Genomic DNA, 57671 nt, shown 5'->3' with positions numbered 1-57671 from the left:
GTCCGTCGAAGTAGCGGTGCAGACGTCCCTCGCGAATATCACAGTCGATGAGCAGGACCCGCTTGCCCGTCGCAGCCAGAAGCGCCGCGAGATTGGCCGATACGAACGATTTCCCGACGCCCGGCGTCGGTCCGGTCACGAGCACGATCCTGTTCGTTGTTTCGAAGAGTGCGAACTTCAAGGCAGTGCGCAAACCACGCAGGCTTTCCACGGCGGGATCATGCGGCGCTTCCAAAGCAAGCATCCTGACGCGCGGATGACGATCGCCTGTTCTTCGCGCGATGGCCGCCTGAATTTTGCTGAACGGAATCGTCGCGTACACGCGCAGACCCGTACTCTGTTCAATCTGCGACGCTGAACTGAAGCCACCAAACAGGACACTGCGCGCATAAGCCACGACGGTGGCCACTATCAGTCCAAATACCAGAGACGCGGCGAGCACGAGGGCCTTCTTCGGTTTGACCGGCTCGTCCGGTAGTGTCGGCGTGTCGACGAGTCTTACATTGCCCACCTTTCCCGCCTTGACCAGCAGCAGTTGTTGGGCGTTGGTGAGAAGCGACGTATACAGGTCCGTATTGACCTTCACGTCCAGCATGACTCTGGCCAGTTGTTGCTGTAGATCCGGCAATAGCTTGAGTTTCGTGTTTAATTGATCCGCCTGCTTCCGCAACACGTCGATCTGTTGATCGACTGTCAAAACCTCTTTCGAATCGGGACCCCAGTGAGCCGATAGTTCCTGCTTCTTCTGCTGGAACTGGATCAACCGCGTTCTGGTGTCGGCCGCCTGTCCGAGGATAAGCCTCGCTTCTTCATCGAGATCGAAAGTACCGTTCTGGTCACGCAGTCGCGTCAGGCTTTGCTCGGACGTTTGAAGCTGCTGCTTGAGCACCGGCAACTGGGCATCGAGGAATTTGAGCGACAACGCTGCGTCTTCGGATTTGCGATCGACATTCTGCTTGACGTATTCCTTGCCTATCTGTGTCATCAGATCGTGCAGGTACACAGCATCCCTGCCTTGAAGCGTGGCGATGACGACACCCGACTGTTTGACTTTTTCCTGAATATTCAGCCCCGCCTGGATGTCACGAATCGTCATGGGTCGCGAGCGGCGCTTCAGCACGAATGCCGCACCCGGTTTTCCCGTGACTGATTGAACGAGAAGCGAGATGGCGCCATTCTTTCCTTGAAACACTTCCTTCGTTCCGATTCTGCCCTGTACCGGCGGTTCGAGTCCCGGACCGGACAACGCATAGCGGCCCTCGCTCAGAAGCGTCAACGTAAAGTTCTTGCTTTCGCTTCGAACCGGTACATCGAATAGCGGAACGTCGATCTCCTCGGTGCCCCACGTGTAACCGCCCCACCCGAACAGCCCCGGATCCGCAAGTCCGGATGCCTGTTGCGCGATCAGGCGGCCAATCACGGGAAACCGCTTTGGCGCAGCGACGATATACGCATGCACCGCGTCGACCGCGCGAGTGACGACGAGGCGTGAGCCGAGTATCTGGGCTTCGGCGGCGGCAGTCGACTTCACGTCGAACAGCGCCGACACGTCGGCAAGCAGGCTCTTGCCCGCCGACGCCTCGGGACTGTCCTCGACCTGGACCATGATGTCGGCCTGATAGACCGGAGGAGCGAGGAACGCATATAACGCCCCGAGCAAAACGAAAATGAGCGTGATCAGAACAATCATCCGGCGCTGCTCGACGATGATATCGACGAGGCGGACCAGTCCATATTCTTCGGACTCTTGTGCACGATCTAACGGTCGAGGACTGCGGGCGTTCATGGTTGGGTACTCGGTCCGGATTTCGTTGATATCGCTGACACGCCTTGATTGGCCGGTGCGACTACTGGTGATTGACGACTTCCTTATCAACGAAGATCGCCTCGACTTCGAGATTCGCCACATGAGACAACGTGCTCGTCGCTACCAATGGTCCCGCCGCGGTCGCGGCTGGTTCGCGAACGGCATTGATCTGCGTCGGCGCGGTCGACGGCAGCATTGGCGACACTTTCTGCTTGCGCCCGCTTTGCAGATTGCGCTCGAGTAGCGCCTCGTACTGCGCAAGCACGCTATCCCAGCGAAAAGCACTGTCGAAACGCCGGCCGCTTGCTTCGCGCATCGCACGCACGGTGGCGGCATCGGCAAGCAGCGCCGAAATATGTAGATCGCAGTCTGATTCAGTCGAGAAAAAGCGGGCTTCGGGCCCGGCTACCCAACGGTTGAACTCGTTGTCGTGCGCGATGACCGCGCAACTGGCGCCCAGCGCTTCGACGAGTGACGGATTCGTGCCGCCGACCTGATGCCCGTGCAGATAAAAAAGCGCATGGCGTCTCAGCGCATTCACGGCGTTCTGATCGTAGATGGCACCGGGAAACAACACCTCCGGACCGGCGGCATCGACTACCTCGCGATGGTACGAGTTCTTCTGGGAATCATATTTGCCCAGCACGACGAGTTTGGCACCTCGAGGACGGCGTGAGAAAGCCGTCACGATCTCGAGTACCGAATTCTCGGGTTCGGGGCGCGCAATAACGAGTGCATAGGACGTCTTATCCAGGCCCAGTTCTTTGGGCAGATCGCCACTACGCTCGTCGATGCGGTCGGCGCCGTACGGAATCATCGTGATTTTCCGATGATTCACGCGCGTTCCAAGGTGTGCGGCAATGGACGGGTGATCGGCGATCAGATGATTGCCTGTCCAGCAACCGATGCGCTCGTTCATATACAGCCACGCGCGCTCGTGCCACCGCCATTTCGTGCGACGCCATTCCAGCCCGTCCATGTTGATCAGGTTCGTGATGCCGCGCCAACGTAGATAGGTGCAAAAAATCGCGGTGTTGTACCCCAACGTCAGCACAAGCGAACCCTCGTCTTCAGCGGCACTTCGAACCGACTTCCAGTCGAACTCCACGGTTCCCATCGCGCCGTCCCGCTTGATGGGTACGAAGATGCGTTTTATTCCGCACCAGCTATCCTCGGCGAGTTGCGTGCCGCCGGCCTGACCCTGGCAATAGACAGTCACGGCCCAACCGCGTCTCGTCAGATAAAGCGCGAGTCGCTCGGCGAATGTCTCGAAGCCGCCGTGTTGAGCAGGAATGCCCCGTGTTCCCATGATCAACAGATGCTTGGTTTGCATGTAGATTGCCCTCACGTTCCGAAGTCATGCTGCCGCGTCGTTCGGGGGTTATAGGGCCTAAGCCTATGGCAGGCAGTATGGCGAATTCGGTCACTGTCGTGATTGATTCCGCCAATGTAGAACGAACCCCTGGACTGGCCTCACGGGCGCCGGATAACGAATGCAGCGCGAATACAGCGCTTGTGACCTCCATATACGGACCTTGTCGGAATGGCCTCAAGATTTGACGTAAACGGACACGCACGCTTCATTACCATCGGCCGCAATGTGAGAGGAATCGATTGTCATGAAAAGAGACAGCGCTCCCGTTGTCATCGTGCCTGACGCCCTCAAGTCAAATACGGTCAAGCCGCGATTCGATAGATCTCTGGCGTCGTCACTTCGTCCTGATCCATTGATAGGACTAACAGAAAGATCGCTATTCCATGAACCATGGTGGTTGGATGCCACCGCGGGCGAAGATTGGCACATGGCTGTCGTGAAGTCGGGCGGCGAGATCATCGGCGAAATGCCGTATACGCTGACCAAAAAAGGCCTATGGCGAGTGTCGTATCTGCCGCCGCTCACCCGAACCCTCGGGCCGGTGATCAAGCGCCAACCCGCGCACGCCGGCGGTGCCGAATGGGTCCATCGTCTGGATGTCACGCGCGAGTTGATCGCCCAGTTGCCCCGGTGCGCGCACTTTCAGCAGCTTGCGGATCCGCTCGTATCGGAAGCCGAGGCAGCCGCGTTCGCGCTGGCCGGTTTCAAGGTCTCCGTGCAATTCACGCTCAAATTGCCGGCCAGCCTGGACGAAGAAACGGTTTGGAACAGACTTCGCCGGAACACACGCAATCACGTCCGACGTTCGTCGGAGCGATTCGTCGTACAGGAGATCGCGGACGTCGACACGTTCGTCGGCTTCTACGATTCGAACCTTTCCGCGCGCGAACTCGACAACATATATGGCTCCGCGATCATGCGACGGCTGCTGACCGAAGTCTTGCGACGGAAAGCCGGCACGATACTCGGCTCCTTTGATAACGATGGTTCGCTGACTGCCGCGACCGCGCTCGTATGGGACCGGGCCAACCTCTATTACATTCTGGCGACGCGCAAAGCTACCGCGCACGCCGGTGCAGTCGCGCTGCTGATTTGGCAAGCGATGAAGATCGCCCGCGAACGCGAGCTCGAGTTCGACTTCGACGGCGTTTCGACAGCGGGAATTCTGCAATTCCTTTCTGGCTTCGGCGGACAACTAGTGCGGCGATACGAGTTCGAATATATGCGGGTCGACTTCGCGCTTATACGCGGCGCACGTGCGCGTACACGCAAGCTTGTACAAGCGGCGCGCAGGAATGACGCGCGGCAAGCGGACGACTCAAACCCGGTTTGAGCGCATGTGTTTGCTCTCACAGCCTCTCATTCGTCGCACAGCGACACGACTGACTCGCCGGTTCAAAGTCGCGGAAGCCGATATTAATCTTCTCGTGGTCTGTGTTGCTGAGCCGGTAGTCTGTCGGTGTAATCGACAGATGTCTTTTAAATAGCTTTGCGAGTTGCCCGCCACTCCCGATCCCGCAACGGCGCGCAATCTTGTCCACCGGGAGTTGCGATTCGAGCAGCATGCGGCAGCTCAACCTGAATCTCGCGTTCTGAAGATAGTCCGACGGTGTCATGCCGATTTCAGCCTTGAAGCGACGCAGGAAGTTCCGCTCGCTCATGGCGGCCACATCGGCTGCCAACCCGATGGAGATCGGACGATCGACGTTCGCGTCCAGCCAGCGGGCGGACGCCATGATCTTGTCGCTGACGCGTGAAGAAGACGGCACATGCGCGGAAACGGGATCTGATGACGCTACACGCGCGAAGGGCAGCTGCGCGCGTGTAAGCTGTTTCGTCATTTGCGTGCCGAGGTCTTCCTTGATGACCTGGAGCGCCGTCTGAATGGGACTCGTTGAATTTTTCCACTGCTCCTGCTCGTGGATATGACATGCGCCGCACGGCTCATCGGGCGGCAGATCATATCGGCCCGTCAAGCCGACGGCATCCAGAATCAGTTTGCCTTCCGAGATCGGACACACGATGGCGCTGATTGCATAGCGTCGGCGAATCCAGCCGGAAAGCCGATCGTCGGATGCCGCCTGCTTCGCGCCCGGGCCTCCCGCAATGAACAGCAGAACCGTTGAATTCGTGGCAGTGTCGAAACTTGCCTTTTCAGTCCACACATGCACGGCGGATGAACTGGTTATCTTTCCGCCCGACGAGGACAGGAGCGAAACAGCATAGCGCGGTTGCTCATTAGCCTGCGCTTGCATCGACTCGTTGGCTCTTTGAAAGATTTCGATAATGACCGCGATCTTCGGTAACGAGAAGCCGTCGAATAGAACGATTTCCACTCCCGTAATATTTCTCGCCGCGGAAATATGAACTTCGGCGCGCTCGTCGGGCTGGGTTGAGTTCATTGCTATTCTCCAGACAGCAAAGCATGGTTGGCTACACGCGGTCCGGTACCTTCTCATCGCCCCCTTGAACAAAACATCGCAGGACATTATTACCGACTTCGTTGGCGGTCGGTATTTCGTTCGTCGATACGCTAAACGAATAAATTTGAGTTGTCGAGCATACTTTGATTCGCAAAAAAGAAATTCTGGATTCGGTATTGGGCAGTGGCACTATCCTGTTCAATGTTTTCAATTTATGTTTGGGCTTCGAGATATCGGAGAGGTCCTGTTTCCGCGGATCTTCATAACGTTTAGACAAATCGATCGCCAAATCGGCTTCGCAATACGAGTGGTCGCGCATAGTACTTTGCCGGGTAAATCCCAGGCTACGATAGAGGCGGCAATGTGGCGAGCCGGGTGAGCGCGAGATAATCAGCGAATTGAATACTTCCGAAGAACGACATTGAACGTACGAATACGCCAGCACATCTCCGTACTTTTCAGTGATGCCGATGATCAGCCACCGCCGTGCGCTACGGCTTTTTCACTACGATCATGACGAAGACTCGTGCTCTGGCCTGGCGACACTTTTCCAGATGACGACGTCTTGCCTTTCCTCGGTGCCGTAGCCAATTTCGCCAGGTTCATACGGCACGCAGCCGGACCAATCGCGCGCGAGCATCGGTGAAGCGTCAAACAGATGCGCACAGACCGGGTAGATATAGACTACCGTCAATGTTTCTATCGACCCGTCTGCCAACGCGCGCTCCAGATTGTTGAGCAGCATCGACATCACGCCCGAGCCAAACGGATTGAAGAGAAAGATGACCAGCTTGCGGTGGGTGAACCTGAGTTCGAGCGCATCCGCCGAGAACGCCCGCATCGGCGTGCGTTCAGGATGTGCACGCGCCACGATCCTTGCATTCCGGTTCGCGGTGTCCACGAGAGGCGCGGCGAGATCATAGCCAAGCACCGCGTCGAAAGGGAACTCGGTCGCCACGATCATTGGCCGCCCTTTGCCGCAGCCTACGTCGATGAAAGTATGCCCGCGTACATCGCCGAGTCGCGCAAGCACACGCCGCACGATGCTCGGCTGCGAACCCATGTACGGCAGATTGCCGCTCTCCGCGCCGAAGCCATCAAGCGGCTCGGGCGGAAAGATGCCGCCGGTATCCGTGCCGAGCTCACGATCGATCGGATGCGTGCGATAGCAGCCCGTATAAACAACGCGTAATACCGGCACACGCTCGCCGAAGCGTCGAACACGAGGGATGAAAAGCACGGACTGCAGGCTATCGGGGAGTAATGCCACGAGCGCAATCAACGGCCATTTGATGCGGCGTTTCACGCGAGTCTTGAGAGTCGCGGAAGCAGGCGTGCTCATCTGGATTCGACCTTGAAAGATAGTTCTGAATGGACAGTATTTTTTATGCTTGTCCATTAAGCCAATGAAGACAAAAGATGAGCTTCAGGCGCCACATTCGCCGGCCGTGTACCTCGATCAGGCTCTGTCCTGGACGCCCAAAAAGCTGGACACCGATCCACCTTTTGGGGGTGTTTTCATGAAGAAGTACAGTAAATAGTTAAAAATAAAAATGCTTATGCGGCACCGGCGCGCATTCAACGCATGGGCTGTTGCTGGTCTGTCGCCGGCCCGCTCTTCGTATCCACTCCCCCAGTCTCGTCGAGTGCCATCCGAAACCCGACCACGCCGGGATCTTCGGTCCGCGTAATCGTGAAACCGCTCGACTTCGCGAGCGAGATCATCGCGGCATTCTCGCGCAACGCCTCTCCGACCAGCCAGTGAATCCCGCGCACTCGCGCGTATGCGATGATCCGCTGCATCAGCAGTTGGCCCAGACGCCGTCCTTTCTGGTCCGAGCGCACGGCCACCGCGAATTCGGCTGTCTCGTTGTCGGGATCGGCTACCGCGCGCACCACGCCGAGCGTCTGCGTCACACCTTCGTCGTTGACGATAGTCGCGATTAGCGCCATTTCGCGGTCGTAGTCGATCTGCGTCATGCGCGCGAGTTGCGAGTGATCGAATGCGCCGACCGCGCCGAAGAAACGCAGCCGCAAATCCTCGGGGGTCATCGCCTGCACGAAATCGCGATGCGCGATTTCGTCTTCGGGACGAATCGGCCGCACCGTCACGCGCATGCCGTGCCAGTCGAGCGTCTCCTCGAAGCGGCGCGGATACGGCACGATCGCGAGGCGGCTGCGCTGCGCGCCCAGACTCAGCACGGGGTCCACCACCATCACATGGTCCCTGTAGACCCTCAGCGTCAACGCAAGCCCGACGATCTCGCGCACATTGCAAACCGCTTGCGACAACGCCGTCAGCGCAGCAAGCGTCGGCTCCGGCGCAACGAGCCGCGCGTAATGCGAACGCATGACGATATCGCGCGCGAGCATCGGATTGAGCGGCGGCAGACCGTAGACGCGCAACGCGTCGGACACGCCGTCGACCGGTGGCACCGTGAAGCGGAACACCGGGCCGAAGTTGTCGTCGTCATGCAGTTCGACGGCGAGATCGACGATCGCATTTGCCGTATTGTCCACCGCACTGCTCTCGCTGCTCCCCGCGCCCTCATCCCCACCACCGCCCTGCACCCGCAATCCGAACCTCGCCAGAAACCGCGCCGCCGCCGCGTCGCTGAGCTGCCGTTCCCCCGCCGCAAGCGCCTCCCGGACCTGCGCCTGGGCCGCATCGATCGCGTCGGGAATCTGCGCGGGCAAACCCTCCGGCGTTTGCATCAGCAGTTCGCGACCGAGCCGGTAATCGACCAGGCGCGCGAACGCGCGCGCGAGCCGCTGCGGCGTCGTGTGAACGGGGATGCCCTGCGCGTGCAGCGCATCGCGCATCGTCGCATCGACACCGCCGAAGAAGCACGCGAGCAGCCCGCGATACGCGAATCGCTGATGCGCGATCAGCGCCTGCGCGACCTCGTCGACCGGCGCGCCATGCGTCGATGCGTGGACCACGAACGCGGTGCCCGTGCTGCGATGCTCGGCGAGCAGCTTCAGCGCCGTGCCGAAGTGTTCGGGACGCGCGTCGTCGCCGAGTTGCAGCGGATTGCCGCCGACCGCGTATGGCAGCGCGTCGCGCAGCGCATCCGATGCCTCGGCGGGCCACGGCGCGAGCATCCCGCCGGCGGCGGCGAACGCGTCGCGGGCCAGGGTCGCGAGGCCGCGGTCGCTGGTGATCAGCGTCGCCGTGCCGCCGGCCGCCACGCGCCCCACGCCGAGCGTTTCGATTTCGTCGAGCAGATCGTCGAGCGCGTCGACGCGCACGAGGCCCGCGCGCCGGAACGCGGCGGTGTAGAGCCCGTCGGCGGGATCGTCGCGGCCGGAGCGCAGCGCGAGCACCGGCTTGTTGCGCGCCGCCGCGCGCGCGGCCGACATGAACTTGCGCGCGGCGCGCACGCTATCCAGTTCGAGCAGAATCGCGCGCGTGCCGGGGTCGCTCGCGAGGTAATCGAGCACGTCGCCGGCATCGACGTCGGCCTCCTCGCCGAGCGCCACCACCTGCGAAAAACCGAGCCCGCGCGCCTGCGCCCAGCCGAGCACCGCATTGGTCAGCGCATTCGACTGCGACACCCACGCGACGCCGCCCGCCTTGACGGTGCACGACGGCGCGCCCAGATGCGCGCCGAGCGCCGGCGACACCACGCCGAGGCTGGCAGGCCCGACGATGCGCAGCAGATTCGGACGCGCCGCCGACAGCGCATGACGCAGCGCGAGCCGGTCCTCGTCGCAACGCGCCTCGCCGACGATGATCGCCGCGCGCGTGCCCATGCCGCCGAGCCGGTGGATCAGCGCGGGCCACGTCGCGGGCGGCGTGCAGATCACCGCGACCGTGGGCGCTTGCGGCAGATCGCCGGCGTCGTGGATCACCGCGTGGCCGCCGAGCGTTTCGTACTTCGGATTGACGGGCCACACCGGGCCGGCGAAACCGCCTTCGAGCACGCGCGCCCACACCATCGCGCCGGTGCTGCCCGGCCGTTCGGACGCGCCGATCACGGCGACGGATTTGGGTCGAAACAGGGCATCGAGATTGCGAACGGTCACGGGCGCTCCATGCGGCAGGTAATGGAGAGATCAGCGGACCTCGCGGCAAGGCGAGGCGAGGCGTGGTTCCGTCAGGATAGGCGAAGTCCGGGGCCGGCGCGGGACGTTGTCGTGACAGTCGTCCGATGCGCCGGGCCGCGCATGGTGCGCGGAGCGACGGGGAGCGCCCGCGCCCGCGGATCCCACATGACATCGCGCCTGCGCATTTTGCGGTGCGATCGGGCATAAAACCGCGTGGCAGTGCGACAATCGTCGGCCAGAACACCCTGAGAGACAGAAGGTGATTTATGCGGCGCTTGCCCTCGCTGATCGCGTTGCGCTTTTTCGAAGAAACGGCGCGGCACATGAGCTTCAACCGCGCGGCCACCGCGTTGTGCGTCACGCAAGGCGCGGTGAGCCGGCAGATCAAGCTGCTCGAGGAATCGCTCGGCGCCAGGCTGTTCGAGCGCGATCACAAGGGGATTCGTCTGACGGCGGCCGGCATGCAGTTTCTGCCCTGTCTGACGGAGGCTTTCGACACGATCGAGCGCGGCTTTCGCGAGATCACCGTGGCGAAAGGCCGGCGCCGTCTGGTGGTCGCCGTGCCGCCCACTTTCGCGACGCAGTGGTTCTCGCCCCGGCTCGGCTCGCTGGCGATTGAGTTGCCCGACGTCGAACTGTCGATCCGCACGGAGCCAAGCGCCGACTGCCACTGCCAGATCCGCTTCGCGCGCCACGCGCTGCCGCACGCGCATTCCGAACTGCTGATGATGGAGCGCCACGTGCTCGTCGGCGCGCCGCAACGACTCGGTCGGCCGCTCGACGCGCTGCTCGACTCGATGCCGGCGCTGCACGTGCTGCACAACGACGCGCGCCTCGAACTGTGGCCTAACTGGCTCGCGAAGGCAGGACTGCCCGCGCGCTACTCGGAAAACGGCATCGAATTCTCGACGCTCGAACAGGCGATTCGCGCGGCGAGCAAGGGCGCGGGTCTGGCGATCGTCGATCGGAACATGATTGCCGACGAACTCGTTAACGGCACGCTCGCGCAGTTTTCCGACATCGAGGTGGCGGGGCCTTTTGGCTATTGGCTCGACATCGCGCAGGGGCATGCGGGGCTCGAATATGTACAGGCGTTTGGGAGCTGGCTGCGGGATGAGGTGTTGAAGATGCGGTGAGGCGATGCTTGCCGTACGCGGCGTACCGCATCCTGGAAAAACCGCGTCGGCACCGGGTACAACGTACAACGAGCGGCCACGCCGCGATCACTCATGCGCTTCGCGTTTATGCGAGAAATAGCGGCCGGGCGATTCGCCGAACGCCTTGCGGAACATCGCGATGAAGTTGCTCGGCGTCGCGTAGCCGAGCGCATCCGCCACCTGCGCGACACCCTCGCCGGCCGCCAGACGCTCGAGCGCCAACGTCAGCCGCGCCAGTTGCCGCCACCTTGAAAAGCTCATGCCTGTCTGCGCGACGAAGTACCTGCGCGCCGTGCGTCCGGAAAGTCCGAACGACCCGGCTAGTTCATCGAACCCGCGCGACTCCTCCGGATGAGCGATCAGATGATTCGCCAGCGCGAGCAGGCGGCGCTCGGCCGGGATCGGCAAATAAAGTTTCTCCTCGCGGCTCAAACGAATTTCATCCAGCAGCACCGCGACGATACGCGTCTGCTCCGCTCGAAGCGTATCCATGACGCGCCAACCCGCCACACGGCGCACGAGTGCGCGCAGCAATTCGCTCACGCCCATCACGCAAGGCTGCGTGGGCAGTTCGCAGATCACGTCCGGTCGCAGCATCACGCCCCAGCCGCTGAGCGCCCCGCTCACGCTCGCCTTGTGTTCGACGCCAGGTGGAATCCATCCCGCCCGTTGCGGCGGCAACATCCACGAGCCCCGCACAGTCTGCAAGCGCACGAAGCCCTGGTCGATGCAGAAAAGCTGCCCGCGCGCATGACGGTGCCAGTCGTATTCGCGCGTGCCGAGCCGGAACTCGCTGCCCGGCTCGTCACTGCCCCAGAAAGCCAACAACGCGGGACCGTCGGTGCGTTCACTCGAATCCACCATGCTTTTTGTCCACTCGACAGGAATTGGCCAGAAATCGTTAGTTTCTCTCCAATTGTCATTATCTGATAAGTACACGCCGAGGTTAGCCTTGCATGCATAGGGAGGCACGGTGACGGCTTCCCGCTCGACGAGGAAATCTCGATGTCATCTCCACATGTCTCGATTGCGGGGGCGGGTTTGGGCGGTCTATGTCTGGCGCAGGCCCTGAAGCAGTCAGGCGTCGATTTCGATGTCTACGAACGCGACGTGGCGCTCGCGAGCCGCAGCCAGGGCTATCGCCTGCGCATCGACGCCGATGGGCAGCAGGCTTTGGCGCGCTGCCTGCCCGCGCCGCTCTACGCACTGTTCCGGCAATGCGCGATCGTCTCGCAAGGCGCACGCCTGGTCGGGCGCGACCTCTCGCCGGCCCGCGCACTTGCTCCTGAACGCTGGCGTTCACCCGAACAGGCCGATTCGGAACGCGCTACAGCGCCGGACCTCTGCGTGCACAGACAGACACTGCGGGAGATCCTGCTATGCGGCATCGAGAATCGCGTGCATTTCGGCATGCCGTTCGAGCGCTTTCACACGCTCGCTGACGACACCGTGCGCATCGAATTCGCAACCGGCGAGTCGCGCACGTCGACGCTGCTGGTGGGCGCGGACGGCATGCATTCGCGAGTGCGCGCGCAACTGGTGCCCGACGCGCAGCCAACCGGAACGGACGCGCTGTGCATCTACGGGAAGACAGCCGCCACGCGCGAGTTGCGCGAGCGCATGGGCGCGGCACTCTGCGAGGCAACCTCCGTCGTCTTCGCCGATGAATTCGCGACGATCATCGATCCGATGATTTTTCCCGAGCAGCCGCGCGATATCGCCGCGCGAGTTGCACCGGGATTCGCGCAGGGATGCCAGCTTGAACCGGTGGACGACTACGTCTACTGGGCATTTATCGGTTCACAGGAGAGACTCGGCGTCGGCACGTTGCCCGCGGAACGCGATCTGCCGGCCCTCGTCGACGCGCTCGTAGCATCGTGGCATCCGTGCCTGCGCGCACTGTTCTCGCCGGGAGCCGCCACGGCCATGACGATCACCCGAGTGCGCAACGCACCGACGCCGATCGCCTCATGGAAGCCAGGCTGCGTGACTCTGCTCGGCGATGCCATCCATGCCATGAGCCCGGCAGCCGGCGCGGGCGCGAACACTGCACTGCGCGACGCAGCCACGCTGGCGGATGCGATCTCGAGGTCGACGGATCTGCGTGAGGCCGTTTCGATCTGGGAGCCCAGGATGCGCGAATGGGCGACGCGCGCGGTGCGTGCATCCGTCGAAGGTACCCGGCGTCTTTGCACTTCCGTGCCATTAAACCCGAAAGGCTAAAGTATGAATCAGCACATTGATTTTCATGTTCACGACGTGCAGGCGTTCCCGCTCGTATGGTCGCGCAGAAACGCCATCGAACCCGGCTACGCGGGGCCGTGGCAACGCGAGATGGATGCCCTGCTGGCGAAGGCGCAGCCGTTCGTCATCCTCTTTGAGGAAGGGCAACCGGAAGAGGCGCACGACGACCGCAAAACGCGCGGCATCTGGCTGAAGCGGAACAAGGTGGCGCTCGGCGAACGCTGTAAAGGGGTGATCGCCATCGAACCCGACGCGGTCAGACGGGCTGCGCTGAAAGCGCAAACGGCGCTGGCTTCACGCGCCTTTGGCGTGGCGATGGAAGTCGTAGCGTCACGCGCGGTCGCGGAAAGACGCGCGCGGGAATTGCTCACACCGGAATACTGATACGAACGCCGGTTAGCAAGCGAGTGCGTGGGCAAACCGGCGTCATACGCGTTACATCGCCTTCCTGAACGGCGCCCCCGAATGCTCGCGCAACTCGTTGAACACGATCTTCGGCCACGCCTTCTGCGCGACTTCGATCTCGGACACATGCGAGGCCAGATACGTCGGCGCATCGGATGCATCGAGCGCGATCCGCGCCGAGTACGAGTCGGTGAAGCGGCGCAGCTCGGCCGCGTCGTCGCAGGTCACCCAGCGCGACAGGCGGTAGCGCGCCGGCGCCATCCGCACGTCGACCTTGTACTCGGTCGACAGACGATGCGACACCACCTCGAACTGCAACTGCCCGACCGCGCCGAGAATCGTCAGGCCGCCGGCTTCCGGACGGAACACCTGGATCGCGCCTTCCTCGCCGAGCTGCTTCAGCGCTTCGCCGAGCTGCTTCGCGCGCATCGGATCGACCACTTCGACGGTCTGGAAAATTTCCGGCGCGAAGAACGGCAAGCCGACGAATTGCAGTTGCTCGCCTTCGGTCAGCGTATCGCCGAGACTCAGCGTGCCGTGATTGGGGATCCCGATGATGTCGCCCGGATAGGCCTCGCTGACCGTCTCACGGCGCTGCGACAGGAACGTCACGACGTTGTTCGCGCGGAAAGACTTGTTCGAGCGGGTGACCTTCACGGCCATGCCGCGCTCGAAACGCCCCGAGCACACGCGGATAAACGCGACGCGGTCGCGGTGCGCGAGGTCCATGTTGGCCTGCACCTTGAACACGACACCGGTGAACTTCGGCTCGTCCGGCTGCACCGGACGCTGCACCGTCATGCGCATCGACGGCGGCGGCGCGAGGTCGACCAGCGCATCGAGAATTTCCTTCACGCCGAAGTTGTTGATCGCCGAGCCGAACAGCACCGGCGACTGCTGACCGGCAAGAAACTGCTCGCGGTCGAACTCGGGCGTCGCGCCGCTGATCAGATCGATCTCTTCCTTCGCGCGCACCCACGCGTGACCGAAACGGCGTTCGCCTTCCGCGTCGCTCAGCGCCTGCAGCATTTCGACCGCGCCGCCCGCCGTATCCTGCCCCGCGCGGAATACGCGCACCTGATCGCGCTGGATGTCGTAGACGCCCTGGAAATCCTTGCCCATGCCGATCGGCCACGTGAACGGCACGGCGGACACGCCGAGATGCTGTTCGATTTCGTCGAGCAGTTCGAGCGGCTCGCGCACTTCGCGGTCGAGCTTGTTGATAAACGTGACGATCGGCGTCTTGCGGCTGCGGCAGACTTCGAGCAGCTTCAGCGTCTGCGCTTCGACGCCGTTCGCGCCATCGATCACCATCACGGCGGCGTCGACCGCGGTCAGCACGCGATAGGTGTCCTCGGAGAAGTCCTCGTGACCCGGCGTGTCGAGCAGGTTGATCACGCAGTCGCCGTACTCGAACTGCATCACCGAACTCGCGACCGAAATGCCGCGCTGCTTTTCGATCTCCATCCAGTCGGACGTCGCGTAACGGTTGCTCTTGCGGCCCTTCACGGTGCCGGCGATCTGGATCGCGCCGGAGAACAGCAGCAGCTTTTCGGTGAGCGTGGTTTTACCCGCGTCCGGGTGGGAAATGACCGCGAACGTGCGGCGGCGTTTGAGTTCGGAGACTGACATCGGGTCTGGCGGTCACGGAAAGGGGTTCAGGCGGTTCCCGGCGGCCTCGGGCGGCCGGTATGCCGCGCGTGGCGCGGCGGCGTCGAGCTGCGGGAGTCGGGCGAAGGCCCGGATCGACCGGCGCTCTCGCCCGCGTCGGAAACGGGTTGCGAACGAAGTCGCGACCCAACGCTCGACAGTACGGGAATCGCCAGCGCAGAACAGCGCAAGGTGCGAATGATACACGTGTGGGCCGATGCCCGGAGGAAAGGCCGCCGAGTGGAAGCCCCGGCGGCACGAGGACGGCCCGCATCAAGCGCGAAGCGCGCGTCGAACCACACGGTCCGTGCGCGCTTGCCCGCTCTCCCGGCTCGACGAGCCGGGATTGCCCAGTCCGACTTACCCCCCGCTCGCCTGATTCAGCGTCAGATGCCGCGTTTCAGGCGCCCATGCGATCGACACGACCGTGCCGAGCAGCAGCACCGCCGCGAGCGCCATCATCGTGAGCTGGAAACCGAGGTGGACGATGCCGAGTGGCAGCAGGAACGTCCCGACCGCCGAGCCGAGCCGGCTGCAGGCGATCGCGAGGCCGACGCCGCACGCGCGCACCTCGGTCGGGAAGCACTCCGGCGGAAACACGCCGACCAGATTCGAGAATGCGGACATCGTCAGCGTGAACACCGCGAACGCGACGATCATCGCGGCCGTTGCCGACGCCGGCAGCAGACTCAGCGCAACCAGCGATACGCACGTCACCGCGAACGAGCCGATCAGGAACACGCGCCGCGGCAGCCTGATCGTCAGCCAGATGCCGATCAGCGCGCCGAGCACGAGAAAGCCATTCAGCAGAAAGTCCGCGCCCGAATCGTGGCTCAGGTGAATCGCCTTCAGGATCGTCGGCAGGAACGTATAGATCGCGAAGTAAGGAATGACGAGGCACACGAAGAATGCGCAGTTGAAAATCGTGCGGCGAATCAGATCCGGTTTGAACAGGCGCATGAAGCCGCCGCGCGCCGGCGCGTGGTCGCCGCCGCTGATATCGAGCGTGACGTTCGCGCCGAAGTGCTTCGTGACGATCGCGCGCGCTTCCGCGCCGCGGCCTTTGCCATGCAGCCAGCGCGGCGACTCCGGCGTGCCCATCCGCAGCACGAGCACGCACAGCGCCGGCACGCCCGCCGATGCGAGCAGCCAGCGCCACGCATCGGGCGACGCATCCGCGTAGTGCATGCCGAGCACGTTCGCGATCACGTAGCCGACGGTCCACACGACGCTGAACGACCCGAGCAGCGTGCCGCGATGCTTGCGCGGCGAGAACTCCGCGAGAATCGCGTGCCCGACCGCGAAATCGCCGCCCATGCCGAAGCCGATCAGCACCCGCACAGACACAACTCCGCGGGCGAGCGCACATAGAACTGCGCAAACGCAGCCGCCGTGATGATCAGGAAACTCAGCAGGAAAATCTTCTGGCGTCCGAGCCGGTCCGACAGCCAGCCGAACACCAGGCTGCCGATAAAAATGCCCATCAGCGCGGAGCTGCCGACCATGCCCATCCAGAACGCGTCGAGCGGCAACTGGCGATTCATCGACGCCAGCGCATAGCCGATCGTGCCGAGCGCAAAGCCCTCGGTAAAGTGAGCGCCGAACGTGAGGCCGGCGATCTTCACGTGAAAGGCGTTCAGCGGAACGTCGTCGAGAGAAATGGGGCCCTGCGCGGCGGCCGACGCCGGCAGATGAGGGGCGAGGCCCAGAGTGGCCACCTGAATGTCCTGATTGCTCACGCTGTCTCCTTGTAGGTATCGATCCCTGATGCGGCGATGAAGATCAGCGTCCGAGGCCGCCCATCATCATGTATTTGAGCTCCATGTATTCGTCGAGGCCGTACTTCGAGCCTTCGCGGCCGAGCCCCGACTGCTTGACGCCGCCGAACGGCGCGACTTCGGTCGACAGAATCCCTTCGTTGATGCCGACCATGCCGCTCTCCAGCGCCTCGCCGACGCGCCACGCACGCGCGAGATCGCGCGTATAGAAGTACGCGGACAGGCCGAACGGCGTGTGGTTGGCCGCGGCGATCGCGTCCTGTTCGGTTTTGAAGCGGAAGCATGCGGCAACCGGACCGAAGGTTTCCTCGTTGGCCATCAGCATCGAATCCGATGCCTCGGCGAGCACGGTCGGCTCGTAAAAGGTGCCGCCGAGCGCATGCGGCTTGCCGCCGGTCAACACGCGCGCACCCTTCCGCAATGCATCGGCGACGTGCGCTTCGACCTTCTTCAGCGCCGCCGCGTTGATCAGCGGTCCCTGCTCGACCTCGCCCTGCAACGCATCGCCGACGCGCAGCTTGCGCACCGCCTGCGTCAACGCGGACGTGAACGCGTCGTAAATACCGTCCTGCACGTAGAAGCGATTCACGCACACGCAGGTCTGTCCGGTGTTGCGGAACTTCGACGCCATCGCGCCCTGCACCGCCGCGTCGAGATCGGCGTCGTCGAACACGATGAACGGCGCGTTGCCGCCGAGTTCGAGCGACAGCTTCTTCAGCGTATCCGCCGACTGGCGGGCCAGCAGTTTGCCGACGCGCGTCGATCCGGTGAACGACAGCTTGCGCACGACCTCCGACTCGGTCAGCGCGCCGCCGATCGCAACCGCATCTCCGGACACGATGTTGAACACGCCGGGCGGAATGCCGGCCCTCCCGGCGAGCACCGCCAGCGCGAACGCGGACAGCGGGGTCTCCTCGGACGGCTTCAGTACCATCGTGCAGCCGGCCGCGAGCGCGGGACCGGCCTTGCGGGTAATCATCGCGAGCGGGAAATTCCACGGCGTGATGGCCGCGACCACGCCGACCGGTTCGCGCGTCACGACAATGCGCGCGTTCGGGTTCGGACTCGGAATCACGTCGCCATAGGCGCGCTTCGCCTCTTCCGCGAACCACTCGAAAAAGCTCGCCGCGTAGCCGACTTCGCCGCGCGCCTCGGCAAGCGGCTTGCCCTGTTCGAGCGTCAGCAGTTCAGCGAGCGCGTCGCGGTTCTCGAGCATCAGCTCGCCCCAACGCTTCACACGTGCGCTACGCTCCTTCGCGGTCAGCGCTCGCCACGCGGGAAACGCGCGGGACGCGGCGGCGATCGCCTGGGCGGTTTCCGCCGCGCCGCCTTTCGCGACGTTGGCGATCACGTCGCCCGTCGCGGGATTCAGCACCGCGTACGTGCTCGCGCCGTCGTACCACTCGCCGCCGATGTAATGCGCTGTGCGCAGAAATTCGTTCATGCCGCTTTCTCCAGCGTGTCGACGAACACGCCCTGCGCGGGCCGCGGCTCGCGCGCGATACGGCGGCTCGCGGTGTAGTCGTTGATCAGATCGCACGGCGTGTAGTTGCGCTCGAGTTCGAACAGCTCGTCGTCGGAAAGCGTCGTGCCGAGCGCGGCCAGCGCGCTGTCGAACTGCGCGGGCGTATCGGCGCCGACCAGCATGCTCGCGACACCGCCGTGATTGAGCACCCACTCCTGCGCGATCTGCGCAGCCGACACGCCGCGCCGCGCCGCCACGCGGGCGACCGATGCCGCAATCTCACGCGACGCGCGATCGCCGTACATCTGCGCGGTGAAGAAATCGGTCTGGTTGCGCGTCGAATTCGGCTCGCAAGTCAGCAGACCGCGCGCGAGCGGGCTGAACACCGACACGCCGATGCCCTGATCCTCGCAGTACGGCATCATTTCGCGCTCTTCCTCGCGGTACGCGAGGTTCAGTTGCAACTGCATGTTGATCGGCTTGTGCCAGCCATTGCGCTCGCAAACCTGGATGATCTTCGCGAGCTGCCACGTGTACATCGTCGATACGCCGATGTAACGCGCCTTGCCCGCGCGCACGATGTCGTTCAGCGCGCCCATCGTTTCCTCGACCGGTGTGTTCACGTCGAAGAAATGCAGCATGTAGATATCGACGTAATCCATGCCGAGCCGCGCGAGCGAACCGTCGATGCCGTCCATGATGTGCTTGCGCGAATGGCCGCCCGCGTTCTGATAAGCGCCCATCTCGTAGCCGACCTTGGTCGTCACGACGATTTCCTCGCGGCGCGCGATGCGCTTCAGGATGCGGCCCACCACTTCCTCGCCGACGCCGGTCGAATAGAAATCGGCGAGGTCGATGAAATTGACGCCCGCGTCGAGCGCGTGACGCACGATCGGCTCGCTTTGCGCCTCGTCGAAGATCCACGGCTTCCATTGCGGCGTGCCCATGTTCATCGTGCCGAGGCACAGACGCGAAACCTTCAGGCCAGACTGGCCGAGGCGAATGTATTCCATGCTGCGTGTCTCCTTGCTGCGCGCATCGGGTTCGATGCGGCCGGGGTGTGCTGACGTTGGTCCAGGTACGTGACGCGCGCTGCGCGCGCCGCGTGCTCAACGCGGCTTCGGCGTATAGAACGGATTCGACACGTTGCGCGCGGCGGCAAACACGTCGTCGCGATGCGGCAGGCCCTTCATCGCCGCGAGAATCGCGTTCCTGCACGCGCGGTAGTTGTTCTCGTAGACGGCATCGAGATCGTCGGTGGCCGGATTGACCCAGTTCGCCGACACCACGACCCAATCGTTTTCCGCTTCGGGCGGCAGCGTGCCGTTCTCGAGCGATTCGGCGACCGCCTTCGCGATGCCGGCCTGCGATGCGCCCCACGTCGCGTTGCCGTGGAAGTCGCTGCCGATCTGCGCCTTGTTCACGTAAAGCGTCAGCGGCTTGGTCGGCACGCCCGGTCGCGCGATCACGACGAACGGCGCATGACCCGCCGACGGCGTCGCGAGCGCGGTCGCGAACGCCTGCCCCGCCGGGCCGTTGCGGGGACCTACCAGCACGTTGAGATGCGCGAGATTGACGCCCGGCCCTTCGAAGCCTTCGCCGATAAAAAGTGTTTGGTCCGTCGATACGCTCATGGTCTTTCCGTCGGTTTGAGTGGATGACCGATTGTGGCGTCGGGCCTTCGCGACCATGTATCGATGAGTTCTGATCCGGGGTATGAGGCGAACTCAACTCCGGGTTTGCCCCGAGCGGAGCGAGTGGCCCGTGATGTGGCACGCGCATAGGCATAGATGCGGCCGGCGCCGCGCGCAGTCAAAGGTGAGCGTTTTCGGGACTTGCAGCGGCGAGAGGGCCGATCGCGACGAAAGGTGAGGATCGCGAAGATCGTTCGCGCACCCGCTATGGTAGAGAGGACGCAGGGACAGGCGGCTGGGAAGCAGCGGCACAACCCCGTACGACGACCGGCACGCCGCGCCTCAACCCTTGGAAACGCCCGCCAGCAAAGGCTGGCGCGGCTTTCGGGCGATACGCGCGCGGCAGCGCAATGTGTCGGCGCCACGCAAATCAGGCGGTGCGGTGTGGTGCGCTATGCGACAAAGCCCGGCTCACCAAAGCAAACGCGCAGGGTTCCAGCGCCTCGGCAAATCTTGCGATGGGCGCTCGGGGGGCGGCTCAACGGTGAGGGTTTTCGGGACCCGCGCAGCGGTGCGGAATGAAACAGGCTTCGAGGAAGGCCTTGAAGCAGGCCATTGCATTCAACCGTCGATCAGGAAGCGCTCGCGATTCTTGCCGGCCAGCCATCCGGGCGAGCGTCCGCGGCCGCTCCACGTTTCGCCGGTCTTCGGGTTGCGGTATTTGGCGACCGAGCCCGAAGCGGCTTTGCGCCTCGGCTTGTGCGCGCTGCTCGTGAAACCCAGCTCTTCGGCGGTCAGATCGTATTCGTCGATCTTCTGTTTGATCTCAACAATGGCCTGTGCGACTTCCTTCTCACGGGCCGCTGCGACTTCCTTGTGGAGTTTTTCGAGTTGCGCAGTCAACTGTTTGTAAGAGGCCATGCCGGCGTTCCTCCATCGATTGGACTCATTGCGACGAACTGTGTGTGCGGACACTATCAGACGAATAAATCACAGGATAGTGAATCGCGCGGCCATCTGCATGTCATGAATACCGTGCAGGCCGCGCGGAACGCGCAATATATACCCAATATTGACGCACAGGCGCGCTCAATCGTCGATTGCGTCGGATACGCGACGTTCGAAGTCGATGGCCATCGGGAACGGGTCGTCGGGCAGGCCCGCGGCAAGTCCCGCTATGTGCCGTTCGCCCTGTGCCGGTAAAAGGAAGCGTCGGTGCGACGAACTTCCTTATTACCGACATTCAGTTTCGGCGTTCAGGTTTTCTGCCAGGTTTTCTGCCGTTTTTCCAGCGCGCAAAGCGCGGCATCCAGCCGTTTGACTCGAGTCGCCTGCGCCGGCACGAGAGCCGCACAGGAAACGAGTTCGATCCGGTTACGCCAATAAGACAGTGGAATACGATCTTCCGCCGAGATGTGAGAAATAATCTGCTCCAGATGTTCAATATCTTTTTCGAGTTGCCGATGATTCATTGCTTTTCCCCGGATTCTATTGAATTAATGTCGAAGCAAAATCGAAAGCATGGAGATGCGCCAGCCGGCAAAGGCCGGCTGCGACGCGTACCGCGAGCGGAAAAACCTTCCTGGACGTTTTCTGCGTCAGAACAAACCGGCAAAATCTGCCTGTCGGGGTTAAATCGCCAACGGTTTAAAAAGAATACCGCCACCAAACTTCGCGTTCCGTTAGCTTCCGCACCGACTGCGTTCGACATCGAAACGGCTGGCGATTATCGAGCCGGAGTGCCGCAAAATAATTACGAATCTGCGACTCAAACCCTTCAAAACGCCGCGCCTAAACCCAATACATATGCTAGCCGGTTATCGGACGCATATTAGGCACAGGGTTTTATGACGGCTATGCGCTTATCGGAATGACACGGGTGTGCTAATTGGGCGGATTTTCGCGCACGGGCATGGCACCGGCGCGACTGCGCTTACTTCGCGGCGACGCGACAGGCGTAGATCAGGCTGAGCGTGCCGCTTTCGCTCGTCTCGCGCACGACGTCGTACGCGCCGTTGCAGCTCGCGGCTGCCTGCTGCGAGCAGGAATCGGAGCCGACCCGGCATTGCACCAGCGTGGTCGGCCGCCCGTCGGACAGGAACAACGGCGCGCTGCTGCTGCAACCGCCGAGCACGGCGATGGCCCCGGCGGCCAGCATGAGGCTCGAGCGGCGCGCGAAGAAGGAAAGACTGCGTTTCATTGGAAACCCCGATCACGTCTTGTTGTTCGATCTCACGATTGTGCCACGCGCCCATTGCGCTGCGTCACTCGAAGCGGCATGGCCCAGTGGGCCGGGCAGCCGGCTAGCCGGACGCGGCGGTTCAGACGTCGATGCCGTGCGCGGCGATCTTCTTGTAAAGCGTCGCGCGTCCCATGCCGATCTGTTTCGCGGTGTCGATCACGCGGCCGCCGTTCGCGCGCAACGCGTCGCTCAGGAAGCGCTTCTCGAAAGCGGCCATCGCGTCGCTCCATGACGTGGGCCCGGCGCCGATGTCCGTCGTAACGGTGGCGGCCGTCGGCGTGGATGCATGCGCTTGTGCCTGTGTCCGCGTCGGCGCAACCGCGCCGCCGGGCTGTCCGCGCAACCCGCCGACGCCCTGCCCCGAGCCGATGAACGGCGCGAGCGCCCGCGCGTCGATCCGCTCGCTGTCGGACAACATCACGGCCCGCTCCAGCGTGTTGCGCAGCTCGCGCACGTTGCCCGGCCAGTCGTATGCGCACAGCAACCGCATCGCGTCGTCCTGCAATTCGAAATGGCCGCCGCCGCGCGCCTGCGCCGCGAGATCTTCCAGCATCGCGTAGGCCAGCGCCTCGATGTCGGACGCACGCTCGCGCAGCGCGGGCGCGCGGATCGTCAGCACGTTGAGCCGGTAGAACAGGTCCGCGCGAAAATGCCTGGCCGCGACGAGCGCGGGCAGGTCGGCCGAGGTCGCGGCGATGATCCGCACGTCCGCGCGCACGATCCGGTTCGAACCGAGCGGCTCGAACTCCTTGTCCTGCAGCACGCGCAGCAGCTTGCCCTGTAACGGCAGCGGCATGTCGCCGATTTCGTCGAGAAACAGCGTGCCGCCGTTCGCGAGCTCGAACTTGCCGACCCGTCCCTTGCGATCCGCGCCGGTGTACGCGCCGGGCGCGGCGCCGAAGAACTCGACTTCGAGCAGCGTGTCGGGAATCGCCGCGACGTTGACGGTCACGAGCGGCTGGTTCGCGCGCGCCGAGCCGCCGTGGATCGCGTGCGCGAGCAGTTCCTTGCCGGTGCCGGTTTCGCCGAGCAGCAGCACCGGCGCTTCGAGTTGCGCCGCGCGGCGCGCCTGGCGCTTCACTTCGAGGCTGGCCGCGCTGGTGCCGACGAAGCTGCCGAACGTATAGCGCGCGCGCCGCGCCTGCGCGAGCGACCGGCGCGTCGCGATCAGCTCCTGCTGGAGTCGCGAGTAGTGGGAAAAGATCGGCGTCAGCGCCTTCAGCTCGTCGAACAGCGCGAAACCGACCGCGCCGATGGTTGCGCCCGCGTCGTCCTTCAGCGGCAGGCGCGTGACGACGAGCGGTTCGCGATCCGTCTCCATGATGTCGAGCAGGATCGGCTTGCCGGTGTTCACGACCTCGCGCATCAGGCTGTTCGGAATCACCGCCTCGCAATCGCGGCCGATCGCCCGTTGCGGATCCGGGAAACCGAAGCGCGCCGCGTAGCGCTTGTTGATCCAGACGACGCGCGCCCCGGCATCGACGATGAAGGTGCCTTCGCTGAAATTTTCGAATGTGCGAAAGAGCGAATCCATCGCGCGGCGCAATACGTCGCCGTAAGTGGCGGGCAGGTCCGCCCAGTCGGTCATCATGCTGTCGCTGTCTCCGCGTAGGGTTCTGATTATGATTGTCTCTCTTTATGGACGAGATTATCTCCATATAGAGACAGCCAGCAAGTCTTATGCATCAATACTTACCTTGATTTCGGATTATCTTCGGCGGAATAAAATCCCGTTTCAGAGACATTTGGGTACAATCGGCGCGGTCGTCTTTCGGCCCTGATTCGCGCTTCCGGCTCGCGCCGACGTGCCTTGCGGCCGATGCAACCGGCGTGGCATGGAACCTGCGTTCCGCCCGCGCCGCGCCGTCGCTGCCTGGTCAGGACGGCGCACCCGTAGAACAACCAAGCTCTGGAGACTCAATGTCCTTTGTCATCGTCCTCGCCGCGCTGGCGTTCCTGATGTTTGCCGCGTATCGCGGCTACAGCGTCATCCTGTTCGCGCCGATCGCGGCGCTCGCCGCCGTCCTGCTGACCGAGCCCGCCGCCGTCGCGCCGGTGTTCACGAGCATCTTCATGGACAAGATGGTCGGCTTCGTGAAGCTCTATTTCCCGGTATTCCTGCTCGGCGCCGTATTCGGCAAGGTCATCGAGCTGTCGGGCTTTTCGGAATCGATCGTCGCGGCGGCGATCCGCTATATCGGCCGTTCGCGCGCGAATGCGGTGATCGTCGCGGTGTGCGCGCTGCTCACCTATGGCGGCGTATCGCTGTTCGTCGTCGTGTTCGCGGTCTATCCGTTCGCGGCCGAGCTGTATCGGCAGAGCAATATTCCGAAGCGGCTGATGCCCGGCGCGATCGCGCTCGGCGCGTTCTCGTTCACGATGGATTCGCTGCCGGGCACGCCGCAGATCCAGAACATCATTCCGACCACGTTCTTTAAAACGACCTCGTGGGCCGCGCCGACGCTCGGCGTGATCGGCTCGCTGTTCATCATCGTGGTCGGCCTGTCGTATCTGGAATGGCGCCGCCGCGCCGCGATGGCGACCGGCGAGGGCTACGGCACCGATCTCGTCAACGAGCCGGAGCGCGTCGAGTCGAAGGCATTGCCGCATCCGCTGCTCGCGGTTGCGCCGCTGGTGGTGGTCGGCGTCGCGAACTTCCTGCTGACGCGCTGGATTCCGACCTGGTACGGTCCGACCTACACGATCACGCCGGACATCCTGCCGGGCCTGCATGCGCCGGTCGAGACGACCGTCAAGACCGTAGTCGCGATCTGGGCGGTGCAGGGTGCGTTGCTGCTCGGCATCGTGATGGTGGTCGCAACCGCGTTCGGCCGCGTGGCCCAGCGCTTCGCCGTCGGCACGAAGGCCGCGGTGGCGGGCGCGCTGCTCGCGTCGCTGAACACCGCGTCGGAATACGGCTTTGGCGGCGTGATCGCGGCGCTGCCGGGTTTTCTGGTCGTCGGCAATGCGCTGAAGAGCATTCCGAATCCGCTCGTCAATGCGGCCGTGTCGGTCAGCACGCTCGCGGGTATCACCGGCTCGGCATCGGGCGGCATGAGCATTGCGCTCGCGGCGATGTCGGATCTGTTCATCAAGGGCGCGGAAGCCGCGCATATTCCGCTGGAAGTGCTGCACCGTGTGGTCGCGATGGCGAGCGGCGGCATGGATACGCTGCCGCACAACGGCGCGGTGATTACGCTGCTGGCGGTCACGGGCTTGACGCATCGGCAGTCGTATCGCGACATCTTCGCGGTCACGGTCATCAAGACGATGGCGGTGTTTTTTGTGATCGCGATGTATTACGCGACTGGACTGGTTTGAGCGTCGCGCGGGACGGAGCAAGGTGAAGGCGCGACCATAAATTCAAAAATGGTTTTTATGGTCGCCATACCCCGGTACCAACATAAGCTCGGCGAATTCGTGTTCCGGTTTCGTCAATTTGCCGGACGCATGGCATCACAGGTCGACGCGCAAGCGTGGTCCCACCTCGACGAAACCCGCGGATAAGTAAAACGCCAGCGTCCGGGACCAACGAGGCTGGCGAGGAGCGCCGACGTCGAGCCGTTTCCATCCCCGTTCCCTGCCGAACTTCACGGCCTCGCCGACCAGCGCCGCGGCCACCCCGCCAGAGCGGTATTCCGGCCGCACATATAGTTCGGTAATCTGCCCAAAGGCGCCGCCGGCATATATTGCGATGCCTTCCGTCATCAGAAGGACGCCCACCGGACTATCCCCTTCGAGCGCGAGATATCCGAAGCTGCGACTCGTCTGTTTCAGAACGGCTTCAGCGATAGACATCCGGTCCGCGGTATCACGCTCGCCATGGTGAAGCTCCGCCAGAAGCTCATCCACAAGACACGCGACAGAACCTGCGTCGGTTGGTGCGACCGGGCGAATACGCATCAAGGCTATATCCCCTTTACTCTTTCGCGCGGTGCCGGCAAAAAGCCGTTGACCCGACACTCATGCATGGCAATGCCTCATATAATGAAGAATCTTCCTTGAACGGCTCATTCACCGAAGGCACCATGGCAAAATCCCAGAATCGACCGCCCGCTGAAGAATCTCCGGATATCGAGGCAGCAGAAAAGCAGCCCGATCCCGCGGTAGAAAAAGTGTCCCGTGCTTTGGCCGCACAGATTCATGCCTTCCGGACATCAGCAGGAATTGCTTCTGGCACTCTCGCGAAAATGGCCGGCATTTCCCATTCGATGCTCTCCAGAATCGAAAAGGGAACGGCCACCCCATCGATAGAAACGCTTACGCGGCTTGCCAATGCGTTGGGCAAACCGGTGTCACGCTTCTTCGTCGACCAGAGTGAACGCCACGACTGCTCGTTCGTACCCGCTGGGCAAGGCGTGACGGTAGACAGGGAAGGTTCGTCGTACGGCCACATCTATCGGCTCGTCGGCCACGTATTGTCAGGAAACCTCTCCGTGGAGCCCTATATCATCACGCTCGACGAGAAGTCCCAGCCGTGGACAACCCATCAGACAACCGGCATTCAGTTCCTTCACGTACTGGAGGGCAAAATGAAATACCGGTACGCCAATCGGCTCTACGACGTGAAATCCGGCGATAGCTTGCTGTTCGACCCGAATGCGGCACACGGACCAGAAGAAATCGAAAGCGTGCCCGTCAAGTTTCTCGCAGTATTCTTCAATATCCGGGAATACAGCTAGAAAATAGAGGCAACATCCTCTCGTAGCGGCTCCCCAGCATCTATCCGACGTATCGGCTTACCGTTGCGCCCGCTGCAGTTCCGCGAATTGCCTCGTCACCACACTTTCCCGACTGGCGACAATGTCGCCCGCTCCAACGCGCTCCCGGCCGTACACAATCCAGGCGTCATCGGGCGAGCCGATCGTGGCATCTACCCGCAGCTTCTCCGGTTGCGAATCGAAATAGTATCGATAGACGAGCGCGGAATCGCATTCTCCCTTCATCAGCCGTTCGAAGGCCACTGGAATTGAAACCGCGGGAATCAGCCGGGAGTACGCACTGAGGTCTGCGTAATCATCGGTCGCGGGGGAAACAAGCGAGATTGTTTCGGGCTTGCCCACGTCCTTACGGGTGAGAATCGCCAACGTCTGACTCGGCGAGATAAAGGTGTCGACAACGAACCGCTCGCGAAAGTTACTGCCCATCACTCGCGGAGTATCGGGATGAACCGCGCACTGAACGAGATAGTCGATTTCGTCCGCGTCAAACGCAACCAGCGCATCGTCGAAATTGGCGAAGAGCCTGACTTCGGCATCGAGCCGGTGGAATTCAATGTAACGATGCGTGACGTACTCGTGGTTCGTGCCAGTGGGACCGAGGGTGCCAAACCTGATTGTGGCCATGCCTTACTCCAGAAAATTTTTAATATTGGACACTTCCGTTAGCCGGTGAGACCGGGAAGAGGTGATATCGCTCACTGCGGGCGAGGTGTCTCATGCCGCATTCATTTGTGAATCATCTGACTGAGGAATCGTCTCGCTCGTTCGGTCTTCGGCGCGTCAAAGAAACGAGCGGGTTCGTTGTCTTCCACGATTTCTCCCTGGTCCATGAACAGAATGCGATCGGCTACCGCCCTTGCAAATCCCATTTCGTGAGTGACGCAAAGCATGGTCATGCCGTCCTGCGCGAGTAGTGTGAGCGTGTCGAGAACCTCCCTGACCATCTCCGGGTCGAGCGCCGACGTGGGTTCGTCGAGTAGCATGATGGTCGGCGACATACAAAGCGCTCTTGCGATAGCAACCCGCTGCTGCTGACCACCTGAAAGCTGCGAAGGGTATTTGCCGGCATGACTCGCCACCCGCACGCGTTCGAGCATTTCAAGGGCCCGTGCTTCTGCTTCCTTCCGCTTCAGTCCACGAACACGCATCGGAGCCAACGTGCAGTTTTCCAGCACCGTCATGTGCGGGAACAGATTGAAATGCTGAAACACCATGCCGACATCGGCACGTACCATGCGCACGTGTTTCGCATCGTCGGTGAGTTCGATTCCGTCGACGTAGATATCGCCCGAGTCATGTTTCTCGAGCCGGTTCATGCAGCGAATCAGTGTCGATTTGCCGGAACCGGACGGTCCGCACAGAACGATCTTTTCGCCTCGTCGGACATTCAACGAAATGGAATTGAGTACATTGAACTCGCCGAAGCTCTTCGAGAGCTCCCTGATAGATATCGCGAGTGTGTTATCCGGTTCGGTATTCATGGTGCAAATCCTCCGCATCGCGCGACTCAGGCATCGAGCCGCGTAAGTGTTCGAGCATGGAATGCCCGCGCCGCCGGGCTCTCCTTCCAGGCCACCACCCGGCCTTCGGACAATCGCTCACGACCATAGACGATCCATGGGTCGTCGACGGTGCCGATTCGTTCGTCGATTCTGAACCGGGTCGGGTTCTCGGTAGCAAGGGACGAGTACGTCAGGCCGCTTTCGAATTTTCCCGACAGCAGTCCGTCTGCCACCGATGCTGTAGACGTCTCCGGAATGAGGGTCAACCCATCGGTATTGACATAGTCGCGCGTGGCCGGTTGAAGTGCGAGCGTTCGGGGCGTGTCGACATCAACCCGGGTCACGACCGCCATGTCTTTGCTGGGGGAGACGAAAGCATCGATTACGAACAGTTGTTTGCGATATTTCGCGACGATCTCAGCCGTCGAAGGATGCACTGCAACCTGAACGATATAGTCGGCCTCACCGTCGATCACCATTCGTGCCGCGTCGTCGAAGCTCAACACCAGAGCCATCGACGCCTGTCCTTCCAGACCGTGATGTTGAATGTATCGGGCAGTCACAAATTCGTGATTGCTACCACCTGGTCCAAGTGTCAGAAACCGAAGCAATTTGCGTTTCTCCATTAACTTTGCGTAAGGGGTTCAGGAGCATGGTCGACTCGTAAAAGCTCGCCATAAGAGGACTACGCTGCGTGAGCGTCTCCAGGATCTGAAGACTTCGACAGCGCGGATCGCTCAGGCTTTCGACGATCGACAACGTCGACGTCCTTTCCTGTTTTGCGTGCAATGTTCAGCTCGATGAGCCTGAATGCATGCGAAAGGAAAAACGTCATCGCGAGATAAACTATTCCAGCGCCAACGAAGATCTCATAAGGCGCGTATGTTTCACTAACCAGCAGCTTCGAGGTTCCCGTCAATTCCATGATGGTCACCGTCGACGCCAGCGACGTCGCCTTCAGATTCAGAATGGTTTCGTTCGCGTACGCGGGAAGTGCAATACGAACGGCAATCGGCGCCTTGATGCGAGCCAGTATCGAGGCTCGACCCAATCCTAGTGCTTCGGCGGCTTCCACGATGCCTTTGGGTACGGCGGACAGCGCGCCCATCAGAATACGCGCCGTGTACGCGCCCGAATTCAGTCCCAACGCAATGACCGCGCACGCGAATGGGTCGCGCAGGAGCGGCCAGACCACGGAGTGCCGAATAAAAGAGAACTGCCCGAATCCGTAATAGAGAAAGAACAGTTGCACGAGAGCCGGCGTGCCGCGGAATGCACCGATGTAAAACCTGACGCCGCCGCGCAGAATCGTGGACGAGCTCAATCCCACGAGTGCCGTGGGAACGCCCACGATAAGACCAACGACCACGATGGCGACAAACAGCTCGAGCGTGACGGGCAACGCGGCAAGCAGCCGCGGAAAACTCGATATGAGCAATGAGAAGTCAAACATGCGTCACCTCGCCAACGCGGTCGACGTCTTGCGACGAACCGTGCCAAAAACGTTCGTCAGCGCGAAGCTGAGGAAAAAGTACAGCACGCCGGCGACGAGGTAGAAGAAAAAAGGGCGATTTGTCGCCTCGACGGCGAAACCTGTTCGTCGCATCAGGTCTTCGAGACCGACCAGCGAAACAAGCGCGGTTTCTTTCAGTAGTACGGTCAACTGATTCCCGAAAGCAGGTACTGCAAGGCGCCACGCTTGTGGCGCAATGACGTGGACAAAGCTCCCTGCGCCCGTCAACCCCAACGCCGCGGAGGCTTCGAACTGGCCGCGCGGAACTTCGAGGATTGCACCCCGGAATATTTCCGTCGCATAGGCGCCGAATACCAGTCCCAGCGACACCGCTCCCGCACCGAACGCATTGATTTCGATTGGCCGGTCGAGGATGTGAGAGAGGGTCGCGCTGCCGCCGTAGTACACGAGGAAAATGACCAGCAGGTCCGGAACACCTCGTATCGTGGTCGTGTATGCGCCGGCAAACTGCCGGAAAATCCGCACTGGCGACAGCTTCGCAGCCGCCATCAGAACCCCGATCACCGAGCCGATAGCCGTAGCCGCGAGGGCGACCAGCAAAGTGGTCAAGGCTCCGAGCAGAATGAGTCCGCCGTAACCGTCTAGTGTGAAACTGGACATGCTGGCTCCTGCGTTACATCAGCGGGAAAGGGAAATACTTCTTTCGAATCTGGTCGTAGGTGCCGTTTGCCATGATGGCGGCCAGCGCCGCGTTAATGCGGTTACAGAGTTCGGAGTCGCCGAGTCGAACTGCAATTGCGTTGCCGTCGCCGAGTACGCCGCCTTTGAATTCCGGTCCGACGAACGCAAAGTCCTTCGAATCCTGTCGCTTGAAGAAGTCGGAATAGAACGTCGCCTTGTTGCCGATGATGAGATCGACACGGCCCGCGACCAGGTCCAGCTCCGGCTGACGGGTATCGTCATACAGCACGAGCGATGCCGTCTTGTCATAGCCGTTGGCGACCAGCCACTGATGCTGCGAAGAGCCGCGTTGCACGCCGATGCGCTTGCCTTTCAGTCCCGCGGGCGAGACGTCCTTTATCCCGCTGTCTTTCGCCGCGATGAAACTGGACGTCGTGTCCTTGTACTTGTTGGTGAACAGAACCTGTTTGCGTCGCTCGGGCGTCGTCGACATCGACGCAACGATCGCGTCGTATCGATTGGCCTGAAGACCGGGAATGATGCCGTCCCATGCCTGCGCGACGATTTGGCATTTCATCTTCATCTGCGCGCAAAGAGCATTCGCAATGTCGACGTCGAAGCCGTGGAGCTGCCCGGATGAATCCTTGAAGCTCCACGGCGGATAGGTGCCCTCCGTCGCGACCCTGAGCGTATCGCCGGCCGAAAAGGCGGGCGCCGACATGACCGCGGCCGTCGCTGTCAGGGCGCAAATGATCCATCCTCGAAAACGTTGAAACAGGGTGTGTGACATGGCATCTCTCTCGTCGCGATTTCTGCGCCTCCGATGTTCGGTCGCATTGGAAGTAAGGTAGCCACGCTTTAATTTAACGTCAATATTTTAATTATATGCAAATCCCCTAATCGGGTTTACCCGTGGCATTGGGTGGCCGCTTGCGGTTCGAGAAACCCGACAGCGCGAGATTTCCGGTGAAGAAACTGGAACGTCCGGGCGCGCCTCGTATTGTTCTGACAGATCGGCATTACTCCCACCTCGACAACGCGCGGCTGAAGCAACAGGATGGAAACCGTCAGCGCCCAACGTTGCAAGGGCAGGCTGACCCGAGTAACAACGGCGTTTAACGGCCCGTCCCGATTCGGACGGGCCATTTTTTGCCCGTGGTGAATGCCCGCTCGAAATGCGATGCGTGGCGCCGAAGATGAGCGGTATGAACCGCGCGGCGCAGGGTGAGGAAGTTCGGGAGCCAACGGCATGCGCGAGGCGACCTGCGGCCGCGCAAGGCCGCGTCCGCGGCTCTCACCATTTCCGGCAGCGACTTGCCCTATCCACGAGCAGCATGCCAGCGGCAATGCACACGGATGGAGCGGCGGCCGGCCGGAACGCAACGCACATTCAACGGTACGGTCGCGCACCCGGCCAGCGACGACGAGCCATGGCGAACGAACCACCACGACCTGAAAAACCCGCTCCTGCCTACCCCGCCCGTGCGTCACCGGCATGACAACCGGCAATGCGGATCGCGCCGCCGAGGGGCACGAAAAATGCATCCGTCATCACCGGGAGTCGCGTTAAACTGATTGTCACGCTCCCCGGGCCGGATACCGGCGGCATCATCGCCGGGCCAAATCCGGGTGGCGCGGAAACAGAACAGCACGGCGGCACGGCGCGGCAGACGGCGCTCATTGCTGCCCGTACAATGGCTCTCAACAACGGAAGAAGGACAACCTCGATGCGCATTACCGGGTCCTCCGGGTCAATGGCCCTGCTCACCGAATACGACGACGCAACGGGGCGCGAACTCCGCTCGCTGCGCCTCGAATCGTCAGAAGACGGCAAAGCCATCCTGCTGATCGAAGTCGATGAGCGCAAACCGGGCATACACCGCGAAGTGCGCTACGAAATCACGCCCGCCGAGCTGATTGCCGCTATCCGCGCGCACGGCGCCGAATTGCCGGGCGAACAGCACAATCATCGTTCGTGACTCATTGTTCGTGATATTGGCGGCGCGGCGGCCTGATTGCCGCGTGCGTTGCCTGCCTCCTCCGGCACTCGCGCCGCGCGTCGATCCAGGTGCCCGGCATTGTTCGCGCCTGCTTCGCCCGCGCGCGTCGATTTACTTTTCTTTGTTCCGCCCACGCCGCCAATCCGCGCTTTCCTACGGGTTTTAGCAGGCGTTGCCACGCTCGTCGCCGGGCGCGCCCGCGCAGCCTTCGGCGCACCGCGCTCGCGGTTTCCACGCTTGCCTGCGGCGCGGATCGCGGCCAGCCAGCGCATGCATTTTCGGGCCGTTTGCACGTCTCGAAAATACGTCCATAATCCTTGCATTCCCCTTTGCGTTCCTTACCTCGCTGCGCCCGCAAGGGCCGCGGATGTAAACCGATGCTACATGACCTCGTCGAGCAATATGGGCCCGCGCTCGTCTTCGTCAACGTGCTGGCCGCCTCGCTCGGACTGCCGGTACCGGCGATGCCGTCGCTCGTGCTGTTCGGCGCGATGGCCGCGATGCATCCCGGCTCCATCGGCACGCAGTTGATGCCGGTGCTCGTGCTATCGATCTTCGCCACGCTGCTGGGCGACAGCGCGTGGTATCTCGCCGGCCGTATGTACGGCGGCAATACGCTGAAGACGATCTGCCGGCTGTCGCTCTCGCGTGACACCTGCGTGAAAAAGACCGAGCGCTTTTTCGGCCGCTGGGGCGTGCGCGTGCTGGCGGTCGCGAAGTTCGTGCCGGGTCTGTCGATCGTGTCGATTCCGATGGCGGGCGCGATGGGCACGCGCTATCGCACCTTCCTCACGTACGACGGCATCGGCGCCGCGCTGTGGTCCGGTACCGGGCTCATCGTCGGCGCGCTGTTCGCGCGGCAGATCGACATGCTGTTCGCGATCGCCGGACGGCTCGGCCGCACGGCGGCGCTCGTCGTCGTCGCGCTGCTGGTGTTGTACGCGGTGTACCGGTGGATCCGGCGCCGTCAGTTGATCGCGAAGCTCGCGTCCGCGCGCATCGAGGTCGACGAACTCGGGAAGCTCTACGCGACCGGCAAGCCGCCGGTCGTGTTCGACATCCGTTCGCAGGAAAAACGCAAGCTCGATCCGTTCGTGATTCCCGGCGCGCAATTCGCCGACGAACGGCAACTCGACGGCATCGTCGCCACCTATCCGCACGATCAGAAGCTCGTGATCTACTGTTCCTGCCCGAACGAGATTTCCGCGGCATGGATGGCGAAGCAACTGAACGAGGCCGGCTTCTCCGACGTGCTGCCGCTGCGCGGCGGCATGGAAGCCTGGCGCGACTCGGGCAAGCCGGTCGACGCGCTGCCCGGTACGCCGCCGCCGGAAGTCGCGGTCGACGACGTCGCGCCCAAGGCCGTCTAGCGCGGCAGCGACCCTTGCGGTCCGGTCCCGCTCGCCTGGACCATTCGAAGAAGGCGCACGGCGTCGGCCATCCCGCCGCGCCGCCCGCTTTGCCCCCGTTCAATCCGGCAATGAACACCGAAGGAGCGGTTCAATGCTTTCGACTCAGGAAGTTTCGACTCAAGAGATGGAAGGACAGCAGGGAGTCGTCGCCGACGCGCCGTTTTCGTCGCTGTCGACGCGCATGCACCAGATGTTTCCCCCGCTCACCTGCGCGGAGATCGACCGGCTGCGCCGCTTCGGCGAGATCGGCCACTGGAAGTCCGGCGAGCTGCTGTTCGAGACCGGCCATACCGGCCCCGGCATGTTCGTGCTGCTCGAAGGACGCGTCAAGGTCTATCAACGCGACGGCATCGGCCGCGAGGTCGTGATCGGCGAGCATGGCGCGGGGCATTTTCTGGCCGAGGTCGGCCAACTGTCGGGGCGGCCCGCGCTGGTGAACGGCCTCGCGATCGGCGCCGTCGAAGCGCTGCTGATTCCGCCCGACCGGCTGCGCGCGCTGATCGTCGCCGAAGCGGAACTCGGCGAGCGCATCATGCGCGCGCTGATCCTGCGGCGCGTCTCGCTGATCGAAAAAGGCGCGGGCGGCCCGATCCTGGTCGGCAACAGCAGCGACGCGCGGCTCGTAATGCTGCAAGGCTTCCTGTCGCGCAACGGCCATCCGCATTCGGTGATCGACGAGCGCGACGAAGACGGGCTGCGTCTGATCGAGCAGTTCGCCGCGCAACGCGAAGACCTGCCGCTCGTGATCTGTCCGGATGGCTCGATGCTGCGTCATCCGAGCATGCCGGAGCTGGCGACCTGCCTCGGCCTGTTGCCCGATCTCGACGACACGCACGTGTACGACGTCGCGATCGTCGGCGCCGGACCGGCGGGTCTTGCCGCCGCCGTGTACGCGGCCTCCGAGGGACTTTCGGCGATCGTGCTCGACAGCCGCGCGCCGGGCGGCCAGGCCGGCGCCAGCTCGCGGATCGAAAACTACCTCGGCTTTCCGACCGGCATCTCCGGCCAGGCGCTCGCCGGCCGCGCGTTCGTGCAGGCGCAGAAGTTCGGCGCGCACGTCGCGATTCCGGTCAACGTGAAGTCGCTGCAGTGCGCGCAGTCGCCATACCGGCTCGAGCTGAAGTGCGGCGGACATATCTCCGCGCGCGCGATCGTCATCGCGAGCGGCGCCGTGTACCGGCGCCCCGCGCTCGAAGGGCTCGACCGCTTCGACGGACGCGGCGTCTACTACTGGGCATCGCCAGTCGAGGCGAAGCTGTGCAAGCGCCAGGAAGTCGTGCTCGTGGGCGGCGGCAATTCGGCCGGCCAGGCGATCGTCTATCTGGCGACGCATGCGGCCAAGGTCCACGTGCTGATCCGCCGCAGCGGTTTCGAAGCGACGATGTCGCGCTATCTGATCGACCGCATCCGCTCGCTGCCAAACGTGTTCGTGCATCCGAATTCCGAAATCGGCCGGATCGAAGGCGACGAGGACGGGCTCGCGTCGGTCACGCTGAAAAAGCCGCTGCCCGATGGCGTCGAGCGGTTCGACACGCGGCATCTGTTCCTTTTCACCGGCGCGGATCCGAACACCGACTGGCTACGCACCTGCGGCGTGCAGCTCGACCCGAAGGGCTTCGTGCTGACCGGCATCGGCACGGACGGCTCGGCCGCGGCCTGCGATCTCGCGACGACGGTCGAAGGCGTCTATGCGATCGGCGATGCGCGCGCGGGGTCGACGAAACGCGTGGCCGCGGCGGTCGGCGAAGGCGCGGCGGTGGTCGCGCAGATTCATCAGTTGCTGGCGGCATCGACGGGAGAAGCGGTGGCGTTGGGTGCGTGAGCTTCAGTGCAAGGCGGCCCAGCCGAGCGATAGCGAAAACACGCCGAGCACGATCGACGCGCCGCGCTGTACCTTCACCGGCTCGAGCCACCCGAGCCGGCCGCTGCCGAGCGCCGCGCCGAACGCGATCCACGCGCATGCGATCGGCGCGGCGAGACAAGCGAAGATCGATACCGAGAGCAGATAAGCGGGCGCATGCGTGAACGCGACGGCCGGAAAGATCGTGCCGCCGAACAGCAATGCTTTCGGATTGAGCAGCGTCGCGACGAACAGCGTGCGCACGTTACCCGCGCGCTGCGTCGAACCGGGCAGCACCACCGCCGCGCGCCACATGTCGACGGCCAGCCAGGCGATGTACAGACTCGCCGCCCCGCGCAGCAGCGACGGCAGCCACGGCCACGCATGCGCGGCGTGCGCGAAGAAGCGTCCCCATGCGGAGATCGCCACCAGATAGCCGGACAGTTCGCCGGCAATCAGCGGCAGCGCACGCCGCAAGCCGTGGCGCAAACCGGCAGCGGCGAGCAGCGTGTTGGTGGGGCCGGGCATCGTCAGGACAACGGCGATGCCGGCGGCGAGTAACGCAATGTCGGTCGCGGAGAGCATGAAAAAAGCGCACGGTGAATTACACAGTGCGCTTTTGTATCACAGACGCAGTTGCCGCAGCGTCGCGCGCGAACGCGCGTGTCAGCGGTCCAGTTTCGCGCGCAACTCGCGCGCCGCCTCCAGCAATCCCTCGTAACCCGAACGCGCATGCTCCGGCAGATCGGGATCGCCGACCAGCGCGCCAAGCGTTTCGATCAGGCTGTACACAATGCCCTTCGCCGCGCCCGACGCAATACCACCTGACGACACCTGCTGATCGACGTGACTGAGTGCCGCGTCGAGCTGCTCGATCTCGGGACGATTGTCGGCGGGCGGCTTGGGAGAAACGTCTTGCGTCATGATGAAACATCGCTCCTGTGAATGCATCGGTAAAACAACCTCGTCACGCTGTTATATACCGATCGCGCGCCGCCGTCCATTCGTGTTCGGCGCGGGGGCGATCCGCATCAAGGCGTCCAGCGATACATCAGGATCTTCGCGCGCGCATCGTCTTCCAGTAGCACCACGTACTCGCCGTTGTCGCGCTGCACCGCGCTGATGCCGAGATATACGTCGACCCAGCCGCTCGTGTTGCCGACGCTCGCGCCCGGCGTCATATAGCCGACCGCCGTGCCGTTGCGCGCGTCGTACACGTCGACTCTCGCGGTGTACAGCTCCGCGACGAAGATGTAGTTGCCCGCCACCGCGACGCCGACCGTGGTCGTCTGCGGATTGCTTTGCGTGTTCCACGGCAGCGAGATCGCGTACGCCTCGGTCGGCGTGCCGGAGCTCCAGTTGTCGTAGCGCGCGAGCACCGGGCCGGCTTCCTTCCAGTGCGTCGCGTCCCACGGAATCGCGCTCGTGAAGCCGGACAGGTACATCGTGTCGGTCGATGCGAAATAGACGAGCCGCGCGAGTCGCGTGAACGGCGCCGGCATCGCGAACATCTTCGCGCTCGCGTACGTGTAGACCGGATTGCCCGCCGGGTCGAAGCCTTGCAGCGGCATCTCGCGGATACCGCTCAACGGCGTGGCGAGCCACACGTTGCCCGGTTCGTCGACCCACCAGAAGCCGTTGCCGACCGTGCTGCCGGTCGACGGATTGCTGCTGATCTCGCTGGCATCGACGACGCCGTCGCCATTGCTGTCGCGCCACATCCATTCGCCATAGGCAGGCTGGCCGGCGGGCCACGTGCCCGGCAGCGGATTCTGCGCGAACAGGCCGGAAGGAATCGCGATCTCGCCATGCGCGGCGTCGAAGCGATAGACGTTCAGGTAATGCGCGCCCGGATCGAGCGTATAGAGAAAGCGCTGGCCGCCGAACCTGCGCACCATCGGCTCGCCGCGCACGCCGCGCGGCTGGTGAAACGCGGGGTCGTCGGGATAATCGAAGCGGTCGAGCGTGAATCCCGCATACGACCATTCGTGGCCCACTGGCTGGTTGTAGTCGAGCGTGAAGCGCTTCGAGCCCGTGTAGACGGACGCGGGCGTGGCCGGATCGAATGCGGCGCTATCGACGAACGTCAGGCCGTAGAGCCGCCAGTTCAGCACGCGCGAGCCATACACGTAGCTCTCCAGTACCGCGCCTTGCCCGACCGATGCCGAGCCCGGCGCGCGCGGCCCTTCGCCGTTCTGCGCGACGTACAGATTGCCGGCCGGATCGACGCCGATGCCCGTGATGCCGTTGAAACGCACGTCGCCCGGCACGCCGCGCACCGTATGGAAAATGCCGTTGCGCGTGCCGATCGACGTGGCGGCCTGCAACTGGCCGTCCGCGCCCTTGTTGAACACGAGAATCTGCTGCGCCGGGCCGTTGTCGGCGACGAGCAGTTGCCCCGACGGCGTGACCGTGATGTCGGCCGGCACGGTGCCCGCGGGCAGCGTCAACGGACCAGCGAGCGCGGTGCCGTCGGCGGCATAGTGCAGGATGCCCGGGTTGCCCGACGACACGCCGCTCATGACCCATAGCGTCGAATCGGTATCGATCGCGATGCGCCCCGGCGAACTCACACTCCACGAGCGCCGCGGCTGCATCGATTCCGCGTCGTACACCACGATGCGATTGCCGTAGGTATCGGCCACATAGAGTTCGCTGTCGGTCGCGGCGAGACCGCGAATGCTCGCGTCGGTGCCGGTCGCCACCGTTTCGAGCGGCACGAAACTGTTCTTCGTCGCGTTCGCGCTATTGCCGATGCCGCCGCTGAACGGCGCGCCGGCCGCCAGATTCGCGAGCGTGCGGCGCGTGATGCCGTACCAGGTCTGGTTAGCCGGCGGATAGTCCGCGCCGACCAGCGCGTTGCTCTCGTTGCCGATCGACATCGCCGCGTACAGGTAGGTGTGATTCACCGCCACCGCGTCGCCGCCGGCCGCGCCCCAGCCGTGCGTCGAGCCGGCCACCGCGAGTTTGTCGCCGGCGCGATAGGCGGCGATTTCGCTGCCGCTTTCGTCCCATGGCGCATTCGTATAAACGGTGCCGTCGACGCCGACGCTAATGGCCTGAATATCCTGCTGCATCCATTTGCCGTCGCCAAAGCCGAAGCTATTGCCGATCCACGAGGTCGTGTAATTGAGTGGGGATTGCGCATAAGTATTCGGCGAGATCAGGCTGTGGATTAAAACCACGGCCGTGCCAAGACGGGAGAGGAGCTTCACGGCGATATATCCTTGCGAGGCGCGAAGCACGCGTGGCCGGCTTGACCGGCGTGTCTTCGCCTGTAGTAGCGTTTTATCCTCTCACAGAAAAGTGTTGAATTAATTACTAAAAAAATCGCATTGAATGCGAAATCATTTAAATAATTCCAATCGCATAAAAACAGGTGCAACCGGTATTTAAACGATATTGGAGCCGGTAAAACCGGCTCCTGAAAAGACTCACCTGTCGCCGATTCAGTCGCTTTTTCTGCTCCTGTAAATACTCACCTTGAGCGATTCGTCACGATCCCGTCATCGAACGCCGCACGAAAAACCGCCGCGTCAGATCGAATGCGACCAGATTGCCGGCCACCACGAGCAGCAGGCCGACCACTGCCAACGCGGACCAGCGGTAGCCCTCGAAGATCGTCGATGCCGCCAGCGCGACGATCGGGAACAGCACCGTGCAATACGCGGCCCGCTCCGGACCCATGCGGCCGACCAGCATCAGGTACGCGGTAAAGCCGATCACCGAGCCGAACACCGCGAGGTAGGCGAGCGCGCCGAGGTAGCGCGCGCTCGGTTCGAGCGCGAACGAATAGCCGGCAAAGAGACTGCCGACGGTCAGGATGCCGGCGCCGATCAGCATCGCCCAGCTATTGGTCGCGAACGGATGCAGGCCCATCGACTGCATCCGGCTCGACAGCAGATTGCCGGCCGAAAAGCACATCGTGCCGAGAAACGCGACGCCCAGCCCGAGCCACGCGGTGTGATCGCCGAGATGACCGGCCATCTGCTGAACGAACAGACAGACGATGCCGACGAGCCCCAGCAACGCGCCCGCGATCGCGCTCGGCTGCAGCGGCCGGCCCATGAACAGCCGGCCGTTGATCGAGTTGAGCAGCGGCGCGGTCGAAAACACCACCGCGACGAGGCCGCTCGGCACGATCTGTTCGGCGTAGTAGAAGCACAGGAAATTGAGGCAGAACAGCGTGAAACCCTGAGCGGCGAGAAAACGCCACGCGGCGCGCGGCGGCCACATCGGCCGGCGCATGACGCGCAGCAGCGCGAACAGCAGCAGCGCGGCGATCCAGAAACGCCAGGCAATCGATACCGGCGGCGGCACGGAACCGAGTTGCCATTTGATCGCGATCCACGTGGTGCCCCAGATCAGCACGGTGGACGCATAAAGCAGAAGATTCATGGTCGGGCCTTGAAACGGCAATGACAAAACCCGACTATGCAGCCGCGCGAGCGCGCGCAATTGTCCAGGATTGCGCACTTTTTCGCGCCGATGCGCGGCCAGGCGGGGCTCGCCGTATACTGGCCGCTCAGCCATTCCATCGGAAAACTTCCGCTCGCCGTCGTGAACGCCAGCCCGTCCGTCCCCGTGATATCCGCCGCCGGCATGCCGTTCGGCCTGCAGTCGGTCTGTCACACGCTCGCCAGCGCCAATGCGAATCTGGACCGCTTCGCATGGCTCGGCGACGGGCTCGCGATTGCGCTATGGACGCGCGATACGAAGGAAGCCGAGACCGTCTACGAGCGGCCCGGCCATCACACGCTGTCGTGCTACCTGGACGGCGGCTATCGCACCGAGCGCCAGAAAATGCCCGGCCATTACGGCGCGCCGTCGCGGCTGTGCGCGCTGCCCGGCGATCACGAATCGCGCTGGTGGGTGCGCGGCCACATGCACTTCATGCATCTGTATTTCCTGCCCGAGCACTTCACGCGACGCGCGGTGCAGGAACTCGACCGCGAGCCGCGCGAACTGACGCTCGCCGATCGCACCTATTTCGAGGATCCGCGCATCGCGAGCCTGTGCCAGTCGCTCGTCAATGCAGACTGGGAGAGCCCCGATGATCTGCTGCGCACCAACGAGACCGCGCACGAAGTATTGAGCCTGCTATTGCGCGGGCAAGGCGTGCGTCGCGCGAACGTGTCGCTCAGGGGCGGCCTGTCGGCCGCGACGCGCCGCCGCTTGCGCGACTATATCGACAGCCGTCTCGCGCAGCCGCTGACGCTCGGTGAACTGTCGGGCGTCGCGGCGTTGTCGGAGTTTCATCTTGCGCGCATGTTTCGCGAATCGTTCGGCTTGCCGCCCGCCGCGTGGATCGCGCGGCAGCGAGTCGATCGCGCGCGCACGCTGCTGCGCACGACCACGCTGCCGCTCGCGCAGATCGCCGGACAGTGCGGCTATGCGAATGCCAGCCACTTCAGCCATCGCTTTCGCGAGGCGGTGGGTGTAACACCGGGTGCGTATCGGCAGATTATCGGCGTTTGATTGACGCGCTTGCGTTGGTACTTCGGTGCTTCGGTCCGGTTATCCCCGCGTCATTGCAACGCCATCGCCAGCACGCGCGCAACGTGGATCGCGTCGACGCCCGCGCCGTCGTGAATCTGATGGCGGCAACTGGTGCCATCGGCGACCATCACCGTATCGCCGTCGATTTTGCGCACCGCGGGTAGCAGCGACAGTTCCGCCATCGCCTGCGAGCTCGCGTAGTGCTCGGCTTCGTAGCCGAAGCTGCCGGCCATGCCGCAGCACGACGATTCCACCGTCGATACCTTCAGCTCCGGAATCCACTTGAGCACGGTTTGCACCGGCGTGAATGCGTCGAAGGCCTTCTGATGGCAGTGGCCGTGCACCAGCGCCTGCTGCATCGGCAGCGGCTTCAACGCAAGCTGCAAGCGTCCGGCTTTTTCCTCGCGCACGAGGAATTCTTCGAACAGAAACGCGTGCTGCGAGAGCCGCCGCGCTTCGTCGCCGAAACCGTACTGCAGGAATTCGTCGCGCAACGACAGCAGACAGGACGGCTCCAGTCCCACCACCGGCACGCCACGCTCGACGAATGGCCTGAACAGATCGAGCATCCGCCGCGCTTCCCGCTTCGCTTCATCGACAAGACCCGCCGCGAGAAACGTGCGCCCGCAACAGACCGGCCGTTCGCCTTTTCGCGCATTGAAGTGCACCGTGTAGCCGGCCGCTTCGAGCACCTTTTGCGCGGCACGCGCGTTGTCGGGCTCGAGATGATTGTTGAAGGTGTCGACGAAGAGCAGCACTTCTTTCAGCGTGGCCGCTTGCGCGGTTTGGTCCATCGACTTTGCGGACACCGCACCGGCCAGGAACGACTTTTTGAAGCGCGGCAAGCTGCGCTGCGGCGCGAAACCCACCGAACGCTTGAACCACGCCGACAGTACCGGCACGTTGTCCGCGAACGCCATCAGTCCCGGCATACGGCTCGCCGCGCCCGCATAGCGCGGCATGAAAGCGACGAGCCTGTCGCGCAGACTCAGCCCCCGCCGTTTGACGCGCGCCGCCCGCGCCTCGATCTTGAACTTCGCCATATCGACGCCGGTCGGGCAATCGCGCTTGCAGCCCTTGCACGATACGCAGAGATCGAGCGTGTCCTTGACGTCGTCGCTCGCGAGCCCGCTTTCACCAAGCTGCCCTGAAATCGCGAGCCGCAACGTATTCGCGCGCCCGCGCGTCAGATGCTGCTCGTCCTTCGTCACGCGATAGCTCGGGCACATCGTGCCGGCGTCGAACTTGCGGCAATGGCCGTTGTTGTTGCACATCTCGACCGCTTTCGCGAGCCCGCCGCTCAGATCGTCGCCGCTGCCGGGCACGCTTTCTTCGCCGGTCAGCGGATCGCGTTCGACATTCCACGCCGACCAGTCGAGCACCGTGTCGATGCGCTGTTCGCGATAGCCCGGCGCGAAGCGGAAATTGCGCGCGTCGTCCATCTTCGGCGGACGCACGATCTTGTCGGGATTGAAGCGGTTATCCGGATCGAACAGCGCCTTGATCTCGCTGAACGCTTCGTTAAGGCGTGGCCCGTATTGCCACGCGACCCATTCGCCGCGGCACAAACCGTCGCCGTGTTCGCCCGAATACGCGCCCTTGTATTCGCGCACGAGCGCGGCCGCCTCTTCGGCGATCGCGCGCATCTTCGTCGCGCCGTCGCGGCGCATGTCGAGAATCGGCCGCACGTGCAGCGTGCCGACGCTCGCGTGCGCGTACCACGTGCCCTCGGTGCCGTGCCGATGAAACACGTCGGTCAGCCGGCTCGTGTAGTCGGCCAGATGTTCGAGCGGCACCGCGCAATCCTCGATGAACGAGACCGGCTTGCCGTCGCCCTTCATGCTCATCATGATGTTGAGCCCGGCCTTGCGCACTTCCCATAGCGCTTTCTGCGCGTTCGCGTCCGGCATCTCGACGACCGAATCGGGCAGACCGAGTTCGCCCATCAGTTCGGTGAGCCGTTTGAGCGACGCAAGCTGCGCGGCGCGGTCCTCGCCCGCGAACTCGACGAGCAGGATCGCCTGCGGCTCGCCGACCAGCGCTTTCCCGATCACCGGACGAAACGCCGGATTGCTCAACGCGAGATCGATCATCGTGCGATCGACGAGTTCGACCGCGACCGGCTTCAGCTTGACGATGTGCTGCGTGAGCGCCATCGACTGCCGGAAGGTCGGAAAGTTGACCACGCCGAGCGTCTTGTGCGCGGGCAGCGGCGCGAGCTTCAGCGTGATCTGCCGGCTGAACGCGAGCGTGCCTTCCGAGCCGACCAGCAGATGCGCGAGGTTCGCGCTGCCGTCGTCGGTATACGCGCGCGGATTCTGGCAGTCGAACAGATCGATGTTGTAGCCCGCGACGCGGCGCAGCACCTTCGGCACGCGTGCGACGATTTCGTCGCGCTCGCGCGCGGCGATCCGCGCGACGCTCGCGACGATCTGCTGCAAACGCTCGCCTTGCGGCGGCTCGCGCAATGACCCGAAACGCGCTTCGCTGCCGTCGGCGAGAATCGCGTCGATCGCGTCGACGTTGTGCACCATGTTGCCGTATTCGATCGAGCGCGAGCCACACGAGTTGTTGCCGGCCATCCCGCCGATCGTGCATTGCGCGGCCGTCGACACGTCCACCGGAAACCACAGCCCATGCGGCTTCAACCACGCGTTCAGATGATCGAGCACGACGCCGGGCTCGACCGTGACCGTGCGCGCGTCGGCATCGAACGCGACGATGTTGTTGAGCCACTTGCTCGTGTCGATCACGAGCGCCTCGCCGACCGTCTGCCCGCACTGGCTCGTGCCAGCGCCGCGCGCGAGCAGCGGCACCTTCTCGCTGCGCGCGATCTCGAGCGCGATGCGCAGATCGTCCTGATCGCGCGGCACCACGACACCGACCGGCATGATCTGGTAGATCGACGCATCGGTTGCGTACCGGCCGCGGCTGGCGATATCGAACAGCACGTCGCCGCGCAGCGATTTGCGCAGATGCTGCGCGAGCGGACTCGTCACGCGCGCGGCGGAAGGGACCAGATGGATCGGCTTGACGAGCAAAGCGGAGGTGGGATTCGTCATATCGGCGGCCTTTGGGAAGCCTTTGGGAAGCGGCATGCGTGCCGCGACGGCGGCACGCCCCGGCAAGACGCGAGCTCAGCGATAAAAACGTGCTACACGCCCATGCTCGTGGAAACCCGCGGCTTGTCCGACGCGCTGAGTTCGAAGCGGCTTTCCGGCTGCATGCGAAACGCGAGCACGACACCCAGGCCCATCAGCAGCATGCTGCCGACGAACGGCAAGTCCCAGTTGCCGAAGTAGTCGATCAGAAAGCCGCCCACCACCGGCGAGATGATCGCGGCAAGCGCCGAGCCCGTGTTCATCATGCCGCTCGCGGTGCCGGAAAATTCCGGCGCGATGTCCATCGGAATCGCCCACATCGGGCCGATCGTCATTTCGGCGAAGAAGAAGCCCGACGCGAGACACGCGATCGACAAAGCCAGGTTGTGCGTGAACATCAGCGGAATCAGCGAGAGCAGGCAGAACAGCATGCAGACCGACACCATCCAGCTGCGCGCGCGCTTCAGGCTGCCGGTGCGCTTGAAGATCGCGTCGGTCACGATGCCGCCGAGCGTGTCGCCGATCACGCCGGCGAAGAACACGACCGACGCGAAGATCGCCGACTTCTGCAGTTGCAGATGATGGTTGCGCAGGAAGTACAGCGGAATCCAGCTCAGGAACAGCCACAGCGTCCAGCCATAGCAGAAGTAGACGATCGTGACCGGCGTCATCCGCCGAAACAGCTTGCCCCACGGCAGGCCGGTGACTTTCGGCTTGGGCTCGGGCAACACCGCGAGTTCTTCGGTCGTGATGCGCGGATGGTCCTTCGGATGTTCGGTGAACGTGAGCGCCCACACGATGACCCACAGCAGACTCAGCGCGCCGCAGATATAGAACGATTCGCGCCAGCCCCACGTCGCCATCACGAGCACGATCAGCGCCGGCGCGACCGCGTTGCCGATTCGCGATGCCGCGTGCGTGATGCCTTGCGCGAAGCCGCGTTTTTCTTTCGCGACCCAACGCGACATCGCCGAGGTCGCGGCGGGGAACGTCGCGCCCTCGCCGAAACCGAGCACGAGGCGCGCGGCGAGCAGCGAAGCAAGACCACCGGCGAGACCGGTGAACACCGTCGCGAGCCCCCAGATCGCGCCGCACACGAGCAGCGTGCGTTTCGCGCCGAAGCGGTCGCTGACCCAGCCGCCGATCACCTGAAACACCAGATACGGATACGCGAACGCCGAGAACACGAGGCCGACCTGCGTATGCGTGAGATTGAATTCCTTGCCGAAACCCGCGGCCGCGGTGCTGACGTTCACGCGGTCGAGGTAAGTGATGAAGTACATGACGCATAGCATCACTAGAACGATACGGGTCGCACTGGTCAAACGAAACCGCTTCATCGTCTCTCTCCATGGCATGTGTCGACGGCGCGCCTGAAATGGCGCGCCAGGTCGTCGCCCGTCGGCGGCAGAAGCCGTCGCGGACGTATTGCATGTTGTTCAGGCCGCGTTCTGCGCGCGGTTGGGTGAGGGAAGCGCTCCCTGTCTTTTCCTGTTGCCGGTTGCCGGTCACGGCGCGGCATTCAGGCCGCGGCTTTCAACCCCGACGTTTTCAGCGGCTGACTCAACCACTCCATCGCGGCCGGCATGCCGCTTTCCTTGAGCGGCACGCCGGCAAGCCGCAGACCCATTTCGCAGCCGGCGAGCGTCGCGAGCAGCGTGAGGTCGTTGCAATCGCCGAGATGGCCGATGCGGAACATGCGGCCCTTCACCTTGCCGAGTCCGGTGCCGAGCGACATGTCGAAGCGTTCGTAGATGAGCTTGCGCACCGCGTCGGCATCGATGCCTTCGGGCGTCATCACGCCGGTGAGCACCGGGCTATACACAGATGGATCGGCGCACTGGATCTCGAGTCCCCACGCGCGCACCGCGCGGCGGGTCGCCTCGGCGAGACGTTCGTGACGCGCGAACACGTTGTCGAGCCCCTCGCCGAGAATCATGTCGATCGCTTCGGAGAGGCCATACAGCAGGTTCGTGTTCGGCGTGTACGGCCAATAGCCGGTCTTGTTCATCTCGACGATTTCGGGCCAGTCCCAGAAGCTGCGCGGCAGCTTCGCGTGCTGGTTCGCGGCCATCGCTTTCGGCGAGATCGCATTGAAGCTGATGCCCGGCGGCAGCATCAAACCTTTCTGCGAACCCGACACGGTCACGTCGACACCCCATTCGTCGTGACGGTAATCCGCGCAGGCGAGACCCGAAATCGTGTCGACGAGCAGCAGCGCCGGATGGCCCGCGGCGTCGATCGCGCGGCGCACGGCGGCGATATCCGACGTGACGCCCGTGGACGTTTCGTTGTGCACGACGCAGACCGCCTTGAGCGCGTGCTGCGTGTCGGCGCGCAGACGTTCCTCGATCATGTGCGGCTGCACGCCGCGCCGCCAGCCTTCGATACCGGGCAGCCCGAGGAATTCCGGCTTCAGCCCGAGTTTTTCGGCCATCTTCTTCCACAGCGTCGCGAAGTGGCCGGTTTCGAACATCAGCACCTGGTCGCCCGGACTCAGCGTGTTGGACAACGCCGCCTCCCACGCACCGGTGCCGGACGCCGGATAAATCACCACCGGCTGCTGCGTTTTGAAAATCTTCCTGATGCCGTCGAGCACCTTCAGGCCCAGTTCGCCGAACTCGGGGCCGCGGTGATCGATGGTCGGATAGCTCATCGCCCGGAGGATCCGGTCGGGCACCGGACTCGGCCCCGGAATCTGCAGGAAGTGACGGCCAGCGGGATGGAAATCTAGCTTGAGCATCGGGCTCCTCCAATTGAATTTTGCATTCAAAAAACTATATCAGACGAACTTCGCTGCTCCCAAGGTGAAATTGGGCTGGCGGGGCCGGTGTTTACCCGCGTTTATCCGCTTGTTAACTAATCATTGGCGTTCCGTTAAAATCCCACATCATGTGAAGCCGAGGGTTTTTGTATGCAAAATCCGGATTTCAATGCCGGGATGGCTGCCGCGCCGCTGATGCCGAAGGTCGAGCGTCAGCGCCTGCACGACACCGTGGTCGAGCACATTCGCCGCTTTATCGTCGAAGGGGTGCTGGAGCCCGGCAAGAAACTGAACGAGCGCGAGTTGTGTGAAACGCTCGGCATTTCGCGCACGCCGTTGCGCGAGGCGCTGAAGGTGCTCGCGGCTGAAGGGCTGATCGAGATTTCGCCGAATCGGGGCGCGTCGGTGTCGAAAATGTCGGAAGCGGAAATGCGCGAGACCTTCGAACTGATGAGCGGGCTCGAAGCGTTCTCCGGCGAACTCGCGGCCGAACGGATCACCGCCGCCGAGCTCGCCGAAATCAAGGCGCTCCATTACGCGATGCTCGCGTGCCGCGCGCAGAACGATCTGCCGGGCTACTACAGCCGCAACCAGGCGATCCACGACAAGATCAACGAGGCAGCGAGAAATTCAGCGCTGCGGCAAACGTATGTGTCGGTGAACCGGCGCTTGCAGGCGCTGCGGTTTCGCTCGAACTATCAGACGCCGAAGTGGGACAGCGCGATTCACGATCACGATGAAATGCTGAAGGCGCTCGAGGCGCGCGATGGCAAGCGGCTCAGTGCGATTCTCAGGCAGCATCTGCTGGACAAGCGGGATGCGGTCTTGCAGGTGCAGTCGCAGGAAGCGGCGGTGGTGGGCGTGGCCGGTTCGGGGTTGAAGGCCTGACGCCGGGGATGGGTGTTCAACGCACCGCCGGGTCAGAAGGCGGCGGGAAAACTTGTCCACCGGAATTGTTCGCAAACCTGTGGACAACACGCTCACAGCCCAACTAAGTATTTGACGCACAGGCGTTATTTTCGCGCGGCGCAAGCATAGGCAGCATGCGCGGTATGGCGTCCATGATGCCAGGAAGTTCGGTTGGCAGGGATGCCGTATCTCGTGCGGCGAGTTCAGCATCCAGTTGTCCACATAATCTGGGAACAAGTCTGTGAACAATTGCCGCTGCAGCGCTTGCAAATCCGTACTATCCGTCATGAAATCAATCGCTACCAGTCTCATCAGGACGGGCACGCTCCGCTAGAATTCCTCCACGGTCGATCCGTTTGTGGGGAATGACGTGGGGAAACCAGCCAGACAATCCATCACCGAAGTCGCGCTGTCCCGGCTCACCGCAGCCGACGACAACCGTACCGTGCGCGATGGTTCCGGGCTCTCGGGCAAGGTCGACGCCACGCGCGACGATGCGGTGTCGGTCACGTCCACTACCGCTTCGACGGCAGCTCCCGCGAGGCGACGCTTGGGGACTGGTCCTGCCTGACGGCCCATGGAGCGCACACGATCCGCGCCGTACCGGCGCCACGTTCATGCTCCCCCGCGAAGTCGCGGACGATATGGTGGAGCGTTGCCTGAATTATGCCGTCACCACCAAGGCACGGATGAAACCGCTCAACCCGGTACTGCTGCGGACCTGTCATCAGTATGCCTACGAATGCGAAATGCGCGACACGTGGCATCGGCTCGGACCGTATCTGGAGCAGCTTGACAGTCCCGCTACGCCACGCATCGCTGCCCTTGGTACGGTGGCCGTCAACGATGGACCGGGAATGCTCGACGCAGCGTGAAAATCACAGGGTATGATTTTTCCGTACGCCGCCGCTCTGCCAGCATGGCTTTGCAATACGCGTCCATGCGTGCACACGCATCCACGAAATTCACGGACGGGCGCGCGCATCTGGGGTTGATCCACCAAGGCTTGCCCCTGTGTACATACCATCGCCAAACCGCATCCCTTGTAATCCCGCTGCCCCGGTCGGGGCATATGCTCCATACGTTTGACTCCTGTACAGCGCATGTTCGCTGCGTGGGTTGGACCGATACAGAGACGCGGGTGCACCACCGGCGCTCATCCTGAAAATTGCATGCAGCCAGCTGATTTGGTGTAATCGTTGATTCGTATAACCAACGAGGAAAAAACGATGGTATGGGTTTACAAACATGCGACCGGGGATCTGTACCACGACGACGAATTCATTACCGATGACGGATATGCAGGTAAGGGCATACACAAGAATAAACATGGTAGCCAGTATGTCCGCGACCTGGGACCGATACCCGTCGGTCTATACGAAATCCGGCCGCCGTTTACGCACGCTAAAACTGGACCGTTTTCGATGCGGCTTAACCCTGTCGCGGGAACGAGCCTAGGCGGGCGTGACGGCTTCATGATCCACGGCGACAGCACCAGAGAACCCGGCAACGCATCAAATGGCTGTATCGTTCTCAAAAGGCCATACCGCGAACAAATCTGGAACAGTGGCGACAGATTACTCAGGGTGGAGCATCCATGAAACACGCCTTTGCAGTTGTGCTGCTATCGCTTCCCGCATTATGCCTGGCCGAACCCAAGCCCTTTCCACCATGCGACAACTGGCCGACCAGGCTCGCCGAAGGGAAACTAAAAAGAAATGGCATCCTCGGCAATATCGACGATTCCCAAACCCGGGCGGTGCTTGTGTCTAATGAGAAAATCGGCAAATATGAGGACGGGCAGCAAATGTGGCGCCAGGTCTACCACATCACCTTTCACGACAAAAGCGGGAGAGTTATCAATGTGATGACTGTGAACCATGCCGGCGAAATCGAATGCTCGCTAACTGGCGTAGACGTATTTACCGTTACGCAACATTTTCCGTCAGAGGAGCGCCTGATTAAGGGACTCGACAACTCCGGTACAAAGCATTGACCTATCACAGGCCCACATTCCCGTGGGCCTCTTTTTTGCATCCGGTACTTTCGGACCGGTCAGCCTGGTCAGAATGCTCAATGAGGGCTGTTGAGGTATTTATAGTTTCGCGACATTTGCCACCAGTCAACAGACTGTTCAAGGAGATAGAGTAGCTGTTCATACGCCGCGCGCTTTTCCGGCATCGCCAGTAAGCGCGCGCGACTGACCAGGAAACGTCGTTTCCTACCGACTCACGACACGCGTAACGCCCGACAAGTCGAACACGGAACGATAAAGGCCGGTTGATTTCGCGGCAGTGGACAGTTATGACCCATGTATCCCCATCTTCCGCAGAACAGGATTGCGTCAAGTGCAGCGCGTGTGCGATATGGATTGCAACAGGAAGCATCGGGAAAGCGAGCCCGTCATGTTTCGGTATGGTTACCGTTGTCAGTCAACTTTCGAAGATGGAGGTGTGCGTGGGCTCTCTTTCCATTTGGCACTGGTTGATGGTCGTTGTTCTTATCGCCACCGTGGAGGTCATCCCGCTATGGATGATCCTGAAGAAAGCGGGATATGCGGGGGCATGGTCGCTGTTGGCCTTCATCCCGGTGGCCACAAGACGACCCTGACTGGTGAAGGCCAGCCGGGATGAACGTACTGACACGGCCGGCCGCTACCGTCACCCCTCGTATCGCCAGTACCTGCCGCAGGAGCTGCTGGACGAACTGTGCGCCGCTTGCATCCGACAGACGCCCGACGACCACCATGCAGATCGCGCCGCACACATAAGGCACTGCGCAAGGCCCCATGAAATCATGATCCGCACAATCCGCCGCCGCGCACCGACCGCCTGTTCGAGTTCGAGCAGCCGCTTGCTTGCTGCCGACACGACGATCGACTCGCGTTCGGCGGCACGCGTGAGCGTGCCTTCCTCGAAGACCGCGAGAAACAGCTGGAGCGTGGTGAGGTCGAGCTTGCGGAGAAGGTTTTTGATCGCCATGGCGCGGCGCCGCGTTGTCTGCGATGCGCGTATTGTGACGCGAGATGCGCAAAGCGGGTGACGCGCGCCGTCTATTGCCTGATCCCGCTCAATCCTTCCAGGACGAGCCGAGGATCATCGTGCAGAAGTTCTCGCGATGATAGTGCGGGTCCTTCAGCGCGAGCACGTCGGCCTTCACGTTGCCGAACGTCGTGTGCGGCTTGTGGATCGTGCCGTGCGCCAATGCGTCGATGATGCCTTCCTTGAAGTGCGCGCCGCGCGGATGCGCGTGGACGACTTCCTCGCGCTGGTGCTCGCTGAATTCGTCGTACGCGAGGCCAAGCACGTCCATCTCCACGCCCGCGGTAACGAGCGCGATCACCGGCTTCATATGCCGCGGAATACCGGGTGTCGTGTGCAGCGCGATCGAGGTCCACACCTGGTCGATATCGTCCTCGCCGATCCCATGACGGCGCAGAAAATCGCGCGCGGCGTTCGCGCCGTCCACTTCGAAGCGCTCATGCTCGCTGCTGTATGGCGCGACGAGCCCCATGTCGTGAAACATCGCACCGATGTACAGCAACTCGGGGTCGTACTTCAACTGCTTGCGCTGTCCGGCCAGCGAGCCGAACAGGAACACGCGCCGCGAATGGTGATACAGCAGCTCGGTTTCGGTGTCGCGCACGAGCTGGGTCGCTTCGCGCGCCATCATGCTGTCGGGAATCTCGATGCCTGCGATCGTCGTCATGTGATGTGCTCCGTGATCGATGCGAATGAACAGGACGCGCGGTGCAACTTCAATGCGCGTTTTGATATGCTGGTCCGCGCTGTGATGTGCATGCCTCGGGCCCGTGCTTCAGGCCGCGCGTCCTGTGAATCGAGTATTGGCCAGCACGCCGCCGCGAACAATCGCCGCGAACCGTCGAACACTGCCAAACGCACCGCGTTGACTGCCGTGGCGCGCGGAATCCGTTCCTCGTCAAAGGAAATCTTTCGATGCCCACCGTCGCGATCGCGATCTTCCCCGGCGTGCAGGCGCTCGACGTCGCGGGCCCCGTCGACGTGTTTTCCGAAGCGAACCGCTTCATCGCGCCGGGCCATCGATATGAGGTCAAGCTGATTGCCGCGGAGCCGGAGCCGCTGCGCGCGTCGAACAGCATGACGCTCGTTGCCGATGCGACGTTCGAACAGGCACGCGAGCCGGTCGATCTCGCGCTCGTCGCGGGCGGTCCCGCATTGCCGGGCAACGAAGTGCCCGACGCAAGGCTGCTGGAATGGCTCGCGAACGTCGCGACGCGCTGCGGCCGCTACGGCTCGATCTGTACCGGCGCATTCGCACTCGGCCACGCCGGGCTGCTCGACGCGCGCAACGTAACGACGCACTGGCAGCACGCGGCGCAACTCGCCGCGCGCTTTCCGCTCGCCCATGTCGACTTCGACCGTATCTATCTGCGCGACGGGCCGCTCGTGACGTCGGCCGGCGTGACGGCCGGCATCGATCTGTCGCTTGCGCTGGTAACCGAAGATCATGGCCCGCATACCGCGCTTGCGGTCGCCAAACGGCTCGTCGTATTCGCGCAGCGGCAAGGCGGCCAGTCGCAATTCAGCCCCTATCTGACCGCGCCCGTTGACGACACGTCCCCTGCCGCGAAAGTCCAGGCGCATGTGATGGCGCGCATTCGAGAGAGTTTCACGGTGAAGCAGCTCGCCGACGTCGCGGGCATGAGCGCGCGCAACTTCGCGCGCGTGTTCGTGCAGGAAACCGGCGTGACGCCGCATGAATTCGTCGAACGGGCGCGCGTGGACGCGGCGCGCAAACTGCTCGAAAGCAGCGGCGCGGCGCTCAAGGCGATTGCCTATGATTGCGGCTTCGGTACCGCGGACCGCATGCGCATCGTGTTTGCGAAGCGGCTCGGCGTGACGCCGATGCAGTATCGCGAGCGTTTTCGCCCGGCCTGAATGCGGCGGGAACGGTACGCCGCCAGCCACAGGAAGCCGTCACCCGCGCGTATCGAATGGCGCGTGAGAAAATGACGAACTTTGCAAGCCAACGATCACAAGGAACGACATGACCTCTTCTTCTCCGATTCGCGCGATCGTCACCGGCCACGCGCGCGGCCTCGGCGCGGCGCTCGCCGAACAACTGCTCGCGCGCAACGTCACGGTGCTGGGTCTGTCGCGCTCGCGAAATGCCGCGCTGAAGGCACGCTTTTCCGCGCAGCTCGAGGAAATCGAGCTGCAACTGGCCGACCCCGCGCGCGTCGCGCAATGGATCGCCACCGACGCGCTGCGCAACTTCGTCAGCGGCGCGCAAACGGTGCTGCTGATCAACAACGCGGGCATGGTGCAGCCGATCGGCCCCATCGAAGGACAGAACGCGGCGGCCGTCGCGGATGCGGTAAGTCTCAACGTCGCGACGCCGCTGATGCTCGCGAGCGCGCTCGCCGCCGCGGCCGTCGATGCAACCGACCGGCGCATCGTGCATATTTCGAGCGGCGCGGCGCGCAATGCGTATCCGGGCTGGAGCATCTATTGCGCGACGAAGGCCGCGCTCGATCATCACGCGCGCGCCGTTGCGCTCGACGCAAATCGCGCGCTGCGCATCTGCAGTCTCGCGCCGGGCGTGATCGACACGGACATGCAGGCGCAAATTCGCGGCAGCGGCGAAGAACAATTCCCGATGCGCGCACGCTTCGAAGACCTGAAACGCAACGGCCAACTAGCGACGCCCGAGCAATGCGCAACCCGGTTGGTCGATTACGCGCTTAGCGATGCGTTCGGCGAAACACCAGTGGCGGACATCCGCGAGATCGCAAAACCGGCCTGAACTCGCGATTCCAACACTCCCGAAAATCCTCACCTTTTGCACGGAGCGATGGCGAATCGGCGCCTGAAGCCGCTGCCATTGCTCCCGAAAACCCTCACCTTTCGACCTCGCGGCGGCGCAACGCCATGTTTGGACGGGTGGATCGAGCACCGCCCGCGTTGCTCCCGAAAACCCTCACCTTTAGATGCGCGCGAGTCGTTCGCCTGCCCGGCGCTGACCGCGCAAAGCATCATATAGCCTGGACATTCAACGGGTTACGTTACGCAATACGCGTGACGGATGCGCTTATTCGCGCCTGGATTGTTCGTACGGCACATGCGGCCAAGGCGGTTCGCGCGACTCCCGAATATCCTCACCTTTAGACGAATGGGCAGAAATACACGCGTCGGCACGATCATCTCGAAGGGCGGTTTGTTTCGCATAGGGCGTGTTCGAATGGTTACAAGGAACAGTCCACAGACGGCTCCCGAAAGCTCTCACCTTTCGCGCGGAAGATCCGCTTGTTCACGCACCGCGAGACATAATGCATCGTTAAACAAGGCGTTTAATGTGTTCCTGGTCACAACGCTAATCGCAAAAAGCGAGATTCGATGCGAGCACGCATCGCATACGGACACGACAGAATCCCGACTTCGAGCACCGTCCGACAGGCTCCCGAATTCCCTCACCTATTGGTTTGAAGTGCACGCACAGGTGCGCATATTCTCACCTCGCCAATTCCCGAATCTCCTCACCTATCGGCTTCCTCGCGTTCGCCGGATCGCGCTTCATCACGCGGATCGACTCGCTGATAAGGCAACCAGCGCTGTTCTATGACATCGCCGTGAATGCGCCATTCATGCAGTCGTCGCGGCATATAATCAGTGCCGACGGTCGACCACTCGTCGCGAGGCGGCATCGCGTTTCACCGCCTCTTCCCGCCGGCACCACGCGGCTCGAACGGCAGTTCCTGACAAACGGCAAAGGAGGAAGAATGAAAACAAATGGCGCGAGCAGAATCATCGGCGCGATGTTCGCGGTGGCCATCGCGACTTGCGCGACCTATGCGAACGCACAGGCAGGCGGCGGCATGCCGCCCGACATGTCCGCGCAAAACCAGTCGGTCGCGGCACGTCCGAATCAGAACCGCTCGGACAGCCAGATCGTCCGTGACGTTCGCCGCGCCTTCACGCGCACGACGGGGCTCAATTCCACGGGCATTCGCGTCGAGGCACGCCACGGCGTCGTCACGTTGACCGGCTGGGTGCCGCAGCGCTCGCAGATCCAGCGGGCCAGCAACGCCGCGCGATCGGTGCGGGGAGTCCGGTCAGTGTCGAACAGGCTGACGGTGCGAACGAGGCACTCCAGTGGCCATTGAGTAATACGTGGCGGCATCGGTCTTCGGTCGGATGCATCGATGCCGCCTTTGCGACTTCCAACCCTGTCCGCTTTGGCCCATCCGGCTGTTCATATCGTCAGCGCAAGCAGGATCCGCCGCGCTGAAATTCCACCGTTCCCAGCCCAGTCCATCGAGCCGCGCAGCGTTGTTCGCCGCACACGCTTTTTCGCCGTGCTCGAGAAACCGGTTGACCTTCGCTAAATGCGCCCCCTAGAATTCAAAAATCTTCACCAATGGGGCTTACGCCTTGGACACCTGCAGTAGCCGACTTTCGAACAGATTCGCTGCCTGACCGGCAGGACGTCCGTGCTCCCTTCTACAGCCGCCGTCTTGCCAGCAGGCAGACGGTGCGCGCCGCAGTATCTCTCCGTGCACCTGGTTAGCGTCATATCCGCGTTCATACGCCGATAGGGCGCCGCATCGCGAGCGTCGAGCTCGCGGTAGCGTACGCGCGCGTTTCGTCAGTTCAACGGAACGCGCGCGTACGCGTGGATAGGCACGCGTGTATCAAACGTGCGCTTACGTAATGCCGACAACAACCCGACAAGGAGCCGCCATGCCAGGCAGTGACAGTTATCCCTTACGCCGCTCACCTGCTCTTTTAACCGAGGAAAGCGAGTAGACCTCCGCCACGCTCCGACGCGTGCGGCCTCCGTGTCTGCTGGCTTTCCACCAGCGCGTCGGCTTCGACGCACGGAGACACATCATGCAATTCGGCCTTCTCCTTTCGCGGTTCCCGCGCGTGCAGGAATCGCGCGCCCACTACGACGCAATGCTCGTGCTGCATGCCCGCGAACGGCGTCCGCTCGCCGCCTTCTGGCGTCGTCTGAAAGCACTCGTTTCGTAGCGCTTCGCAAGCCGTCGCACGTTTCCATCGATAAACACAACCAGGAGAGAACGGCATGTCTACTCCGACGAATATTTCCTCCGCGCGCAGCGCCGTACTCGACACGGCGCATGTCGGCGACATCAAGGGCGCGCTCGGCACGATCGCTCATCATGACATCGCGCCACGCACGACCTGGTGGGCGCGCCTGCGCACGCTGCTCGCGATTCTCGGCCCCGGTCTCATCGTGATGGTCGGCGACAACGACGCGGGCGCTTTCGGCACCTACACCCAGGCGGGACAGAACTACGGCACCACGCTGCTGTGGACGATGCTGTTGCTGGTGCCGGTGCTTTTCGTCAATCAGGAGATGGTGCTGCGGCTCGGCGCGGTGACGGGCGTCGGCCACGCGCGCCTCATCTTCGAGCGTTTCGGCAAATTCTGGGGGGCGTTCAGCGTCGTCGATCTGTTGATCCTCAACGCGCTGACCATCGTGACCGAGTTCATCGGCATCACGTTCGTACTCGACTTCTTCGGCGTCTCGAAGATCGCGGGCGTGTGCATCGCCGCGGCGCTGACGATGGCCGCCGTCAGCACCGGCGACTTCCGGCGCTTCGAACGCTTCGCGGTCGTGCTCTGTCTGCTGAGCCTGCTGCTCGTGCCGGTGCTCGTGTCGATTCACCCGCCGGCCGGCCAGATCGCGCGCGACTTCTTCGTTCCAAACTGGCCCGCGCATTCGAAACTCTCCGACGTGATGCTGCTCGTGATCGGCATCGTCGGCACGACCGTTGCGCCGTGGCAGTTGTTCTTCCAGCAGAGCTACGTGGTGGACAAACGCATCACGCCACGCTTCATGAATTACGAAAAGGCCGACCTGTGGATCGGTATCGTGTTCGTGCTGATCGGCGCGGTCGCGATGATTTCGTTCAGCGCCGCGCTTTTCGACGGACGGCCGGAGTTCGGCAACTTCACGGATGCGGGCGGCGTCATCGCGGGTCTCGAAAGATACGCGGGGCGAACCTCGGCGGTGCTGTTTGCGGTTGCGCTGCTGGACGCGTGCATCATCGGCGCGGCGGCCGTGTCGCTGTCGACTGCCTACGCGATCGGCGACGTGTTCAGGATCCGGCATTCGCTGCATCGTGGCGTGTCGGACGCGAAGGGTTTCTATCTCGTGTACTTCGCCATCGTGGCGGCGGCCGCGACGCTCGTGCTGATTCCGGGCAGCCCGCTCGGTCTTCTGACCGAAGCGGTGCAAACGCTTGCCGGCGTGCTGCTGCCGAGCGCGACCGTCTTCCTGCTGCTGCTTTGCAACGACCGCGCCGTGCTCGGTCCGTGGGTCAATTCGAGGAAGCTCAATCTGTTTACCGGCGCCGTCGTCTGGACGCTCGTGATGCTGTCGATCATCCTGACCGCATCGGTGATTTATCCGGACATCGCGGGTGAAACGATCATCGCAATGCTCGCGGGCGGTACGCTGCTCGCGGTCGCCGGCTATGTCGCGACGATCGCGGTTCGCAAGCTGCGCGGCGAGCCGGCCGCCGAACCCA

50 protein-coding genes and 2 pseudogenes (2 of these 52 only partly in view) are annotated in these 57671 nt (G+C 62.8%); 21 read left to right on the top strand and 31 right to left on the bottom strand.

Annotated features, from left to right (window positions below; genetic code table 11):
• Window positions 1–1786, bottom strand: partial view of a polysaccharide biosynthesis tyrosine autokinase gene (locus QM685_RS08260; protein ID WP_415114607.1) — the 5' portion only. 458 nt of this gene lie to the left of the window's left edge; only the first 1786 of its 2244 coding nucleotides appear in the window; the start codon lies at window positions 1784–1786; the stop codon falls past the left edge of the window.
• A 61-nt stretch (window positions 1787–1847) separates the two neighbouring features.
• Window positions 1848–3140 carry a DUF1972 domain-containing protein gene (locus tag QM685_RS08255; protein ID WP_415114605.1) on the bottom strand — a complete coding sequence of 431 codons (1293 nt, stop codon included), beginning with the start codon at window positions 3138–3140 and terminating at the stop codon, window positions 1848–1850.
• Between the two features lie 286 nt (window positions 3141–3426).
• Between QM685_RS08255 and QM685_RS08250 the strand changes: the two genes are divergently transcribed.
• Window positions 3427–4515, top strand: a complete 1089-nt coding sequence (locus QM685_RS08250) for a GNAT family N-acetyltransferase (protein ID WP_415114603.1) — start codon at window positions 3427–3429, stop codon at window positions 4513–4515.
• A 16-nt stretch (window positions 4516–4531) separates the two neighbouring features.
• Here QM685_RS08250 and QM685_RS08245 read toward each other — a convergent pair whose 3' ends face one another.
• The 3 genes from QM685_RS08245 to QM685_RS08235 all read right to left on the bottom strand — a co-directional run bounded on the left by QM685_RS08245 (window position 4532) and on the right by QM685_RS08235 (window position 9634).
• Complete coding sequence (locus QM685_RS08245) at window positions 4532–5584, bottom strand: GlxA family transcriptional regulator (RefSeq protein ID WP_415114601.1); 1053 nt, start codon at window positions 5582–5584, stop codon at window positions 4532–4534.
• 532 nt (window positions 5585–6116) lie between these two features.
• A complete protein-coding gene (locus QM685_RS08240) occupies window positions 6117–6947 on the bottom strand; it encodes a hypothetical protein (protein ID WP_415114599.1) in 831 nt (276 codons plus the stop codon).
• A 236-nt stretch (window positions 6948–7183) separates the two neighbouring features.
• Complete coding sequence (locus QM685_RS08235; protein ID WP_415114597.1) at window positions 7184–9634, bottom strand: GNAT family N-acetyltransferase; 2451 nt, start codon at window positions 9632–9634, stop codon at window positions 7184–7186.
• A gap of 287 nt (window positions 9635–9921) precedes the next feature.
• Here QM685_RS08235 and QM685_RS08230 point away from each other — a divergent pair, with 287 nt between their 5' ends.
• Complete coding sequence (locus QM685_RS08230) at window positions 9922–10791, top strand: LysR family transcriptional regulator (protein WP_415114595.1); 870 nt, start codon at window positions 9922–9924, stop codon at window positions 10789–10791.
• Between the two features lie 87 nt (window positions 10792–10878).
• Here QM685_RS08230 and QM685_RS08225 read toward each other — a convergent pair whose 3' ends face one another.
• Window positions 10879–11676, bottom strand: coding sequence for an AraC family transcriptional regulator (locus tag QM685_RS08225; protein WP_415114593.1), 798 nt, complete (start codon window positions 11674–11676; stop codon window positions 10879–10881).
• Between the two features lie 141 nt (window positions 11677–11817).
• Between QM685_RS08225 and QM685_RS08220 the strand changes: the two genes are divergently transcribed.
• Both QM685_RS08220 and QM685_RS08215 read left to right on the top strand, forming a co-directional pair.
• Window positions 11818–13035, top strand: a complete 1218-nt coding sequence (locus QM685_RS08220) for an FAD-dependent oxidoreductase (RefSeq protein WP_415114591.1) — start codon at window positions 11818–11820, stop codon at window positions 13033–13035.
• A gap of 111 nt (window positions 13036–13146) precedes the next feature.
• Window positions 13147–13440: a hypothetical protein gene (locus tag QM685_RS08215; protein ID WP_415114589.1), complete on the top strand. Its 294-nt coding sequence runs from the start codon at window positions 13147–13149 to the stop codon at window positions 13438–13440.
• 51 nt (window positions 13441–13491) lie between these two features.
• On the opposite strand, the gene QM685_RS08210 is transcribed toward QM685_RS08215, so the two are convergent.
• The 6 genes and pseudogenes from QM685_RS08210 to QM685_RS08185 all read right to left on the bottom strand — a co-directional run bounded on the left by QM685_RS08210 (window position 13492) and on the right by QM685_RS08185 (window position 20909).
• Window positions 13492–15093 carry a peptide chain release factor 3 gene (locus QM685_RS08210; protein WP_415114587.1) on the bottom strand — a complete coding sequence of 534 codons (1602 nt, stop codon included), beginning with the start codon at window positions 15091–15093 and terminating at the stop codon, window positions 13492–13494.
• A gap of 378 nt (window positions 15094–15471) precedes the next feature.
• Window positions 15472–16850: pseudogene (locus QM685_RS08205) on the bottom strand (MFS transporter).
• A gap of 43 nt (window positions 16851–16893) precedes the next feature.
• On the bottom strand, window positions 16894–18333 hold the full coding sequence (locus QM685_RS08200; RefSeq protein WP_415114585.1) for an NAD-dependent succinate-semialdehyde dehydrogenase: 1440 nt from the start codon (window positions 18331–18333) through the stop codon (window positions 16894–16896).
• Window positions 18330–19367, bottom strand: coding sequence for an aldo/keto reductase (locus QM685_RS08195; protein ID WP_415114583.1), 1038 nt, complete (start codon window positions 19365–19367; stop codon window positions 18330–18332). The genes QM685_RS08200 and QM685_RS08195 overlap by 4 nt, the downstream gene beginning before the upstream one ends.
• Window positions 19368–19463: 96 nt before the next feature.
• Entirely contained in the window at window positions 19464–19988 is a 525-nt protein-coding gene (fae, locus tag QM685_RS08190) for a formaldehyde-activating enzyme (protein WP_415114581.1), read from the bottom strand.
• Between the two features lie 621 nt (window positions 19989–20609).
• Complete coding sequence (locus QM685_RS08185) at window positions 20610–20909, bottom strand: H-NS family nucleoid-associated regulatory protein (RefSeq protein ID WP_415114579.1); 300 nt, start codon at window positions 20907–20909, stop codon at window positions 20610–20612.
• Window positions 20910–21014: 105 nt separating this feature from the next.
• On the opposite strand from QM685_RS08185, the gene QM685_RS08180 reads away from it, so the two are divergent.
• Window positions 21015–21191, top strand: coding sequence for a hypothetical protein (locus tag QM685_RS08180; RefSeq protein WP_415114577.1), 177 nt, complete (start codon window positions 21015–21017; stop codon window positions 21189–21191).
• A 53-nt stretch (window positions 21192–21244) separates the two neighbouring features.
• On the opposite strand, the gene QM685_RS08175 is transcribed toward QM685_RS08180, so the two are convergent.
• The 3 genes from QM685_RS08175 to QM685_RS08165 all read right to left on the bottom strand — a co-directional run bounded on the left by QM685_RS08175 (window position 21245) and on the right by QM685_RS08165 (window position 23821).
• Window positions 21245–21460 (bottom strand): hypothetical protein, encoded by a 216-nt coding sequence (locus QM685_RS08175; protein WP_415114576.1) that lies wholly within the window; start codon window positions 21458–21460, stop codon window positions 21245–21247.
• Window positions 21461–21921: 461 nt separating this feature from the next.
• The gene (locus QM685_RS08170; RefSeq protein ID WP_415114573.1) at window positions 21922–22188 is read right to left on the bottom strand and encodes a hypothetical protein; all 267 of its coding nucleotides are present in this window, start codon (window positions 22186–22188) and stop codon (window positions 21922–21924) included.
• Between the two features lie 121 nt (window positions 22189–22309).
• Window positions 22310–23821 (bottom strand): sigma-54 interaction domain-containing protein, encoded by a 1512-nt coding sequence (locus QM685_RS08165; RefSeq protein ID WP_415114571.1) that lies wholly within the window; start codon window positions 23819–23821, stop codon window positions 22310–22312.
• A gap of 329 nt (window positions 23822–24150) precedes the next feature.
• On the opposite strand from QM685_RS08165, the gene QM685_RS08160 reads away from it, so the two are divergent.
• A complete protein-coding gene (locus QM685_RS08160) occupies window positions 24151–25551 on the top strand; it encodes a GntP family permease (RefSeq protein WP_415114569.1) in 1401 nt (466 codons plus the stop codon).
• 135 nt (window positions 25552–25686) lie between these two features.
• On the opposite strand, the gene QM685_RS08155 is transcribed toward QM685_RS08160, so the two are convergent.
• Window positions 25687–26133, bottom strand: coding sequence for a GNAT family N-acetyltransferase (locus tag QM685_RS08155; protein ID WP_415114719.1), 447 nt, complete (start codon window positions 26131–26133; stop codon window positions 25687–25689).
• Window positions 26134–26258: 125 nt separating this feature from the next.
• Between QM685_RS08155 and QM685_RS08150 the strand changes: the two genes are divergently transcribed.
• A complete protein-coding gene (locus QM685_RS08150) occupies window positions 26259–26912 on the top strand; it encodes a helix-turn-helix domain-containing protein (protein ID WP_415114567.1) in 654 nt (217 codons plus the stop codon).
• A 57-nt stretch (window positions 26913–26969) separates the two neighbouring features.
• On the opposite strand, the gene QM685_RS08145 is transcribed toward QM685_RS08150, so the two are convergent.
• From QM685_RS08145 to QM685_RS08120, 6 genes are all read right to left on the bottom strand, one after another.
• On the bottom strand, window positions 26970–27575 hold the full coding sequence (locus tag QM685_RS08145) for a hypothetical protein (RefSeq protein WP_415114565.1): 606 nt from the start codon (window positions 27573–27575) through the stop codon (window positions 26970–26972).
• A 101-nt stretch (window positions 27576–27676) separates the two neighbouring features.
• Window positions 27677–28432, bottom strand: coding sequence for an amino acid ABC transporter ATP-binding protein (locus QM685_RS08140; protein WP_415114563.1), 756 nt, complete (start codon window positions 28430–28432; stop codon window positions 27677–27679).
• A gap of 26 nt (window positions 28433–28458) precedes the next feature.
• A complete protein-coding gene (locus QM685_RS08135) occupies window positions 28459–28968 on the bottom strand; it encodes a hypothetical protein (RefSeq protein WP_415114561.1) in 510 nt (169 codons plus the stop codon).
• A 170-nt stretch (window positions 28969–29138) separates the two neighbouring features.
• Complete coding sequence (locus tag QM685_RS08130) at window positions 29139–29906, bottom strand: ABC transporter permease (RefSeq protein ID WP_415114560.1); 768 nt, start codon at window positions 29904–29906, stop codon at window positions 29139–29141.
• Window positions 29907–29909: 3 nt separating this feature from the next.
• Window positions 29910–30587, bottom strand: coding sequence for an ABC transporter permease (locus tag QM685_RS08125; protein ID WP_415114559.1), 678 nt, complete (start codon window positions 30585–30587; stop codon window positions 29910–29912).
• 13 nt (window positions 30588–30600) lie between these two features.
• Window positions 30601–31329, bottom strand: a complete 729-nt coding sequence (locus QM685_RS08120; RefSeq protein ID WP_415114558.1) for a transporter substrate-binding domain-containing protein — start codon at window positions 31327–31329, stop codon at window positions 30601–30603.
• A 1006-nt stretch (window positions 31330–32335) separates the two neighbouring features.
• Here QM685_RS08120 and QM685_RS08115 point away from each other — a divergent pair.
• The 3 genes from QM685_RS08115 to QM685_RS08105 all read left to right on the top strand — a co-directional run bounded on the left by QM685_RS08115 (window position 32336) and on the right by QM685_RS08105 (window position 35842).
• Window positions 32336–32587, top strand: a complete 252-nt coding sequence (locus QM685_RS08115) for a hypothetical protein (RefSeq protein ID WP_331607260.1) — start codon at window positions 32336–32338, stop codon at window positions 32585–32587.
• Window positions 32588–32985: 398 nt separating this feature from the next.
• Window positions 32986–33978 (top strand): DedA family protein/thiosulfate sulfurtransferase GlpE, encoded by a 993-nt coding sequence (locus tag QM685_RS08110; protein WP_415114556.1) that lies wholly within the window; start codon window positions 32986–32988, stop codon window positions 33976–33978.
• A 133-nt stretch (window positions 33979–34111) separates the two neighbouring features.
• The gene (locus QM685_RS08105; RefSeq protein ID WP_415114554.1) at window positions 34112–35842 is read left to right on the top strand and encodes an FAD-dependent oxidoreductase; all 1731 of its coding nucleotides are present in this window, start codon (window positions 34112–34114) and stop codon (window positions 35840–35842) included.
• Between the two features lie 3 nt (window positions 35843–35845).
• On the opposite strand, the gene QM685_RS08100 is transcribed toward QM685_RS08105, so the two are convergent.
• The 4 genes from QM685_RS08100 to QM685_RS08085 form a co-directional block, all read right to left on the bottom strand.
• On the bottom strand, window positions 35846–36445 hold the full coding sequence (locus tag QM685_RS08100) for a LysE family translocator (RefSeq protein WP_415114552.1): 600 nt from the start codon (window positions 36443–36445) through the stop codon (window positions 35846–35848).
• Window positions 36446–36526: 81 nt separating this feature from the next.
• Window positions 36527–36784 carry a hypothetical protein gene (locus QM685_RS08095; RefSeq protein WP_415114550.1) on the bottom strand — a complete coding sequence of 86 codons (258 nt, stop codon included), beginning with the start codon at window positions 36782–36784 and terminating at the stop codon, window positions 36527–36529.
• Between the two features lie 107 nt (window positions 36785–36891).
• Window positions 36892–39075, bottom strand: a complete 2184-nt coding sequence (locus QM685_RS08090) for a hypothetical protein (RefSeq protein WP_415114548.1) — start codon at window positions 39073–39075, stop codon at window positions 36892–36894.
• A gap of 280 nt (window positions 39076–39355) precedes the next feature.
• On the bottom strand, window positions 39356–40258 hold the full coding sequence (locus tag QM685_RS08085) for a DMT family transporter (protein ID WP_415114546.1): 903 nt from the start codon (window positions 40256–40258) through the stop codon (window positions 39356–39358).
• Window positions 40259–40420: 162 nt separating this feature from the next.
• On the opposite strand from QM685_RS08085, the gene QM685_RS08080 reads away from it, so the two are divergent.
• The gene (locus tag QM685_RS08080) at window positions 40421–41338 is read left to right on the top strand and encodes a helix-turn-helix domain-containing protein (RefSeq protein WP_415114544.1); all 918 of its coding nucleotides are present in this window, start codon (window positions 40421–40423) and stop codon (window positions 41336–41338) included.
• A gap of 50 nt (window positions 41339–41388) precedes the next feature.
• On the opposite strand, the gene QM685_RS08075 is transcribed toward QM685_RS08080, so the two are convergent.
• The 3 genes from QM685_RS08075 to QM685_RS08065 all read right to left on the bottom strand — a co-directional run bounded on the left by QM685_RS08075 (window position 41389) and on the right by QM685_RS08065 (window position 47203).
• Complete coding sequence (locus QM685_RS08075) at window positions 41389–44421, bottom strand: FAD-binding and (Fe-S)-binding domain-containing protein (protein WP_415114542.1); 3033 nt, start codon at window positions 44419–44421, stop codon at window positions 41389–41391.
• A gap of 92 nt (window positions 44422–44513) precedes the next feature.
• Window positions 44514–45800: an MFS transporter gene (locus QM685_RS08070; RefSeq protein WP_415114540.1), complete on the bottom strand. Its 1287-nt coding sequence runs from the start codon at window positions 45798–45800 to the stop codon at window positions 44514–44516.
• Between the two features lie 182 nt (window positions 45801–45982).
• Window positions 45983–47203, bottom strand: coding sequence for a pyridoxal-phosphate-dependent aminotransferase family protein (locus QM685_RS08065; RefSeq protein WP_415114538.1), 1221 nt, complete (start codon window positions 47201–47203; stop codon window positions 45983–45985).
• A 171-nt stretch (window positions 47204–47374) separates the two neighbouring features.
• Between QM685_RS08065 and QM685_RS08060 the strand changes: the two genes are divergently transcribed.
• The 5 genes from QM685_RS08060 to QM685_RS08040 all read left to right on the top strand — a co-directional run bounded on the left by QM685_RS08060 (window position 47375) and on the right by QM685_RS08040 (window position 50743).
• Window positions 47375–48112, top strand: coding sequence for a GntR family transcriptional regulator (locus QM685_RS08060; protein WP_415114536.1), 738 nt, complete (start codon window positions 47375–47377; stop codon window positions 48110–48112).
• A 638-nt stretch (window positions 48113–48750) separates the two neighbouring features.
• Window positions 48751–49008 carry a hypothetical protein gene (locus QM685_RS08055; protein WP_415114534.1) on the top strand — a complete coding sequence of 86 codons (258 nt, stop codon included), beginning with the start codon at window positions 48751–48753 and terminating at the stop codon, window positions 49006–49008.
• Between the two features lie 354 nt (window positions 49009–49362).
• Window positions 49363–49734, top strand: a complete 372-nt coding sequence (locus tag QM685_RS08050; protein ID WP_415114532.1) for a tlde1 domain-containing protein — start codon at window positions 49363–49365, stop codon at window positions 49732–49734.
• A complete protein-coding gene (locus tag QM685_RS08045) occupies window positions 49731–50129 on the top strand; it encodes a hypothetical protein (protein WP_415114530.1) in 399 nt (132 codons plus the stop codon). The genes QM685_RS08050 and QM685_RS08045 overlap by 4 nt, the downstream gene beginning before the upstream one ends.
• 461 nt (window positions 50130–50590) lie before the next feature.
• Window positions 50591–50743, top strand: coding sequence for a hypothetical protein (locus tag QM685_RS08040; protein ID WP_415114731.1), 153 nt, complete (start codon window positions 50591–50593; stop codon window positions 50741–50743).
• A gap of 209 nt (window positions 50744–50952) precedes the next feature.
• Here the strand turns inward: QM685_RS08040 and QM685_RS08035 are convergent.
• Window positions 50953–51114: pseudogene (locus QM685_RS08035) on the bottom strand (LysR family transcriptional regulator); the annotation flags it as partial.
• Between the two features lie 88 nt (window positions 51115–51202).
• A complete protein-coding gene (locus tag QM685_RS08030) occupies window positions 51203–51841 on the bottom strand; it encodes an HD domain-containing protein (protein ID WP_415114528.1) in 639 nt (212 codons plus the stop codon).
• Between the two features lie 248 nt (window positions 51842–52089).
• On the opposite strand from QM685_RS08030, the gene QM685_RS08025 reads away from it, so the two are divergent.
• From QM685_RS08025 to QM685_RS08005, 5 genes are all read left to right on the top strand, one after another.
• The gene (locus QM685_RS08025) at window positions 52090–53052 is read left to right on the top strand and encodes a GlxA family transcriptional regulator (protein WP_415114526.1); all 963 of its coding nucleotides are present in this window, start codon (window positions 52090–52092) and stop codon (window positions 53050–53052) included.
• Window positions 53053–53161: 109 nt separating this feature from the next.
• The gene (locus tag QM685_RS08020) at window positions 53162–53920 is read left to right on the top strand and encodes an SDR family oxidoreductase (RefSeq protein WP_415114524.1); all 759 of its coding nucleotides are present in this window, start codon (window positions 53162–53164) and stop codon (window positions 53918–53920) included.
• Between the two features lie 973 nt (window positions 53921–54893).
• Window positions 54894–55277: a BON domain-containing protein gene (locus QM685_RS08015; protein ID WP_415114522.1), complete on the top strand. Its 384-nt coding sequence runs from the start codon at window positions 54894–54896 to the stop codon at window positions 55275–55277.
• 727 nt (window positions 55278–56004) lie between these two features.
• The gene (locus QM685_RS08010; RefSeq protein ID WP_415114520.1) at window positions 56005–56145 is read left to right on the top strand and encodes a hypothetical protein; all 141 of its coding nucleotides are present in this window, start codon (window positions 56005–56007) and stop codon (window positions 56143–56145) included.
• A gap of 55 nt (window positions 56146–56200) precedes the next feature.
• On the top strand, window positions 56201–57671 hold the 5' portion of the coding sequence (locus tag QM685_RS08005; protein WP_415114518.1) for an NRAMP family divalent metal transporter. It continues 176 nt past the right edge of the window; 1471 of the gene's 1647 nt are visible here — the first part of the coding sequence; the start codon lies at window positions 56201–56203; its stop codon lies off the right edge, out of view.

It is taken from the genome of Paraburkholderia sp. (assembly GCF_047605525.1).
GTDB lineage: Bacteria > Pseudomonadota > Gammaproteobacteria > Burkholderiales > Burkholderiaceae > Paraburkholderia.
This window is presented reverse-complemented; position numbering and strand designations above follow the sequence as displayed.

Coding starts and splice junctions, on each gene's coding strand:
- QM685_RS08255 (WP_415114605.1), bottom strand. CDS start 3,140: ATGCAAACCAAGCATCTGTTGATCATGGGAACACGGGGCATTCCTGCT.
- QM685_RS08250 (WP_415114603.1), top strand. CDS start 3,427: ATGAAAAGAGACAGCGCTCCCGTTGTCATCGTGCCTGACGCCCTCAAG.
- QM685_RS08245 (WP_415114601.1), bottom strand. CDS start 5,584: ATGAACTCAACCCAGCCCGACGAGCGCGCCGAAGTTCATATTTCCGCG.
- QM685_RS08240 (WP_415114599.1), bottom strand. CDS start 6,947: ATGAGCACGCCTGCTTCCGCGACTCTCAAGACTCGCGTGAAACGCCGC.
- QM685_RS08230 (WP_415114595.1), top strand. CDS start 9,922: ATGCGGCGCTTGCCCTCGCTGATCGCGTTGCGCTTTTTCGAAGAAACG.
- QM685_RS08225 (WP_415114593.1), bottom strand. CDS start 11,676: ATGGTGGATTCGAGTGAACGCACCGACGGTCCCGCGTTGTTGGCTTTC.
- QM685_RS08220 (WP_415114591.1), top strand. CDS start 11,818: ATGTCATCTCCACATGTCTCGATTGCGGGGGCGGGTTTGGGCGGTCTA.
- QM685_RS08215 (WP_415114589.1), top strand. CDS start 13,147: ATGGATGCCCTGCTGGCGAAGGCGCAGCCGTTCGTCATCCTCTTTGAG.
- QM685_RS08210 (WP_415114587.1), bottom strand. CDS start 15,093: ATGTCAGTCTCCGAACTCAAACGCCGCCGCACGTTCGCGGTCATTTCC.
- QM685_RS08200 (WP_415114585.1), bottom strand. CDS start 18,333: ATGAACGAATTTCTGCGCACAGCGCATTACATCGGCGGCGAGTGGTAC.
- QM685_RS08195 (WP_415114583.1), bottom strand. CDS start 19,367: ATGGAATACATTCGCCTCGGCCAGTCTGGCCTGAAGGTTTCGCGTCTG.
- fae (WP_415114581.1), bottom strand. CDS start 19,988: ATGAGCGTATCGACGGACCAAACACTTTTTATCGGCGAAGGCTTCGAA.
- QM685_RS08185 (WP_415114579.1), bottom strand. CDS start 20,909: ATGGCCTCTTACAAACAGTTGACTGCGCAACTCGAAAAACTCCACAAG.
- QM685_RS08180 (WP_415114577.1), top strand. CDS start 21,015: ATGAATACCGTGCAGGCCGCGCGGAACGCGCAATATATACCCAATATT.
- QM685_RS08175 (WP_415114576.1), bottom strand. CDS start 21,460: ATGAATCATCGGCAACTCGAAAAAGATATTGAACATCTGGAGCAGATT.
- QM685_RS08170 (WP_415114573.1), bottom strand. CDS start 22,188: ATGAAACGCAGTCTTTCCTTCTTCGCGCGCCGCTCGAGCCTCATGCTG.
- QM685_RS08165 (WP_415114571.1), bottom strand. CDS start 23,821: ATGATGACCGACTGGGCGGACCTGCCCGCCACTTACGGCGACGTATTG.
- QM685_RS08160 (WP_415114569.1), top strand. CDS start 24,151: ATGTCCTTTGTCATCGTCCTCGCCGCGCTGGCGTTCCTGATGTTTGCC.
- QM685_RS08155 (WP_415114719.1), bottom strand. CDS start 26,133: ATGCGTATTCGCCCGGTCGCACCAACCGACGCAGGTTCTGTCGCGTGT.
- QM685_RS08150 (WP_415114567.1), top strand. CDS start 26,259: ATGGCAAAATCCCAGAATCGACCGCCCGCTGAAGAATCTCCGGATATC.
- QM685_RS08145 (WP_415114565.1), bottom strand. CDS start 27,575: ATGGCCACAATCAGGTTTGGCACCCTCGGTCCCACTGGCACGAACCAC.
- QM685_RS08140 (WP_415114563.1), bottom strand. CDS start 28,432: ATGAATACCGAACCGGATAACACACTCGCGATATCTATCAGGGAGCTC.
- QM685_RS08135 (WP_415114561.1), bottom strand. CDS start 28,968: ATGGCTCTGGTGTTGAGCTTCGACGACGCGGCACGAATGGTGATCGAC.
- QM685_RS08130 (WP_415114560.1), bottom strand. CDS start 29,906: ATGTTTGACTTCTCATTGCTCATATCGAGTTTTCCGCGGCTGCTTGCC.
- QM685_RS08125 (WP_415114559.1), bottom strand. CDS start 30,587: ATGTCCAGTTTCACACTAGACGGTTACGGCGGACTCATTCTGCTCGGA.
- QM685_RS08120 (WP_415114558.1), bottom strand. CDS start 31,329: ATGTCGGCGCCCGCCTTTTCGGCCGGCGATACGCTCAGGGTCGCGACG.
- QM685_RS08115 (WP_331607260.1), top strand. CDS start 32,336: ATGCGCATTACCGGGTCCTCCGGGTCAATGGCCCTGCTCACCGAATAC.
- QM685_RS08110 (WP_415114556.1), top strand. CDS start 32,986: ATGCTACATGACCTCGTCGAGCAATATGGGCCCGCGCTCGTCTTCGTC.
- QM685_RS08105 (WP_415114554.1), top strand. CDS start 34,112: ATGCTTTCGACTCAGGAAGTTTCGACTCAAGAGATGGAAGGACAGCAG.
- QM685_RS08100 (WP_415114552.1), bottom strand. CDS start 36,445: ATGCTCTCCGCGACCGACATTGCGTTACTCGCCGCCGGCATCGCCGTT.
- QM685_RS08095 (WP_415114550.1), bottom strand. CDS start 36,784: ATGACGCAAGACGTTTCTCCCAAGCCGCCCGCCGACAATCGTCCCGAG.
- QM685_RS08085 (WP_415114546.1), bottom strand. CDS start 40,258: ATGAATCTTCTGCTTTATGCGTCCACCGTGCTGATCTGGGGCACCACG.
- QM685_RS08075 (WP_415114542.1), bottom strand. CDS start 44,421: ATGACGAATCCCACCTCCGCTTTGCTCGTCAAGCCGATCCATCTGGTC.
- QM685_RS08070 (WP_415114540.1), bottom strand. CDS start 45,800: ATGAAGCGGTTTCGTTTGACCAGTGCGACCCGTATCGTTCTAGTGATG.
- QM685_RS08065 (WP_415114538.1), bottom strand. CDS start 47,203: ATGCTCAAGCTAGATTTCCATCCCGCTGGCCGTCACTTCCTGCAGATT.
- QM685_RS08060 (WP_415114536.1), top strand. CDS start 47,375: ATGCAAAATCCGGATTTCAATGCCGGGATGGCTGCCGCGCCGCTGATG.
- QM685_RS08055 (WP_415114534.1), top strand. CDS start 48,751: ATGCTCCCCCGCGAAGTCGCGGACGATATGGTGGAGCGTTGCCTGAAT.
- QM685_RS08050 (WP_415114532.1), top strand. CDS start 49,363: ATGGTATGGGTTTACAAACATGCGACCGGGGATCTGTACCACGACGAC.
- QM685_RS08045 (WP_415114530.1), top strand. CDS start 49,731: ATGAAACACGCCTTTGCAGTTGTGCTGCTATCGCTTCCCGCATTATGC.
- QM685_RS08030 (WP_415114528.1), bottom strand. CDS start 51,841: ATGACGACGATCGCAGGCATCGAGATTCCCGACAGCATGATGGCGCGC.
- QM685_RS08025 (WP_415114526.1), top strand. CDS start 52,090: ATGCCCACCGTCGCGATCGCGATCTTCCCCGGCGTGCAGGCGCTCGAC.
- QM685_RS08020 (WP_415114524.1), top strand. CDS start 53,162: ATGACCTCTTCTTCTCCGATTCGCGCGATCGTCACCGGCCACGCGCGC.
- QM685_RS08015 (WP_415114522.1), top strand. CDS start 54,894: ATGAAAACAAATGGCGCGAGCAGAATCATCGGCGCGATGTTCGCGGTG.
- QM685_RS08010 (WP_415114520.1), top strand. CDS start 56,005: ATGCAATTCGGCCTTCTCCTTTCGCGGTTCCCGCGCGTGCAGGAATCG.